At 68.9% G+C, this 57671-nt stretch carries 45 protein-coding genes, 1 tRNA gene and 2 pseudogenes (2 of these 48 only partly in view); 28 read left to right on the top strand and 20 right to left on the bottom strand.

Going from position 1 to position 57671, the window contains the following annotated elements; genetic code table 11:
* The 3 genes from SMIR_RS17380 to SMIR_RS17370 form a co-directional block, all read left to right on the top strand.
* Positions 1–935: the 3' end of a bifunctional polysaccharide deacetylase/glycosyltransferase family 2 protein gene (locus tag SMIR_RS17380; protein ID WP_248003032.1), read on the top strand. 1378 nt of this gene lie to the left of the window's left edge; 935 of the gene's 2313 nt are visible here — the last part of the coding sequence; its start codon lies off the left edge, out of view; it ends in the stop codon at positions 933–935.
* 134 nt (positions 936–1069) lie between these two features.
* A complete protein-coding gene (locus SMIR_RS17375; protein ID WP_168493880.1) occupies positions 1070–3280 on the top strand; it encodes a transglycosylase domain-containing protein in 2211 nt (736 codons plus the stop codon).
* Between the two features lie 290 nt (positions 3281–3570).
* Positions 3571–5871: a peptidoglycan recognition protein family protein gene (locus SMIR_RS17370; RefSeq protein WP_211118764.1), complete on the top strand. Its 2301-nt coding sequence runs from the start codon at positions 3571–3573 to the stop codon at positions 5869–5871.
* A gap of 230 nt (positions 5872–6101) precedes the next feature.
* Here the strand turns inward: SMIR_RS17370 and SMIR_RS17365 are convergent, their stop codons facing one another.
* Both SMIR_RS17365 and SMIR_RS17360 read right to left on the bottom strand, forming a co-directional pair.
* Positions 6102–7307, bottom strand: coding sequence for a low temperature requirement protein A (locus SMIR_RS17365; RefSeq protein WP_168493884.1), 1206 nt, complete (start codon positions 7305–7307; stop codon positions 6102–6104).
* A gap of 29 nt (positions 7308–7336) precedes the next feature.
* A complete protein-coding gene (locus tag SMIR_RS17360; RefSeq protein WP_168493886.1) occupies positions 7337–8194 on the bottom strand; it encodes an MBL fold metallo-hydrolase in 858 nt (285 codons plus the stop codon).
* 184 nt (positions 8195–8378) lie between these two features.
* On the opposite strand from SMIR_RS17360, the gene SMIR_RS17355 reads away from it, so the two are divergent.
* The gene (locus tag SMIR_RS17355; protein ID WP_168493888.1) at positions 8379–8558 is read left to right on the top strand and encodes a tautomerase family protein; all 180 of its coding nucleotides are present in this window, start codon (positions 8379–8381) and stop codon (positions 8556–8558) included.
* A 12-nt stretch (positions 8559–8570) separates the two neighbouring features.
* On the opposite strand, the gene SMIR_RS17350 is transcribed toward SMIR_RS17355, so the two are convergent.
* Both SMIR_RS17350 and SMIR_RS17345 read right to left on the bottom strand, forming a co-directional pair.
* Positions 8571–9209, bottom strand: a complete 639-nt coding sequence (locus SMIR_RS17350) for a prolyl oligopeptidase family serine peptidase (RefSeq protein WP_168493890.1) — start codon at positions 9207–9209, stop codon at positions 8571–8573.
* Complete coding sequence (locus tag SMIR_RS17345) at positions 9206–10087, bottom strand: alpha/beta fold hydrolase (protein ID WP_168493892.1); 882 nt, start codon at positions 10085–10087, stop codon at positions 9206–9208. Before SMIR_RS17345 ends, SMIR_RS17350 begins: the two co-directional genes overlap by 4 nt.
* 367 nt (positions 10088–10454) lie before the next feature.
* Here SMIR_RS17345 and SMIR_RS17340 point away from each other — a divergent pair, with 367 nt between their 5' ends.
* Positions 10455–13229 carry a helix-turn-helix transcriptional regulator gene (locus SMIR_RS17340; RefSeq protein ID WP_168493894.1) on the top strand — a complete coding sequence of 925 codons (2775 nt, stop codon included), beginning with the start codon at positions 10455–10457 and terminating at the stop codon, positions 13227–13229.
* A 139-nt stretch (positions 13230–13368) separates the two neighbouring features.
* On the opposite strand, the gene SMIR_RS17335 is transcribed toward SMIR_RS17340, so the two are convergent.
* Together SMIR_RS17335 and SMIR_RS17330 are read right to left on the bottom strand one after the other, a co-directional pair.
* Positions 13369–13857: a hypothetical protein gene (locus SMIR_RS17335; protein WP_168493896.1), complete on the bottom strand. Its 489-nt coding sequence runs from the start codon at positions 13855–13857 to the stop codon at positions 13369–13371.
* A 203-nt stretch (positions 13858–14060) separates the two neighbouring features.
* Positions 14061–14945, bottom strand: coding sequence for a COG4705 family protein (locus tag SMIR_RS17330; protein ID WP_168493898.1), 885 nt, complete (start codon positions 14943–14945; stop codon positions 14061–14063).
* Positions 14946–14947: 2 nt separating this feature from the next.
* On the opposite strand from SMIR_RS17330, the gene SMIR_RS45140 reads away from it, so the two are divergent.
* Positions 14948–15415 carry a hypothetical protein gene (locus SMIR_RS45140; protein ID WP_527252123.1) on the top strand — a complete coding sequence of 156 codons (468 nt, stop codon included), beginning with the start codon at positions 14948–14950 and terminating at the stop codon, positions 15413–15415.
* Positions 15369–15912, top strand: a pseudogene (locus tag SMIR_RS17325) (tyrosine-type recombinase/integrase); the annotation flags it as partial. The gene SMIR_RS45140 and the pseudogene SMIR_RS17325, both read left to right, overlap by 47 nt.
* A gap of 209 nt (positions 15913–16121) precedes the next feature.
* On the opposite strand, the gene SMIR_RS17320 reads toward SMIR_RS17325, so the two are convergent.
* Together SMIR_RS17320 and SMIR_RS17315 are read right to left on the bottom strand one after the other, a co-directional pair.
* A complete protein-coding gene (locus tag SMIR_RS17320; protein WP_248003682.1) occupies positions 16122–17492 on the bottom strand; it encodes an ATP-binding protein in 1371 nt (456 codons plus the stop codon).
* A 61-nt stretch (positions 17493–17553) separates the two neighbouring features.
* Entirely contained in the window at positions 17554–18231 is a 678-nt protein-coding gene (locus SMIR_RS17315; protein ID WP_168493900.1) for a response regulator transcription factor, read from the bottom strand.
* A 136-nt stretch (positions 18232–18367) separates the two neighbouring features.
* Here SMIR_RS17315 and SMIR_RS17310 point away from each other — a divergent pair, with 136 nt between their 5' ends.
* From SMIR_RS17310 to SMIR_RS17300, 3 genes are all read left to right on the top strand, one after another.
* Complete coding sequence (locus tag SMIR_RS17310; RefSeq protein WP_168486611.1) at positions 18368–18976, top strand: PepSY domain-containing protein; 609 nt, start codon at positions 18368–18370, stop codon at positions 18974–18976.
* 142 nt (positions 18977–19118) lie between these two features.
* Complete coding sequence (locus SMIR_RS44920) at positions 19119–19949, top strand: hypothetical protein (RefSeq protein WP_422664440.1); 831 nt, start codon at positions 19119–19121, stop codon at positions 19947–19949.
* Positions 19950–20133: 184 nt separating this feature from the next.
* Positions 20134–20721 carry a hypothetical protein gene (locus tag SMIR_RS17300; protein ID WP_168493902.1) on the top strand — a complete coding sequence of 196 codons (588 nt, stop codon included), beginning with the start codon at positions 20134–20136 and terminating at the stop codon, positions 20719–20721.
* Here SMIR_RS17300 and SMIR_RS17295 read toward each other — a convergent pair.
* Entirely contained in the window at positions 20709–21686 is a 978-nt protein-coding gene (locus tag SMIR_RS17295; RefSeq protein WP_168493904.1) for a TolB family protein, read from the bottom strand. The genes SMIR_RS17300 and SMIR_RS17295 overlap by 13 nt on opposite strands.
* A gap of 352 nt (positions 21687–22038) precedes the next feature.
* Between SMIR_RS17295 and SMIR_RS17290 the strand changes: the two are divergent.
* Positions 22039–22979 (top strand): annotated as a pseudogene (locus tag SMIR_RS17290) (site-specific integrase).
* A gap of 33 nt (positions 22980–23012) precedes the next feature.
* Here the strand turns inward: SMIR_RS17290 and SMIR_RS17280 are convergent.
* On the bottom strand, positions 23013–23711 hold the full coding sequence (locus tag SMIR_RS17280; RefSeq protein ID WP_168493906.1) for a TetR/AcrR family transcriptional regulator: 699 nt from the start codon (positions 23709–23711) through the stop codon (positions 23013–23015).
* Between the two features lie 165 nt (positions 23712–23876).
* Between SMIR_RS17280 and SMIR_RS17275 the strand changes: the two genes are divergently transcribed.
* Positions 23877–24554: an SDR family NAD(P)-dependent oxidoreductase gene (locus SMIR_RS17275; protein ID WP_168493908.1), complete on the top strand. Its 678-nt coding sequence runs from the start codon at positions 23877–23879 to the stop codon at positions 24552–24554.
* A gap of 1341 nt (positions 24555–25895) precedes the next feature.
* Positions 25896–27245: a phosphatase PAP2 family protein gene (locus SMIR_RS17270; RefSeq protein WP_168493910.1), complete on the top strand. Its 1350-nt coding sequence runs from the start codon at positions 25896–25898 to the stop codon at positions 27243–27245.
* Between the two features lie 75 nt (positions 27246–27320).
* Here SMIR_RS17270 and SMIR_RS17265 read toward each other — a convergent pair whose 3' ends face one another.
* Positions 27321–28004, bottom strand: a complete 684-nt coding sequence (locus SMIR_RS17265; RefSeq protein ID WP_168493912.1) for a FlgD immunoglobulin-like domain containing protein — start codon at positions 28002–28004, stop codon at positions 27321–27323.
* A gap of 746 nt (positions 28005–28750) precedes the next feature.
* Between SMIR_RS17265 and SMIR_RS17260 the strand changes: the two genes are divergently transcribed.
* The 3 genes from SMIR_RS17260 to SMIR_RS17250 all read left to right on the top strand — a co-directional run bounded on the left by SMIR_RS17260 (position 28751) and on the right by SMIR_RS17250 (position 30400).
* Entirely contained in the window at positions 28751–28972 is a 222-nt protein-coding gene (locus SMIR_RS17260; protein WP_211118765.1) for a type II toxin-antitoxin system VapB family antitoxin, read from the top strand.
* Positions 28969–29379, top strand: coding sequence for a PIN domain-containing protein (locus tag SMIR_RS17255; RefSeq protein WP_168493914.1), 411 nt, complete (start codon positions 28969–28971; stop codon positions 29377–29379). The genes SMIR_RS17260 and SMIR_RS17255 overlap by 4 nt, the downstream gene beginning before the upstream one ends.
* Before the next feature lie 295 nt (positions 29380–29674).
* The gene (locus tag SMIR_RS17250; RefSeq protein ID WP_248003034.1) at positions 29675–30400 is read left to right on the top strand and encodes a Crp/Fnr family transcriptional regulator; all 726 of its coding nucleotides are present in this window, start codon (positions 29675–29677) and stop codon (positions 30398–30400) included.
* Between the two features lie 9 nt (positions 30401–30409).
* On the opposite strand, the gene SMIR_RS17245 is transcribed toward SMIR_RS17250, so the two are convergent.
* Positions 30410–30940 carry a Pycsar system effector family protein gene (locus SMIR_RS17245; protein ID WP_168493916.1) on the bottom strand — a complete coding sequence of 177 codons (531 nt, stop codon included), beginning with the start codon at positions 30938–30940 and terminating at the stop codon, positions 30410–30412.
* 345 nt (positions 30941–31285) lie between these two features.
* Here SMIR_RS17245 and SMIR_RS17240 point away from each other — a divergent pair, with 345 nt between their 5' ends.
* Genes SMIR_RS17240 through SMIR_RS17230 form a run of 3 tightly spaced genes read left to right on the top strand, consistent with a single transcriptional unit; the run spans position 31286 to position 37601 of the window.
* Positions 31286–32122 carry a hypothetical protein gene (locus tag SMIR_RS17240; protein ID WP_211118766.1) on the top strand — a complete coding sequence of 279 codons (837 nt, stop codon included), beginning with the start codon at positions 31286–31288 and terminating at the stop codon, positions 32120–32122.
* Positions 32119–36612 carry a P-loop NTPase family protein gene (locus SMIR_RS17235; protein WP_168493918.1) on the top strand — a complete coding sequence of 1498 codons (4494 nt, stop codon included), beginning with the start codon at positions 32119–32121 and terminating at the stop codon, positions 36610–36612. The genes SMIR_RS17240 and SMIR_RS17235 overlap by 4 nt, the downstream gene beginning before the upstream one ends.
* Positions 36609–37601, top strand: a complete 993-nt coding sequence (locus tag SMIR_RS17230; RefSeq protein WP_168493920.1) for a tetratricopeptide repeat protein — start codon at positions 36609–36611, stop codon at positions 37599–37601. The genes SMIR_RS17235 and SMIR_RS17230 overlap by 4 nt, the downstream gene beginning before the upstream one ends.
* 623 nt (positions 37602–38224) lie before the next feature.
* Here SMIR_RS17230 and SMIR_RS17225 read toward each other — a convergent pair.
* Positions 38225–38298, bottom strand: a tRNA-Gly gene (locus SMIR_RS17225).
* 488 nt (positions 38299–38786) lie between these two features.
* Between SMIR_RS17225 and dcd the strand changes: the two genes are divergently transcribed.
* Complete coding sequence (dcd, locus tag SMIR_RS17220) at positions 38787–39362, top strand: dCTP deaminase (protein ID WP_168493922.1); 576 nt, start codon at positions 38787–38789, stop codon at positions 39360–39362.
* A 23-nt stretch (positions 39363–39385) separates the two neighbouring features.
* Entirely contained in the window at positions 39386–39901 is a 516-nt protein-coding gene (locus tag SMIR_RS17215; RefSeq protein ID WP_168493924.1) for a phosphoribosyltransferase, read from the top strand.
* A gap of 212 nt (positions 39902–40113) precedes the next feature.
* Here the strand turns inward: SMIR_RS17215 and SMIR_RS17210 are convergent, their stop codons facing one another.
* Positions 40114–40353 (bottom strand): hypothetical protein, encoded by a 240-nt coding sequence (locus SMIR_RS17210; protein ID WP_248003035.1) that lies wholly within the window; start codon positions 40351–40353, stop codon positions 40114–40116.
* A gap of 1435 nt (positions 40354–41788) precedes the next feature.
* Between SMIR_RS17210 and SMIR_RS17205 the strand changes: the two genes are divergently transcribed.
* The gene (locus SMIR_RS17205; protein ID WP_168493928.1) at positions 41789–42019 is read left to right on the top strand and encodes a hypothetical protein; all 231 of its coding nucleotides are present in this window, start codon (positions 41789–41791) and stop codon (positions 42017–42019) included.
* Between the two features lie 333 nt (positions 42020–42352).
* Here the strand turns inward: SMIR_RS17205 and SMIR_RS17200 are convergent, their stop codons facing one another.
* Positions 42353–42901 (bottom strand): YcxB family protein, encoded by a 549-nt coding sequence (locus tag SMIR_RS17200; RefSeq protein ID WP_168493930.1) that lies wholly within the window; start codon positions 42899–42901, stop codon positions 42353–42355.
* Positions 42902–43013: 112 nt separating this feature from the next.
* Between SMIR_RS17200 and SMIR_RS17195 the strand changes: the two genes are divergently transcribed.
* Positions 43014–43748, top strand: coding sequence for a hypothetical protein (locus SMIR_RS17195; RefSeq protein WP_168493932.1), 735 nt, complete (start codon positions 43014–43016; stop codon positions 43746–43748).
* A 141-nt stretch (positions 43749–43889) separates the two neighbouring features.
* On the opposite strand, the gene SMIR_RS17190 is transcribed toward SMIR_RS17195, so the two are convergent.
* The 4 genes from SMIR_RS17190 to SMIR_RS17175 all read right to left on the bottom strand — a co-directional run bounded on the left by SMIR_RS17190 (position 43890) and on the right by SMIR_RS17175 (position 48697).
* Positions 43890–44099 carry a hypothetical protein gene (locus tag SMIR_RS17190; protein WP_168493934.1) on the bottom strand — a complete coding sequence of 70 codons (210 nt, stop codon included), beginning with the start codon at positions 44097–44099 and terminating at the stop codon, positions 43890–43892.
* 502 nt (positions 44100–44601) lie between these two features.
* Complete coding sequence (locus tag SMIR_RS17185) at positions 44602–45534, bottom strand: Yip1 family protein (protein ID WP_168493936.1); 933 nt, start codon at positions 45532–45534, stop codon at positions 44602–44604.
* A gap of 190 nt (positions 45535–45724) precedes the next feature.
* On the bottom strand, positions 45725–47230 hold the full coding sequence (locus SMIR_RS17180) for an FG-GAP and VCBS repeat-containing protein (RefSeq protein ID WP_168493938.1): 1506 nt from the start codon (positions 47228–47230) through the stop codon (positions 45725–45727).
* 210 nt (positions 47231–47440) lie between these two features.
* Positions 47441–48697, bottom strand: a complete 1257-nt coding sequence (locus SMIR_RS17175; protein ID WP_248003683.1) for an FG-GAP repeat domain-containing protein — start codon at positions 48695–48697, stop codon at positions 47441–47443.
* A 340-nt stretch (positions 48698–49037) separates the two neighbouring features.
* Between SMIR_RS17175 and SMIR_RS17170 the strand changes: the two genes are divergently transcribed.
* Positions 49038–50660 carry a subtype B tannase gene (locus tag SMIR_RS17170; RefSeq protein ID WP_168501187.1) on the top strand — a complete coding sequence of 541 codons (1623 nt, stop codon included), beginning with the start codon at positions 49038–49040 and terminating at the stop codon, positions 50658–50660.
* A 443-nt stretch (positions 50661–51103) separates the two neighbouring features.
* Here SMIR_RS17170 and SMIR_RS17165 read toward each other — a convergent pair whose 3' ends face one another.
* The gene (locus SMIR_RS17165; RefSeq protein ID WP_168493942.1) at positions 51104–53371 is read right to left on the bottom strand and encodes a (Fe-S)-binding protein; all 2268 of its coding nucleotides are present in this window, start codon (positions 53369–53371) and stop codon (positions 51104–51106) included.
* 256 nt (positions 53372–53627) lie between these two features.
* On the opposite strand from SMIR_RS17165, the gene SMIR_RS17160 reads away from it, so the two are divergent.
* The 4 genes from SMIR_RS17160 to dnaJ all read left to right on the top strand — a co-directional run.
* Positions 53628–54695 (top strand): MraY family glycosyltransferase, encoded by a 1068-nt coding sequence (locus tag SMIR_RS17160; RefSeq protein ID WP_168493944.1) that lies wholly within the window; start codon positions 53628–53630, stop codon positions 54693–54695.
* A 95-nt stretch (positions 54696–54790) separates the two neighbouring features.
* Positions 54791–56641, top strand: coding sequence for a molecular chaperone DnaK (dnaK, locus tag SMIR_RS17155; RefSeq protein WP_067374231.1), 1851 nt, complete (start codon positions 54791–54793; stop codon positions 56639–56641).
* On the top strand, positions 56638–57306 hold the full coding sequence (grpE, locus tag SMIR_RS17150; RefSeq protein WP_168493946.1) for a nucleotide exchange factor GrpE: 669 nt from the start codon (positions 56638–56640) through the stop codon (positions 57304–57306). The genes dnaK and grpE overlap by 4 nt, the downstream gene beginning before the upstream one ends.
* 33 nt (positions 57307–57339) lie before the next feature.
* Positions 57340–57671, top strand: the 5' portion of a protein-coding gene (gene dnaJ / locus SMIR_RS17145; protein WP_168493948.1) for a molecular chaperone DnaJ. It continues 853 nt past the right edge of the window; 332 of the gene's 1185 nt are visible here — the first part of the coding sequence; its start codon is at positions 57340–57342; its stop codon lies beyond the right edge, outside the window.

Below are 57671 nucleotides of genomic sequence, written 5' to 3'. Positions count from 1 at the left end.
TGCAGCCCTTCGCCGATCCCCGCGTGGGGGCCGTCTCGGGCAACGCCAAGGTCGTCAACCGTGGCGGCATGCTGGGCCGCTGGCAGCACATCGAGTACGTGGTCGGGTTCAACCTCGACCGCCGCCTGTTCGACCTCGCCGAATGCATGCCGACCGTACCCGGAGCGGTCGGCGCGTTCCGCCGCCAGGCACTGCTCGACCTCGGCGGCGTCAGCGACGTCACCCTCGCCGAGGACACCGACCTCACCATGGCACTGTGCCGCGCCGGCTGGCGTGTGGTGTACGAGGAGGGCGCGAAGGCCTGGACCGAGGCCCCCGCGTCACTGAACGCCTTGTGGCGCCAGCGCTACCGCTGGTGCTACGGCACCCTGCAGGCGATGTGGAAGCACCGCGGCACGCTGGTGCAGCGCGGTGCGGCCGGAAAGCTGGGCCGCCGGGGCCTGGTGTATCTGCTGCTCTTCCAGGTACTGCTGCCACTGCTCGCACCCGTCGTGGACATCTTCGCCCTGTACGGGCTGCTCTTTCTCGACCCGGTCCGGATCATCGGGCTGTGGCTGGCCTTCCTGCTGCTGCAACTCATGATGGGCCTGTACGCGTTCCGCCTGGACGGAGAACGGCCTGGCCCGCTGTGGAGTCTGCCGCTGCAGCAGTTCGTCTACCGGCAGCTGATGTACCTGGTGGTGATCCAGTCCGTCTTCACCGCCGTGTCGGGCTCACGGCTGCGCTGGCAGCGCATGGAGCGGTACGGCAGCCTGCAGGCCCCGGTGGGCGCGGAGGCGCGCGGCAATGTCCTCCCTCCGCAGGATCCCGGTTTTCCGCGGCAGGCGCCGTACGACCCCCTCCCGCAGCCGGCACCGTACGACGGCCTCCCACAGCCCACCCCCTACCCCGGTTTCCGGCAGCCCGGACCGCCCAAGACACCGCAGTTGTACTGAGAGGACAGTGATCAGAGCTCATGAGCGGACACCGGCGCCGACCGCCGCAGCGCTCCGTCGGCGGCACGCGTGCCGAAGGTGACCGCGTCACGGGCCACCGGGCCGCGCATCGTGACCAGGCCCCCCGACAGGACATGCCACGCCGTGCCCGGAGAAGGGCGCCACAGAAGAAACGCTGGATCGACTACCCGCGCCGAGGCCGGACGGGCCCGCGCCGCTGGCTGCCGTCGGTGCGCCAACTGCTGGCGATCTTCCTGCTCTTCTTCGGCGGCACGGCAGCGGTCGTCGGCTATGCCTACGCCACGGTCACCATCCCCGACCCCAATCCCACGACACTGCTGCAGAACAACGTCTACTACTGGTCGGACGGCACGGTTTTGGCGACCGACGGCAGCGTCAACCGACAGAACGTGTCGCTCTCACAGGTACCCGCCGACGTGCGGTGGGACTTCATCGCCGCGGAGAACGCCTCCTTCTACACCGACCCGGGCATCGACCCGCAGGGAATCCTCCGCGCCGTCGTCCACATGGCCGCGGGCGGCTCGGTCCAGTCCGGCTCGACGATCACCCAGCAGTTCGTCAAGAACACCTACCTGGACCAGTCGCAGACGGTCTCACGCAAGTTCAAGGAACTGCTGATCTCCACCAAGATCGGCGCCGGGATGACCAAGGAGCAGATCCTCCAGGGGTATCTGAACACCTGCTTCTTCGGTCGTCAGGCCAACGGCATCCAGGCCGCGGCGCGTATGTACTACGGCCTCCCGGTGGAGAGGCTCGACGCGAGCCGGGGAGCCTTCCTCGCCGCGGCGGTCAACGAGCCGAGTCTCTTCCAGTACGCGGACTCCGATCCCGCGGCCAGGGCAAAGGCGGAAGCACGCTGGTCCTGGGTGCTCGACCGGATGGTGAAGACCGGCAAGCTGACACCCGGGCAGCGGGCACGGTACGCGGCCGCCGGTTTCCCCACACCCAGGAAGTGGACCCGCGGTTCAGGGCTCACGGGCGAGACCGGCTACCTGGTCCAACTCGCCAGGTCGTATGCCGAGACACACGACCCGACCATCACCGACAGCGGCCTGAGCAGGGGCGGCTACCAGATCCACACCACCTTCGACAGGAAGAAGACGGCGGAACTGACGAGGGCTGTCGCCATGGTGCGGGGGCAACGCCTCGACCCCGCCCACCGGCCGGTCGACCGGGACGTCCAGGTCGGAGCCGCCTCGGTGGAACCCACGACCGGCAGGATCCTCGCCGTCTACGGCGGCCCCGGCTTCGAGCACGCCCACTACTCGGACAACGCCGACACCTCCGGCGTCCCGGTGGGATCGACCTTCAAGCCCATCGTCCTCGCCGCCGCGCTCCAGCACGGAGCGGTACTGCGACCCGGCAAGTCACCGGAGCCGATCACCCCGGCCGGCAAGTTCAACGGTGACGACGGCATCAAGATCAAGGACCAGCAGGGCAACTACGTCGCCGACCCCAAGGACCCCACCGGGCTCCTCCACCAGCACAACGACACCCCCCAGCGCTGGGGCTACATCCCTCTGCGCAAGGCCATGGAGCAGTCGGTCAACACGCCGTACGTGCAACTGGGAGAGGACGTCGGCTACGGAAACGTGGCGAGGACGGCCGAATCCCTCGGCCTGCGCCCGGGCAGCCTCGCCGCCCCCAGCGCCGGCTTCTACATCGGCACCTCCACACCGAGCGCCATTCGAATGGCAGGCGTGTACGCGACTTTCGCTGCCGACGGGATGCAGGCCACCCCGTACTCGGTGACGAAGGTCACCCACAACGGCTCGGCACTGGCCGGCTTCTCCGCCCCCGCCCCCGTGCGAGCCCTGCCGGCGGCGGTCGCTGGCAACGTGACCGATGTGCTCCGGGGCGTCATCGCCCGGGGCACCGGCACCAAGGCCCAGGCTCTCGGCAGGACCGCGGCGGGCAAGACCGGAACCACCGACGACTACCGTTCCGCCTGGTTCATCGGCTACACCCCGCAACTCGCCACCTCTGTCGTCCTCTTCCGAGAGGACTCGAACCACCCACAGCTGCAGTCCCTGGTCGGCGTCGGTGGCCTCCAGAAGGTGTTCGGCGGCGACATCCCCACCGAAATCTGGACCCAGTACATGCGCGACGCCCTGGCCGGCCTGCCCGACACCCCCTTCCCCGCGCCGGCCCCCCTCGGCCGCGGCACCGACGAGCCCGGCGCTCCCACGCCCTCCCCGTCCGCGGCCCCCGCCAAGCGGGGCGGCAAGACCGGCAGGACCGGCAAGAGGGCTACCACCACTGCCGCCCCCACACCGGGCGCTCCGGCAACCGGTTCCAAGTGCCACCGCCACAAGTGCCGTTGACCGCGACAGCTGCGGCCACGGCAGGAGGCATCAGCCGATCGCCCGCCTCACTCGGACGGACCTCGACGGCCCGCACCATCCGTGGCACGCATGACACATCGCCATCGCAGTGATCTGCATCACCGAGGTCTGTCGCCCCGTGATGTTCGTCGGACGCGGTGCGCTGTAGAGGGCGGCCACCTGTGTGACAGGTGCGCCTCATGTGACTTTTTTTCTGTGGCCTTTCCGGGCCTTCTAGGGGTGGATACGTGGTGGGTCGTCGTACGTCGCATGTGTACAGACCGCTGAGCATGAAACGACGGGCGTGGCTGACGCTCGGTGCGGTGGTCCTCGGGGGCGGGGGCGTGGTGACCTACGCCGTCGCCAGCCCGTCCTCCGACCCCGGCGCGGCCGGCCGGGCCAAGCGGCCGGCGAAGGTGTACGACCTCGCACTGAAAGGCGGCACAGGCGACAAGCGGGAGCTGCCGCGCACGGACACCGAGCAGTTCTCGATGCTCGGCGTCTCCTGGACGGGGGCGGCCAAGCGGCTCGACGGCGCGGCGCAGGTACGCACCCGCAGCCTCGACACCGGCCAGTGGAGCGCCTGGCAGGACCTCGAACTGAACGTCGACCCGCTCGAGAACCCCGGCGCCGGAGTGCGCGGAGCATCCGAGCCGTTGTGGGTCGGCCCCTCCGACGGCTTGCAGGTGCAGGTCATCCGCAAGAACGGCACCAGCAGTTCCGCTCTGCCCAAGGGCCTTGAGGTCAACCTGGTCGACCCGGGGGTGGTGACCGACGCCGAGACCAAGGCCGGCGGCACCGCGGCCAAGCCCGCCGCGTTCGTCGCCGATGAGAGTCCCGGCGCCACGGCGACCGCGCCCAGCGACGGCACCACCACCGCGCCGACGGACGGCCAGACCACCACATCCCCGGCTGCGACGGACACCACGCCGGCGGCCACCGACTCCGTCCCGCCCTCCGACTCGGCGTCTCCCACGGACTCCGTCCCGCCCTCCGACTCGGCGTCCCCCACGGACTCCGTGTCGCCGTCGCCGAGCACGTCCTCCAGCGCGTCGCCCTCGGCGCCGCCGTCCACCGTGCCCGAACCGCCGATCGTCTCGCGCGCCGACTGGGGTGCCGACGAGTCGATCAGCCCCGAGGCGCCGGAGTACAACGCGGACGTGAAGGCGGTCTTCGTCCACCACACCGACGGGGCAAACGACTACTCCTGCGCCGACTCGCCGTCGATCATCCGGAGCATCTACGCGTACCACGTCCAGGTCAGCGGCTGGAAGGACATCGGCTACAACTTCCTCGTCGACAAATGCGGCACCATCTTCGAGGGCCGCAAGGGCGGCGTGGACCTTCCGGTGTTCGGCGCACACACCTACGGCTGGAATCGGGAGTCCGCAGGCGTCGCGGTGCTCGGTGACTACACCACCACCAGCGCCACCAACGCCACGCTGGCATCAGTCGCCCGCCTGGCGGCTTGGAAGCTCGGCCAGTACGGCGCCGATCCCGCCGGAACCACCCAGCTCACGGCGGGCGCGGGCCAGCACAACTACTTCAACACCAACTTCACCGCGGGCAGCAAGTACACCTTCCAGCGGATCTCCGGCCACCGGGACGGCTACAACACACAGTGCCCCGGCGGCCTGCTCTACGACCAACTGCCGACCATCCGTACCTGGGCATCCGGCCCGGTGCAGGGCCTGAAAGTCAGCTCGGTCGACGGCGCGGGCCTTTCGGGCTCGACGTACTACACCAAGGGCGGCATCACCGTCCGTTGGACGGCCACCACACCGGCGTCGTTGATCTCCAAGTTCGAGCTGCTGGTCGACGGCAAGAGCGTCGCCACCACCTCCGGCACCGCCACGTCCGCCGGCGTCACCCTGGCCCTGGGCAGCCACACTGTCGCCGTGCGGGCCGTGCACCAGTCCGGCAAGACCGCGACCAGTGCCGCGCTGACCGTTGTCGCGGAGACGACCGCACCGACCTTCACCACCAACCCGAAGGTTTCCCTGCGCTCCGGCACCGTCAGCACCAGCGCCGTCCCGGTCACTCTCGGCTGGAAGGCCACCGACGACAAGGCCCTGCGCGAGGTGAAGCTGCTGTCCCCCACCACCGCCACCTTCGGCCCGACCACCACCACCTCGAACCGCACCGCCAAGTCCGGCGCCGCCACCATCTGGTCGATGCGGGCCTACGACTACGCCGGTAACTACCGCACGTCCTCGCCCTCGTACACCCCGGTGATACTGCAGGAGACCGCCGCCACGAAGTCCGGCAGCTGGACCTCCCGCTCCTCCACCGGCTACCTCGGCGGCCAGTCCTACTCCAGCGGTTCCAAGGGCGCCAGCCTCACCTGGACCTTCACCGGCCGCTCCGCCGCCTGGGTCGTCTCCCGCGCCGCCAGCTCCGGCCAGGCGTACGTCTACGTCGACGGCACCAAGATCTCCACCGTCGACCTGAAGTCTTCCACCACCCTGTACCGGCAGGCGATCTGGACCAAGACCTGGTCCAGCAGCGCCAAGCACACCATCAAGATCGTCGTGGTCGGCACCAGCGGCCGTCCCACCGTCACCACCGACGGCCTCGTCTACATCAAGTAGCCCCAGCCCCGCGGAGACGCGGCGCGCCACGCCGACCGGGGCATGCGGTCCCCAGCACGAAATCGGCCTTCACGATCCGGTGTACGCGGTCGTGAAGGCCGACTTCACGGTGAGGTCCGAACAACGCCGTGGGCGGCACGGGCGGCGTTGCGGTTGCGTACGTGTGGTCCCGGCAGGAGCGTCGCGGACGCGCGCTGTCAGAGAACGAAGTACGTCCCGGCGTCGAGTGATCAGTCCGTCCGCCGCGCGGCCCAGGTCGTCACTGCCGCCAGCGCCGCGGTGATCACGGCCATCAGGGGCACGGCCGCGGAGGTCCAGGCCGCGGCCAGCACCAGAACCGCGGCCATGGGGGAGGCCGCGACGGCGGGACCGCGCAGCGGCGGGCCTACGCGCAGCCACCGGACCGTCGCGATCCAGGCGGCGAGGGGTATGCCGACAGCCAAGCCCTGCTGCAGGTGTGTGACGCGCGCATGGCCGATGAGGGCGTCGACGGCGACGGCGAGTCCGGCGCCGATCGCCGCGGTCGAGGCGAAGACGAGGTAGTGGCCGTAGCCCCAGATGATCGTCGTGGGCATGGAGCGCAGCATGCGCTGGGTGGTCCGGTCGAAGTAGAGCCACCACAGGCTGAAGACGAGCAGCAGACCGCTGCCGGCGAGGACCAGCAGGTCGACGTCGGTGCCGTCGCGCGAGTCGGCCGCGGTCTGCACGGCGACGGTCGCGGCCAGCACCGCCTCGCCGAGCACGATCATGGTGAACAGCCCGAACCGCTCGGTGATGTGGTCCGGGTGAAAGGTCGTCACCTGCGCCCGCTCGGCCCAGATCGGGACCAGCAACTCGCCCACGGCCAGCGCCAGCCCGACAAAGAGGTACGTCGGCTGGTCGAAGGCGAGGCGAGCGACCCATCCGGCCTGTACCAGGGCGTAGCCGACGGCGTACCGCAGGGTGGTCGTGCGCCGTTCCGGATCGGCCCTGGCCGCCCGCAGCCACTGCATGACCATGGCCAGCCGCAGGATCACGTAGCCGAGGGTGATGACGAGATAGTCGCCGGACTCGAAGGCCCGGGGTACGCCGGCGGCCAAGGTCAGCGCCCCGGCGATCTGCACCATGGTCAGCAGGCGATAGGCGTCGTCGTCGTTGTCGTACGCGGAGGCGAACCAGGTGAAGTTCCCCCAGGCCCACCAGATCGCGAAGAACACCCAGAGATAGTTGCCCACGGCATGGCCGAGGTGCCCGCCGCTCAGGTCGTGATGCAGATGGGAGGCGGCCTGCGCGACGGCGGCGACGAAACAGAGGTCGAAGAACAGTTCCAGCGGGGTGGAGGACCGGTACGCCTCGTCGGTCCGGCGGGCCGTCATTCTGCGTAGGTTCAGCACCCGCGTGCCGCGGCCTTCCGCGGCCGGTTCCAGGCCGGCCGCTTCTCTGGTCTCCGCGGGCATGGTTGGGCGATCCGTCCTGGCTGTCTGTGTCAGTTCCCGGTGCCGAGCAGGTCGTGGGCCGCGACCCACAGCGTGTAGGGGTTCGCCAGCTCGGGATGGGCGGCCGTCATCCGGTCGATGAGCTCGCCCGGTGCGGAGCTGCGTTCCAGCGCCGTCTCGAAATCGGCCAGGTAGCGGCGGCTTTCGTCGATCTGGCGGCGGGCGTCGTCGTCCGCGGCCCGTGGATCGCGGTGGCCGGCGATCAGGGTGTCGGCCTCCAGCGCCGCCACGGCGTCCAGCGCCCGCGCCCAGTCGGCCCGGGAGTCCGGTGTCGATCCCGCCAGCCACATGTGCGTCCGGTTGTAGACGACGTCACCGGAGACGACCAGGCTCAGGTCCGGGACATGGACGACGCTGGAATGCCCGGTGTCGGTGGTCCCGACCGGGATCACCGTGGCCGATGAGCCTCCGATCGGGATCGTGCTGCCGGCCAGCGGCCCGGGCGGGACGGGCTTGCCGGTCAGCTGGCCGGGGAAGAACCCGCCCCAGACCTGCATGTACCCCGCTGAGATCTGCTCCTGCATCGCGGAGACGGACTCGGCCAGGGCCACCGGCCTCGCCTGCGGGAACGCCGCCAGGATCTCCGTCAGCCCGAGGAAGTGGTCGGCGTGCGGATGGGTGATGTACACGTACCCGGGCTCGCAGTCGTGGGACTTCACCCACGCCGCCAGCTCCCGGCCCTCTCGCACGGTGATGAGGCAGTCGACCAGCACGGCACCGTCGTCATCTCTGATCAGCGTCGATGTGGACGGCGGCCAGGTCGCCGGGCCCACCACCTCCTCGAATCCCGGTACCGCACTCGGGATCGGCTTGGGCTCCACCACGAACACGTCAAAGTCAAGGCTCATCGTCTTCTCCGGCATCGCTGACTCAGCTGGACCTCATGGTCACCCTGGGGGGCGACGGCGGAGTATCAGCATGTTGACTGCACCGCGGGCCGCGGCCGTCGGGACATCCCGACGTTCCGCCAGAACACCGCGGCCTTCCTCCACGAGTTGCCGGCAGGCGACCTTTACCTGCGCGCGTACGTAGTTGGACGCGCCGTCGACGTTCGACACGGGTGCTCTCGACCGCGACAGACAGATCGCGGTGGTGAGCCGGTTCACCGGCATGGTCGCGGAGGCCGCCGGCGACCCGACGCTCGCGGACCGCACCTGGGTGTTGCTGACCGAGGCCGTGCCCGGTCGGTGGGGGCTGGGCGGGGACCAGTGATGTAGGCGACGGTCACGCCTGTTCGTGGATCCAGGCTTTCGCCAGCGTGGTCCATATCGCGGCCTCGCCGGCGTTCCGGGCGAGGCCGAGGCTGTGCGGGCCGTGGGCGAACACGTGCACGGCGTGGGGGACTTGGCCGGCCGCGAGCGCCGCGGCAAGGCGGTAGGTGTGTTCGGCGGGGACATAGGGGTCCTCCGCGGTGTGCCAGACGAAGAAAGGCGGCGACTGGGGTGTGACCAGCGAATCCAGCGATGTCGACCGGCGCAGCCCGGGGCCGGCGTCCTCGCCGAGAAGGATCACCCGGGCCGGACGGTAGGTCTCGGTCTCCATCGAGGTGATGGCGTAACCGAGCACGGCGAAGTCCACCGCCTCATCGGGCGGGGCGCCCGGCGCGAGGGCTGCCAGCCCGGCCAGATGGCCTCCCGCGGAGAAACCGATGAGACCGATGCGCTGTGCGCCGGCCGCCCGCCGGCGGCGGATCTCGGCGCGCAGCGCGTTGAGCGGCTCCGGGTGCCGGGCGCGGAGCGGATAGCGGAACACGCTCGCCCGCACTCCTATGCCGCCGAGCCAATCCACCACCGGCTCGGCCTCGTGCGAAGCGTGTTCGGCGTACCCGCCGCCGGGCAGGACGATCATGTGGGTGCCGGTCATCGAGGGCCGCCGAGGAAGGCGTCGACGTCCGCGGCGAATTCCGCGTGGTGCTGGAACAGGAACCCGTGCGCCGAGTCGGGATAGATCTTCACGCGGGCCTGCGGGATCAGACCCGCGAGCAGGTGGGAGTGGTGCGGCAGGATCATCGGGTCGCTGTCGCCGTTCGCCACGAACACGGGCATCCTCAGGCAGCTGAGCCGCTGGAGCTTCGCGTGATCGGGGATCCCCCACGTGCACACCGCGTCGTACTGCGCCTCGCGGGTCGCCCAGTCGGTCGCCGTGTCCCGGTCTTCGCTCCGGGCGCCGTAGATCCGCTGCAGGGTTTGCCGGCCGGCCTGCCGGCTTGCCGGGGATCCGGTGAAGAAGACGCTCAAGTATTCCGCGGGGCTGGTTTCAGGGTTGCCGACAGCGTCGATGACCTCAGGGGCCCAGCCGTGCATGCCGTCGGCGCCCTGCGGCGCCGACGAGGCGAGGATCAGCCTTCTGACGAGCGCCGGCCTGGTCAGGGCGATCTGCTGCGCGACGAAGCTGCCGAGAGAGAATCCCAGTACATCGACTGGGCCCTGGCCGAGGCCCAGGGCCCCGATCGCCTCGATGAAGGCGATGGCGTCGTGTGCCATCCGGTCCGCGGTGTTCGGAGTCGTCCCGGTGGAGCCGCCGACTCCGGCGTTGTCGAAGGCGATGACACGCCGGGCCGGTGCCAGCGCGTCGATCAGCGCCGGATCCCAGTTGTCGAGGTTTCCACGGAAGTGCTGGAGAAGGACCAGCGGCACACCGGCGCCGTCGTCCGTCGGGCCGGTGTCGCGGTACGCGTAGTCGATGCCGTTCGCGGCCTTGACCCGCTCGTTCGGCAGACCTGAGTACGAGTTGAGCTCCATGACCCGAGCGAATCAGCCGCGGCGCGGCGGCGGAATCCGCATGTTGACTGCACCGGGCCGTCGCGGGGGAGGTGCAATCAGGTTGCGGATACCGAGGTTGGCCCAAGCCCGCGCACAGTCGAAGCGGCAAGTGATCGGGGCGGCGGTATGGATCCGGACGTCACCGGTGTTCTCCCGGCCGGCCATGACATACGGCATCACGAACCCGCGTTCCATCGCGCGCAGGGGACAGCATCCATACACTCAACCCTGTGCCGCGCAGCGGCCGTCCGGTATCCGCAACCTGACTGCACACGGCTTTGCGTGACCGGATCACCTTGGCTGTGTGCGGGCCTGTATTCGGCCGGGTGAGGGTGGCGTTTCCGCGATGACCCGCAAGGACACGAACGTGATCGGGCGGCGGGAGGAGCTGTCCCTGTTGCGGGAACTGATCGCCCCGCCCCACAAGGAAAGCCACGTTCTGCTGCTCCTGGGCGATCCGGGTCTGGGCAAGACCGTCCTGCTGGCCGAAGCCGCGCGCGAGGCCAAGGCGGCGGGGATGCGGGTGCTGGCGACCGCCGGCAGGGAGTCGGAGCAGGACCTGGCGTTCGCCGGGCTGCACCAGCTGCTGCGCCCGGTGCTGGACCGCGCGGCCCGCCTGCCGACCCGCCAGGCCGAGGCGCTGCGCGGTGCGTTCGGGCTCTGTGACGACCCCGCGCCGCCCGACGCCCTGCTCACCGGGATCGCCGTACTCACCCTGCTGTCCGAGCTGTCCGACGAGCAGCCGCTGCTGGTGGCAGCCGACGACGCGCAATGGCTGGACCGTGCCTCCCTCGACGCGCTCGCCTTCGCCGCCCGCCGCCTGGAATCGGAGCGGCTCGTGCTGCTGGCCGGCGCCCGCGGGAACGTACCTCCGGCCGGTTTCGAGCGGGACCTGCCGCAGCTCCTGCTGCGACCACTCACCCGGCCGGACGCGGGCCTGCTCCTGGACGCGCAACCGCGCCCGCCGCGCGGTCGGCTGCGTGAACAGGTGCTGGCCCAGGCGGTCGGCAACCCACTGGCGCTGATCGAGCTGGCCAGGGTGATCGCCGCGGATCCCGACGCGGGGCGCCGATGGACCGCCGAGCCGCTGCCGTTGACCGGGCAGCTGACCGCCCTCATGGCCGCCCAGTACGTCACTCTGCCCCCGGCGGCCCGATCCGCGCTGCTGCTCGCCGCGGCCGCCGACAGCCCGGACCTGACCACGGCGGTACCAGGGCTTTCCGCCGACGCGCTCGCCCCGGCGGAAGCGGCGGGCCTGATCCGGCTGGACACGCCGGGCCCGCGGTTCGCCCATCCGCTCACCCGGTCGGCCGTCTACCATGCCGCGTCCTTCGCCGAGCGGGCCGCGGCGCACCGACAGGTCGCCGACGCGCTCCGCGACCAGCCCGACCGCCACGCCTGGCATCTGGCGGCCGCCGCGCTGGAACCCGACGAGCGCCTGGCCGCACTGCTCGAGGACAGCGCGGCCCAGGCACAGCGCCGCGGTGGCGCCGCCGCGGCGGCACGCGCCCTCGAACGCGCCGCCGAGCTCAGCCCCGGCGAAGGCGACAAGGCCCGGCGACTGCTGGCCGCCGCCGAACTCGCCCTGCCCGCCGGACAGGCCGACTGGGTACGCGAACTGGCGGGCAAGGTACTCACGCTGACCTCCGCCCCGGACCTGCGCATCGCCGCCCGGCTGGACATCGGCTGGTCGCTGCTGTGGTCCAACCGCAACACCGACGCGTTCGACACACTCCTGTCCGTCGCCGCCGAGGCATCCCCGAGGCTGCCGGCCATCGCGTGGCAGGCCGTCTGGATGGCCGCCACGGTCGCCCATCAGACCGGACTCCCCGAAGTCTGCGCCAAGGCACGTGCCGCCCTCGACCTGCTCGACTCCCGGGACGGGCCAACGCCGTCGGCCGAGGACCGGCCCGCCGACCGCGCCGACGAGTACCGGATCTGGATCCGGGCCTGCACGGACCCGTTCGGCGAAAGAGCCGACATCGTCCCCCGCCTGCGGCGCACAGCGGGAGGATCCCTCGCGGACCCGGGTACGTTCGGCGCGGCGGCCTGGGTCCTGGACGAAACCGAACTGGCGGTCAGGGTGCTGCGCGAAGCCCTCAGCCGGCTGCGCGCCCCGGGCGTCCGCGGTGCCAGCGGCGGCGTGCTGTCGGCACTGGAATGGGCATGCGTCGACAGCGGGCGCTGGGACGACGCACTCGCCGCCGCCCGAGAGGCGGGCGACATCGCCGCCGCCTACAAGATGGAAACCGTCGCGGGCTCGGCCGACCTCACCACGGCCATCGTGGCGGCCATGCGCGGCGAACACGACCAGGTGGCACCGCTGCTGGCCCGCGTGCGCGCCGCTGTAGACACCTCCGAATACCGTGGGTTCGCGGCCAGGATCTGGCAGACGGCAGGTCTCGCCGCGCTGGCCCAGGGCACCTACGTGACCGCGTACGCGCAGCTCAGCCGGCTCTTCGCCGCCGACGGCACCCCCCTGCACCATCACTTCTCGTACCTTGCCGTCGCCGACCTGGCCGCTGCGGCGGTGCGCGCCGAACGGCACCTCGAAGCGCGTACGTTGCTGGAGCGCGCGCTGGCTCGCGTGGATCCCGCGCCCGGGCCGCGCCTGCAACAACTCGCGGCCCGCGCCCGCGGACTGCTCGCCGAGCCCGACAGCGCCGAAGCCCACTTCGCCGCGCCCCTGGCCGATCCCACCGGAGACACGTGGCCGTTCGAACGGGCCCAGCTTCAGCTGGACTACGGGGAATGGCTGCGCAGGCAGCGACGGATCAACGACGCCAAGCCCATCCTCGTGACCGCTCTGGAAACGTTCCGCCGTCTGGGCGCGGCACCGTGGACCCGGCGCGCGGAATCCGAGCTGCGTGCCTGCGGCGTAACGGTGCAAGCCCCGCAGGGCGCCCCGGGCGCGCTGGAGGGCCTCACTGCTCAACAGCGCGAGATCGTCATCCTCGCCGGACACGGCCTGACCAACGGCGAGATCGCCGACCGTCTGTTCCTGTCCCCCCGCACCGTCGCCTCACACCTGTACCGCTCCTATCCCAAGCTCGGCATCGCCGGCCGTCGCCAACTCCGCGACATCATCGACCAGCGGATGACACCACGGGCCGGCCGCTAGCGTGCCGACGACGCCGACGATCCGGCAGCCGTCAGGGAGTGTGTCCGCCGTGAGGTACTGCGCCAAGCCTTACAGCCGAAGGCCGCCGGCCGGTTCCTCGCGGGCGTTGTCGACTTCGGTAGACGGGCCTTCCTGCTACTCATCGTTCTCCAGAAGAAACTGCCGCAGAATCTGCGCGTATTCCTGCGGACAGTTCCGGTGGACCGGTGAAGTCCTGGGCAAGAAGAGCACTGCGACGGCCGCGGATGTACCGCGCTATGGCGCAGCAGAGTGGGACGTCGGTGCCGTAGGGAGTGTCCACCCGGTTGTAGCCGGCGGTCGGGAAGTAGTTCAGCGCGTTTGACAGGAGTCCGAGGGCTGCGTCCTTGATGCGCGGTCGCTGACCGTGCTCCACGAGGTTCAGCAAGATCGGGGTGGCAGCGTAGGCCGCCGGGAACACCATGGCAGCGTGTCCGCAGATGAAGCCACTACCGGCGAGGAGGGCTGCCGCGTCGCCTGTCTCGTTGGCCGTGGTGGAGACCGTCAGGAGTCGTAGTGCATGTGCGACGCGCTCTGGATCGTCGCACCGATGCCACGTCGGGTTGGGTATCGCCGACCAGTTCACGGCGTCTATGGCATCAAGGGACACGCCCACATTCTGCCGCGTCGGCGCGACGCCCCAGCCCGGTTCTTGGCGCCTCGCGATGAGCCCTGAGCTTGGGAAGCTCGTGTCTCCTGGCCCCGGTTTCCGGCTGACCTGCGGCCAAGGACGCTGGTGCCCCTGGTGGGCCGCCGCTCGATTGGTGGCCACCTGTGGTTGCGGTGGCTGCTGTGTCCCGCTGCTCAGAATGATCAGCCCGGTCGCCTTCCTTCTGGTGCGTGTGGCGTGTCGGCGGGTTTGCCCGCGTAGTCATCCGCAGACGCTTCTGTTGATTGACCAGCGGGCTGGTGATAGTGGCTATCGGATGCGAGGACGGTATCCACCGTGTGGGTTTGTTGGCGGTCGGTGAGCATCTGCCAGCCCACCAGAATTGCCAGGACGGCGAGCAGAGCGGATGAGGTGATCGTGGTTCCTGCTCCGAGTCCGCCCTGCGCGACGGGCTTTTCCACCGCGTTCTCCGCCACCGCGCCCAGCGGGCGGGTCAACACGTAGGCCGCCCAGAACAGCACCGTGCCCGAGATCGGGGTCAGATAGTGCGCGGCAAGGATCACGAGCATGGCCCCGCACAGCAACAGAGAGCTGTCGCGGAAGCCGAGACCCAGACCGCCGGAAAGGAAGTCACCACTGGAGGTGCCCAGCGTGTTGGACACCAGTGTCGCGGTCCAGTACAAGACCTCGCCCTCCGTCGTGGCGATCCGCTCCACATCCATGGTCTGTCCGGTCATCCGCCACCCGATCAGTACGATCGCCAGCAGGCTGGTCAGCAGAATCGAGCCGCCGGCGTAACCGAGCCCAGCGGTGCGGTTGATGTAGTCGGACATCGAGGTGCCCACGATGCTGGTGGTCAGAATGACCGACCAGAACACCATCGGGCGGAAGCGGTCGGCCTTGAGCTGCATCATCAGGGTGAGCGCGAAGGCCACCAGAAAGATGATCGCGCCGACGGCGTAGCCGAGATTCAATGGCGCCATCGTGACGAAGTTCGATGCCGACTCGCCCAGCGTTGTGGCCACGATCTTGGTCGCCCAGAACATAGCGCCGACCAGTGGCAACTTGCTCACGGCAACCTTGCGCACTGATGCTTCCATCCTCGCCCCTCATCAGGCACCGGTCCGTCGACTCCCTTGTGGCGGACCGCAGACCTCGCCCGCGAGACCATAGGTCCCCACCGGGGGGCGCACGCTCCCGCTTGACTGTGCTGATCCACCCGAGAGGGCGATGGTTGAGGGGCACCCGACAGGTGAAGCACGTGCATCGCAGCGCGCACCGTAGAGCTGATCCGGCGCCGTCGCGTCGGCCTGCGGAGGGCCGCCCGATGGCTCACAAGAAGGGCAGGCGTCGCCGCTTCGGTGCGGTGCGGCAGTACCGATCGGGGAGTTGGGCGGCGTCCTGCCTGGCGCCCGACGGTGAACGTGTCCGGGCGGAGGAGACCTTCGAGACCAAGGCGGAGGAGACCTTCGAGACCAAGGCGGAGGAGACCTTCGAGACCAAGAAGGACGCGGAACCCGTGCCGGATCAAGGGTGCGGGCAAGGAGTCCGCCGCTGAACACCCCGTCGCCACCGTCGCTCAGGTCGACGCCCTCGCCGATGCGATCCGTATCCGCTGGCGCCTCATGGTCCACCTCGGCGCGTACGGTCCGATGCGGCCCGAGGAACTGGCCGGCCTGCGCCGTCGTGACGTCGACCCCGACAACCTGGTGATCCGTGTCCGCGTCGCCGAGCCGGAGCGGACGAACGGCAGGCGGTGCAGCAGTGGGCCTCCCGGACGGCTTCCGTTTCCACGACCTTCGTCACACCGGACACACGCTCTCGACTCGTTCGGGCGCCACCCTCAAGGACACGATGGTCCGGGCCGGCCAGTCCTCCGAGAAGGCCGCGCTGATCTATCGGCACTCCGACGAGGAGCGGCAGCGCGACGTAGCCGCGGGGCTCGATGACATGGTTCGTGCCGAGCGCGCGAAGCACTACAACGACGACCCTGCGCACCACAAGGAGAAGCCCGGGCACGCTCTGGGCACGAGGAGCGAAGACCGGTGGACGTAGGACGGGCACGCAGGAGCATCGCGCTTGACCGGAATCGGGCGGACGGCCACTCGGAAGAGCCTTCGCGTGAGCACAGAGCCTGCCGTGAATCGCGGTGTCACTTACCTGCTTCGGGCCCCTACCACTGGAGCGCCTGTCCGGTCACGGCGGCGATGCACTCGAAGTCGCGGGGCGGATGCGGCGATCGCCGTCTGACTCGAGCGTCCGCTTCAGGGCCCGGGTGGCGACAGCGGGAGGCGGGCGACGATGCCGGCGCCGTACGGGTGGGGTTCGACGCGGAGGGTGCCGTGGTGCTGATGGGCGATGTCGCGGGCGATGGCCAGCCCGAGACCGGCTCCGCCGAGGTCCCGGCTGCGGGCGTCGTCCAGGCGGGTGAAGCGCTCGAAGATCCGCTCACGGTCGGCCTCGGGAATGCCGGGTCCGTCGTCGGTCACCTTCAGTACGGCCAGGCCGGCGTCCGGGTCGGAGCGCAGCGTCAGTTCGATGCGGCGATCGGCATGCCGTTGGGCGTTGTCGAGGAGGTTGGTGAGGAGTCTGACCAGCCAGCCGCGGTTGCCCTCCACGGTGAGGCCGGGTTGCAGCCTGGTGTCGATGGGGAGCCGGTCGCCGTGACGCGCGGAAACGGTCGTACGGCAGAGTTCGGCCATGTCCAGCGGGAGGCGGCTGACCGGCTCGGCCGCGTCCAGACGGGCGAGGAGCAGCAGGTCGGAGGCGAGGTCCTGGAGCCGGACGGTGTCCTCCAGGGCGTCACTGACCAGGTCGGGCCACAGGGCCGGGTCCGGATGGGCGAGGGCGACCTCCAACTGGGTGCGCAGGACGGTGATGGGGCTGCGCAGTTCGTGCGAGGCGTCGGCGATGAATCGGCGCTGGCGGACGACGGCGTCCTCCAGGCGGTCGAGGGTGGCGTTCATGGTGCGGGCGAGGCGGGCGACTTCGTCCTGGGCGGCCGGTACCGGGACGCGGCGGTGCAGAGCGCGTCCGGTGATCTCGGCGACCTCGGAGCGGATGGCTTCCACCGGACGCAGGGCCCGGCCGGTCACCCACCAGGTGACCAGGGCGACCGTGGCCAGCAGCAGCGGTGTGCCGATGCCCAGCGCGACCTTGGTGATCTCGTCGGCCGCGTCCGCGTCCCGCAGCGACGTGCCCGCGTACACGGTGACCGCGCCGCCGGGGGTCTGGGCGGTGACGGCGACGATCCGCTGGCGGTGTCCTTCGCCGAATGGTTCGCCGGACCAGGTGGCGCGCAGCCTGCCCTCATGGGGGCGCAGGTCGGCGACGGCCGGACGGCCGACGAGGTTCTGGCTGGCGGCCACCACGCGCCCACTGCTGTCGACGACCTGGATGAAGTCGGCGCCGTGGGTGAGAGGCAGCAGGTCGGGCAGCTTGCCCTCGGCGGCCAGCTGACCGACGGTGTCCGCCTGTGCGGTGGCTGCGTCGTTGGCATTGCGCTGGAGGTCGGCGTGCAGCATGGCGAACAGCGCGAAGGAGGCTGCGGTCAGTGCGAGGGCGACGACCGCGGTCGCCCCGAGCGTCGCCCGGGCCCGCACCGATCCCGGCCACGGATGTCGTACGAGCCTCACGGCGGCGAAGCGCAGGCGCCGGATCGCTGCCGGTATCTCGCCGGCGCGGGGGACGAGTCGTCTAGCCACCGTCGGCCGCCAGCCGGTATCCGGCGCCGCGGATGGTCTCCAGGGCGCAGCGCCCGAAGGCGGTGTCGATCTTGCGGCGTACGGCGCTGACGTGGACCTCGACGAGATTGGGGTCCGCCTCGAAGGCCGAGTCCCAGACGTGTTCGAGGATCTCGCGCTTGGACACCACCTCGCCGGCCCGGCGGGCCAGGTACTCCAGAATGGCGAACTCCCGTGCGGTGAGCCGGACTTCGGTGCCACCACGGACACATGTGTGGCCGGCCGGATCGATCACCAGGTCACCGAGCCGGAATGCCGGAGGGAGCCGGTGGCCTGTACGACGGTGGAGCGCGCGGAGCCGGGCGACCAGGACGACGTAGGAGAACGGCTTGGACAGGAAGTCGTCGGCACCGGTGTCCAGCGCCTCGGCCTCGTCGTACTCCCCGTCCTTGGCAGTGAGCATCAGGATCGGTGTGACGCTCCCGGCCGAACGCAGCCTGGCGCAGACCCGGTAGCCGTTGAGGCCGGGCAGCATGATGTCGAGCACGACCACGTCGTAGCTGTGCTCCAGGGCGAGCCACAGTCCCTGGTTCCCGTCGTGGGCGACATCGACGGTGAACCCCTCGGCCCTGAGCCCTCGCTGCAGAGCGGCGGCCAGCCGCTTCTCGTCCTCGACCACCAGTACGCGCACGGCATACAGCCTCGCACGCCGGACAGACGGTGGCTGAAGACGCCTTCAGCCACCTTCAGCCTGGCTTCAGCAACGGCATTCCAAGCTGATCGCAGCCGCCGGCACCGGGCCGGTCGAGGCGATCAGGAGCCCGAGCATGTCCCAACCCGAACCGCCGCAGCAGCCCGAGTCGACGCCGGACTCACCGGTTGCGCCGCCGAAGCCGGCCAAGTCGGCCAAGACCTTCCGGGCGCGCCTCCCCCGGGTGAGCCGTCGCCGTGGGACCGTCCTCGGCGTCGCGGTTCTCCTGGCGGCCGCGGCCGGCGCCGTTGCGGTCGTCCACCACGACCACGGTGAAAAGGGCGACCACGGCCGGTTTGCGGCAGAGCACAGGCGGGCGGACGGCCGCGACGACCGGCAGGGCGCATACGGGCAGGCACGAGGCGGTCGCGGCGGCCAGAACGACGAATCCAGGCTCGATGGCAACAGCCAGAGCAGCCAGAGCGGTCAGAGCGCTGCAGGGACCCTCGCGCCCGCGCCGCTTCCGGCAGTTTCGGCCGCGGCGGCGATCGAGGCGGCCGGCAAGGCGGTTTCCGACGGCAAGACGGAGGCGCTGCGCGTGGTCGCCGAGCAGGGTGGCGGAAGCGCGTGGGAGGTCGAGGTGCTGGGCACCGACGGCGTCCGGCACCTGGTCACCGTCGACGGTGCCACCGGCACGGTGACCGGCAACACCGTCGCGCCGGCGACCTCGGACACGACGAACTGACGGCCCAGCCCCCGAGTCGAGGGTGCGGCGCGGCCCACCCTCGGCTCGGGGGTGCACCGCCTCGGCGCCGTGAGCCCGCAGCGCCATGGTCCGACCCAGCCCGCCCCAGAGGTTCACAGCTACCTCGTCCGGAAGGAAGCCCATGAAGTCGCCGCTCGCGTCGAAGCCGGAGACGGCGCGCGAGACACGGTGTGGCACACGGGTCACGCCACGTACGGGACGGATGGCGACCGACCGGAACGACGGACGGTGGATCCCGGTCGTTCCCGGTCCGACCACTGCCTTCGCCCGTTTCGTCCTGGGTGGCGGCGGCGTCGGGGTCGCCTCCAGTGCCGCTGTGTCGCTGTGCGCCGCTCTGATGCCCTGGGTGGTGGCGAACGCGCTGATAACCGCCGCCTCCACCGTCCTCTGTACGGAGCTCCACTCACGCTTCACCTTCGGGGCCGGGCGGCGCGCCGGATGGCGCCGGCACTGGCAGTCCGCGGGGTCGGCCGCTGCCGCCTACGCGGTGACCTGCTCCGCGATGGCCGTTCTGCACATGGTGCGGCCGTCGCCGGGGATCTTTTCCGAGCAGGCCGTCTACCTCAGCGCCGCCGGGCTTGCCGGAACCGGACGTTTCCTGGTGCTGCGGCTGTTCGTCTTCGCCGATTCCGCCCATGACGGGACCCGGATCGCGGCGCCGGATCAAAGACGTCGTACCGGCCGGGCCGCACCAGGGATCCACGCCGTGGCCTCCGGCGACGCCGTCCTCACCTCGCACACCATCTGCGGCCTCGTCGACCGCTTCGCCCGGATCGCACCCCGGCCCCACGACGACACCGCGGGCGCGCTCTTCGACCAACTGGCGGCCCGCGAGAAGGACGTCCCCCACCCCCATCGCCGACGGCCCGACCACCACCAAGATCGTCGAATGCCTGTTCCTCACCGAGGCCACCGCGAAGACGCACGCCACGGGACCGCACGCAGGTCGTGATCTTCGCCTACGGGCATCAGCTGCGCACGCACGGGACCTGAGTCCGGCGCATGCCCATGCGGCGGGCCCGCGGACGGTCCTTCATCTGGTGGGAGGTGGACACAGGGCTCGTACATGCCTGACAACCGTCGCGGTGGCGAGGCCATCTGGTTCACCATGGGGTGTGCGATTCGATTCCGTTCCGATGCCGGCGACCGTCGAGGCCAGACCTCGTGACAGCCGTGGCTATCCCGTACCCGCCATCACCCCGTGGGAGGGCGACGAGCCCCAGTTCGCGCTCACCGACTACGGGCGCAGCGCCGAGTGCGCACGACAGCGTCTGTGTTCCGTCTGCAACACCCTGATACCCAAGGGTCCGGTGTGGCGGGTGGTCGGCGCCGCGGAGGGTTCCGCGATCCGCGAGGCGCTTGCTGCCGGGCGGCCGTACCGCAACATGGCGGCGACCCTGGAGGCGCCGGGGCACCGTGCGTGCATGCTCTACGCCTCGATGGTCTGCCCGTATCTGGCGCGCCCCAACGCGCGGCGGGGGCTGACGGCACAAAGCCCGGACGACATGACCGCGCATGTCGTCCAGGGCGCTGTTCGTGGCGATATGGGTGCCGTGGTGGGGTACGGCGACTACGAGTTCGCCGTCACCAAGACCCAGGTTCTGTTCCGTTTTCTCGATGTGGTCGAGTACCTGCCGCATGACACGGCCGACCAGCACCTGCTCGAACTCCAAGCTGAACTCGCCCGCTCCGGCGGCCGGTTGGGCGGCGGTCAGCCGCGGTAGGCGGGCAGGCCGGTGTGCTTGGAGACCTTGACGGGCTTGCCGAAGCCGTGGGCGGTCTTCGTGATGGTGTACGTACCGGTCGGGGCGCGGAAGGCAATGGTCTTGCCGTTGGGCGACCAGGTGGGCTCGGTGTAGTCGGCGGTGGCGTTGGGGGTGACGTCCTTGACGACATTGGTGGAGCCGCCGAAGTCCTCGACGAAGAGGTGGTCGTGCCCGTGGACGGAGCGGACGAAGACGACCTCCTCGTTGTCGGGGGAGAGAGCGGGCTCGGAACCCTTGGTCAGCGCGCCGCCCTGCTGCCGCAGGTAGTCGTCGCGGATGTAGACCTCGCCGGTGTGGGTGTTCTCGTAGACGGCCGAGCCGTAGCTGCCGCCGACATTCGGCCAGGTGTCGTTGGTCTGGGGGACGTTGCCGTCTCCCGGTTCGCCGTTCAGGCTGATCTTGGTCGGCTTGCCGTGGTTGCTGGTGGCCTTGACGCCCTCCAGGACGGTGCTGCCGTGGATCTTGGCCGAGAAGATGAGGTTGTTCTTCGCGGGGATCTGGTTCGTCCGGTCGGCGGCGGTCACCTGCCAGGTGGGGTGGGACCAGGTCTGCCCGCCCGGGTTGGCGGCGACGGTGACGCGGTGGCTGCCGTCGGGGTTGGAGACGACGAGGTCGCCGTGCCCGTCGATGAAGGCGGCCTTGCTGCCGCTGGGGTTCCAGGCCAGGTCACGGACCGTCGTGCCGAAGTCGATCGACTTACCGTTGACCACGACGTGGCGGGTGCCGTCGCTGATGGTGAGTCCCCTGGGCACGGTGACCGTGTGGGCGGACGCGGCTGCGGCGACCATCGCGGCGCTGCCCTTGACGTCGCCGCCGGCGGACGGGGCGGCCATCGCGGTTGCGGCCGTGCCGCACAGGGTGAGCAGCGCGGCGGCACCTGCGGTGGTGACGGCTGCGGTGTTCCGACGGTTACGAGCGGACATCGAGGTTCCCCCAGGGATGTGAATGACGCTGCGATGAGAGTTTCGCGGGAACCGCCTGCTGTCCCCGGGACCTGAACCGGTCCGTCGGCCTGCTGCCCTTCGCGATGAGAAAAGTCTTCCAACAGGGGGTGACAGGGCTGTGCGCTCACCGTCACAGCTGTGCAATAGCGGGTCAAATGAGTTGAAGAAACGTCAGGAACGGGCGCCGACGCACTGAACCCGCCTGCGTGGGGCAGACGCCGTGCACTCCGACAGGCCGCCGATGAGATCGTTCCAGGCTGAAATCGCAGGTCGCCGCACCGATCACCGTCGACACAATCAACAACTGGGCCGTAGGGCGCCTCCGACACCCGTGCAGGGGCATCCCGTCCGATGCGTACGGCACAGGTACTTCCGTCATCGTCCTGGTTCCGTCGCGGCGCGCAGGCGGTTCTCGCGCGCCTTCGGGGCCGGGACGTGCGCCGCCGAAGGCCGAGGTGCGTCACGTGTTGCCGACGCGATCCTCACCCGCGCCGGCATCGAACGCAACCACTGGCGCGATCCGGACGCCGGAGCGGTCAACTTCGAGAAGTACGCGCTCCGTTGGAAGGAGGAGCGCGGCCTGACCCCGACAACGCACGACCGTTACGACGGTCTGCTGCGCCTGCACATCCTGCCGACCTTCGTCGGAAGGATCTGGACGAGATCACTCCGCCGGCCGTCCGCACGTGGCGCGCCGAGCGACTGAAGGCGACCGGCGCCACGACGGTCGCCAAGTCGTACCGCCTGCTGAAGGCCATCCTCCAGACGGCGGTCGACGACGACCTCCTGGGCAGCAACCCGTGCCGCATCAAGGGCGCGGGCAAGGAGGAGGCCGACGAACGCCCCACCGCCACCATCGAGCAGGTCTTCGACCTCGCTGACGCCATGGACCCACGCTGGCGCCTGATGGTCCTGCTCGGCGCCTTCGCCTCCCTTCACCCGGAGGAGCTGGCCGAACTGCGCCGTCGCAGCGTGGGGAAGAACGAGGTGGACGGTCTGCTCTTCGTCGGTGAGAAGGGCGCCCCGTTCCGCCGCTCGACCTTTGGTCGGAAGTGGCGCAAGGCCAGGACCGAGGTCGGGATGCCGGACAACTTCCGCTTCTACGACCTCCGCCACACCGGCAACACCCTCGCCGCCGACACCGACACCGACCCCGACCAGAACCTGACCGTCTGGACCGCCGCGCCCGGCTCCGCCACCCACGCCCGGCTGCGCATCCTCGCCTCCTGGGCCGCCGACCAGAACCTGCCGGCATCGCCCTCCGTCAGCTGACGGAGGGCGGACAGGCCGGCGCGGCCCAGCGGCTCAGCTGTTCTGCTCCGGCTTCCGTGCGGTGTCGCCCGCCGGGACGGCGCGGAGCATGGCCCTGTAGAGGGCGTCGTGCTCGGGCGAGGCGGGAAGGGGGGCCCGGGCCGGGGCCTCGAAGGACTGGATCATCAGGGCGACGACGCGTCGCCAGGCGTCGGGAGCGGCATCGCCGCAGGCGTTGACGACGCCGAGGTTGGCCATGTGCAGCAGTACCAGATCCGAGGGGTCGAAGTCCTCGCGCAGCCGGCCCGTGGCCTTGGCGCGGCCGATGAGCCGCACCATGCCCTCGTACGCCTCGTTCCGGCGCTTCTCCATGGCCTTGGCGGTGGGGAAGGTCATGGTCAGGACGTCGGCGAAGCCGTTGTCGGCGGCCTGCATCGCGCAGGCGGCCTCGATGTAGCCGGTGAAACCGTGCCAGGGGTCGGGGTCTTCGAGGGCGGTGGCGACCGCGCCGGCGTAGGCGTCCATGCGGTCGGAGAAGACGGCTGCGACCAGCGCCTCCTTCGTGGGGAAGTGACGGAAGACGGTGGCGATCCCGACGCCTGTCTCGCGGGCCACGGAGGCCATGGAGGCGCCCAGGCCGTCGCGTCCGAACACGGTGCGCGCGGCAGCGAGGATCCGCCCCCGGTTGCGCTCGACGTCACTGCGCACAGGCTGGGCTGCGGGGGCGTCGGAGTGCTGGTCGCCGGGGTTCATGGGGGCAGTCTAGCAATCGGAAAGCCCTATCCATTTCGTGTGCTACGGTGGTCGCAGTGAACCGGAAAGGGCTATCCGGATCTAGAAACGGATAGCCCTTTCCATATATCCCGTCTCTTCGGCGCCGCTCGTGTCTCCTCGACGGCGTTCTACGAAAGGATCGCTGTGACCAGCATCGCCATCGTCGGAGCCGGCCCCCAGCTGGGTCTGGCCATCGCCCGCACTTTCGGCTCCCAGGGCTACGACATCGCCCTGATCTCCCGCAACCGCACCAAGCTCGACGATCTCGTCGGCACACTCACCGCCGAGGGCATCACCGCCGCCGCGTTCCCCGCGGACGTACTCGATCGGGACGCCCTCACCCAGGCACTCAAGGACGCCGCCGCACAATTCGGCGGGATCGACGTCCTGGAATACTCCCCGTCGGCCGGGCTCGGCACCAGCGCAGTGACCACCCCGGCCGGGACCGAACCCGCGCACGTGCAGCACGAGATCGAGTTTCACCTCTACGGCGCCATCGCCGCCACCAAGGCGGTGCTGCCCGCGATGCGCGAAGCCGGAACCGGCACCCTGCTGTTCACCACCAGTGCCGGCTCCGTCAACCCCCAGCCGTCGACCGCCCACATCAGCACGGCCATGGCCGCGCTGCGCAACTGGACGATCAACCTGCACAAGGAACTGGCCGACACCGGCATCCAGGCCGCCCACATCGGCCTCGACGCGACGATCGGCACCCCCACGTTCTACGGTCAGCCGCGGGCCACGGCTGACCAACTCTCCCTCCTCTACTGGGACCTGCACATCACCAACCGCGACCAGGCCGAGCGAATCTTCAGAGGCTGACCCACGACTGATCGTCCTGCCAGGAGCACCACACCCCAAGTCGTCCCAGCATCTGCCCGCCGAGGAGACGCCATGACCTGCGCGTGCGACCGCGAGATCACACCGTGGCTTCCGCGGCTCCAGAGCACGCCACGTTCCGCCGTCCGAGCACCGCGCACGCCGGGTGCGGAGGCATTTCGTATGCGGAACCGCGTTGCCACGCAGACCAGTTGGGGCCGCGGCCTTGGCGAGGGCCGCCGCCGGTGCAGCACCGCGCATGGATACCTCTACGCCGCACCCGGCGTATGAATCGGCCGACGCGCCGGGCCGACGAGAGCGCAGCCCGTCACGACGCGGAGACCCGTACACAGGTCGACGAGGGGCCGCCACTGCGGGTGTCCCACCAACTGACGGAAACAGGGACAGTGTTGGAGCCCGCGCTCAAAGAACGTGGGCCCAGCTGGACGCCGCGGACGCGATCATCGTGTCGAAAATCGAGCCCCGGAGAGACCCCTGCGGTGCATCCCACCTGCACTTAGGGCGCGCGGAGGGCACGCCACCCTCGAATTGGACTAGACAACAAACAACCCCCAGGCCGCTGACCTGGGGGCGAATTCCGGAGCGGGTGACGAGAATCGAACTCGCACTCTCAGCTTGGGAAGCGATGGCGCCTGCCGAGCCGAATGGCTTCTGACCTGCGCATATGTGTTCTGGGTCAGGGTGTCCGCGCGGTCCCGGCAGAGCCTGGGGCGGCCCCGACTCGCAGGTCGGCCGAGTGGGTGCGTCGCGACCGCACACGGATACGTGTGTCCGTTCTCTCGGCACCCCCGCCGCGAGGCCTGGCCGCTCGTCGTGGCCGTATGAGGGCGCAGACTCCCCCCGGGCGAACTGGTCCAGGAGCCGGCGGGTGATGCGCGGGGCGACGACGGGCCTGCCGTCCAGCACGAGCCCGGATCCAGTGCAGCCCATGCCGCATCAAGTGGATCGACAGGGAGAAGGCGGCCGGGCGTCGAGTCGCCATGGGCATACGGGTCGACGCGCTGGTCGAGGCTGGAGGGATACGTCAACGGCGGGACGTCGACCTCGACAACTCACGATCCGTGTTCGCCTCGCCGGGCCGGAGCGAACGATCGGGCGACGCGTCCCGTTCCACCCCGAGAACGAGGCCGGAACCCGGACCGTGAACTTTCCGTCTTCCCCCGTCGGGCGGGCTGTTCTTCGTGAGGTAGAAAGTGGCCCCGACCGGAAGGTGACGAGCGAAACCCACCCTGACCTTTGACTAAAATTTAGCAAATAGGCCATGAGTTGAGATATGTACCATCGCGGTCTTCTCCGCGAATAAACTGCAGAATCGCGTTCTCCGTGTGGCGTCAACCGCGGGCGAGACTCTGGGCCGTAGCGGGTGTCGCGACCCTCGGATTCCACATTGCGCTGGAGATCGTCGCACGTCGCTACGGCCTGCCCGGGCCGATCACCAACGAGGTGCGAGATGCGGTATTCGCCCCCAAATCAGGCTTCTTGTTGTACGCCGGTATGGCGTTGATGATGGTGGTGCTCACCTGGCGGCAACGGTTCATCGCGGCTGGTGCCGCGATCGGTATCGACGTCGCCTTCTTGGTGGTCCGGTGGTCGGTCGGCGCCAAGACGACCGACAGCGACCCCGTCGGCACCGGCGCGTTGTGGGTGCTTCTGGGCTGTGCGGTCATCGCTGTCACGCGTCGCACCGGCCGGGAACGTGCCCTGCTGCTGAAGGGCGTCGGGCTGGGACTGCTGCTGGTGGTCGGCCGCACGATCGGCGATACCTGGCTGTTCGTCACCGCCAAGACCCGACCAGTGGTGCTCGACCAGTACGTGGCAACCGCCGATCACGCGCTGGGCAACCCGTCGTGGCTGGTAGGCCGGATGGTCACGGCCACCGGCCCGATCGGCTTCAACATGCTCCACGTCGTTTACGGTCAACTCGCGTTGGCCGCGGTCATCGTCGCGCTGTACCAACTGCGTAACGTGGCGGTCGAGCGTCGCTTCCCGGGCCATCATCTGTTGCGCACCTTTCTGGTGATCGGCCTCCTCGGGCCGGCCTTCTACATGATCTTTCCGGTGGTCGGACCGGTCTTCGCCTACGGGACCGGCGTCGAGCACTGGACGACGGTCAGCCTGTGGTCGGCAACGCCGCCCAGCGAGCACTGGGCGGTGGCCGACCTGTGGCCGGAAACGCCGCCGCCGATCAATACCCCGCACCACATGCCATTCGACGAGATCACCCCGCGGAACTGCATGCCCAGCCTGCACACAGCGTGGGCAACAGCGATTTTCGTTCACTCCCGGAAGGGCCCACGGATTCTGCGATTCGCAGGCACGTTGTGGCTGATTGCCACGCTCGGCGCAACGCTGGGCTTCGGCTACCACTACGGCGCGGATCTCATCGCCGGCGTGGTGTTCACGCTCACGATCGAGGCAGCTCTGCGCTCGCTCGACCGTGGCTGGGATCGATCAGGGATCCGGCTGGTCGCTTACGGTGCAACGGTCTTCGCTGCGCTCTTGGTGTCTTATCGCTATCTGCCGTTGGAGATGGCCGAGCATCCGTGGGTGTCCGGACCATTTCTCATGCTGGCGATGACCTCAGTGGTCTACGGCTACGTACGGACCACCAAACTGTGGGAACCGAAGCCCGCACCAGCGCGGCAACCGGAACCACAACCCGAACTAATTTGAATCAGGTTGCCTCAGGTTGTGTGCTGAGTGCTGCCCGGACGGGACGGGATGCTGAACGTGTGCAGGCGAAGACCTTCACCGTGCTGCCTCGGCCGGCAACGGGGGTGGTCTCGCGAGTGCGGTCGGGTGAACAGCCCGGTGAGAACAACGGCTTCGGGGCAGGTGACCGGCTCGACCGGCCCTCGGAGGGACGGTGGGGATCACCGAACGGGTCCTTGCCCGGCACGTCGAGCTGCGGTCCCGACGCTGCCGACGTGGCGGGCTGCTGACCTGCCTGATGGCGTAGGCGCCGTTGGGCACCAGCCGACTGGAGCCGTCCTTGCCGTTCCACGCCGCGGTCACCACACCGCGCGCCAGGCCGCCGGAGAGGGTGCGGACGGCCGCACCGGTGGCCTTGTTGGCGATCACGAGCTTCCAGGAGGCCGCGGGCTTGTTCAGCCACCACTTCGGGCTCCACTGCGTGGCGCCGCCCTTGACGTCCACCGAGGTGGCGACGGTGGCGTCGCGCTGGACGAGGGCGGAGACCGGGACGTCACTGGAGGTCAGGCGGATGCTGTTGTCGGAACGGAGCTGGGCGATCACCCCGGTGTAGGGGTCGACGTCCCAGGCGTTCCCCTCGAACGTCCCGGCGGTGTGCGACACCGCCGTCCCGCCGCGCACGTCGATCACCTTCAACTGCCCGGCCTCGACGGTCGCGACGAATCCGTCGCCGAGCTGCGCCTGTTCCCAGTCGGAGCCCGCGAGCGTCAGGTAACCCACCCCTTCAGCCTGATCACCGTGGACCCCGCAGCTTCGCCCGCGCCCCGAAGCCGTCTGCCGCCTGGCTGAGGAACGTGGGGCGCACCAGGGTGCTTCCGCGAGTGCACCGCTGAAGCGCACCACACGCAAGGGCGGGCCGAAAAGCCCCGCAAGCTTCCGTAGAAGCCCCAGCAGAAGCGGCAGACTTCGTCGGGGGACAACGAAGCAGAGGGCCGATCATGCGAACGAAATTGCAGGTCAGCGGAGCTCCCGCTAGCTGCTTCTGTGACATGCCCTGGGAGTTGTGCCCTCCGCGTGCCCGATCTTCCGAGGCTTCACCTGTCGAAAGGACACCGAAAGACCCCGCCAATGCACAAGCCCCAGGCCGCTGACCTGGGGCTTCAATAAGAGCGGGTGACGAGAATCGAACTCGCACTCTCAGCTTGGGAAGCGACGGCACCTGGATGGGATCCATGGCTTTGTCCTGCGTAGATACCTTCCTTCCGCCATGGTCGTGAGGGTCGGATCGCACCGTTGTTGACCGTGGTTGTCCGCTCTTGTGGGCACGCTATGGGCACGGGCGCTACCAGCAGCCGGCTCGTACGGACGCGCGACGCTTACGCCGATCGGACCGCATGGTCTCTCGGGCTGATCCGGAGTGTCCGTCGCGACTGCACATGCCGGGATCCGGCACTCAGGCGTGGACCCGTGAATGTTGGTGACGTATTCTTTTGTGTACATCACCAACATTGCTCAGGAGGTGCCGCATGTCTGTGACACAGATCGACATCGATGATGACGCCCTGGCACGCACCATGGCTCTGTCCAAGGTCAGGACCAAGAAGGAGGCGGTCAACCTCGCTCTGCACTTCTACGCCGAGCAGCAGGAGCGCGCGGCGCGCATCAGCCGTCACTTCGAACGTGCGCGTGAGTGGGGTGCGGTCGAGGATGCAGAGCGCTTGCACCAATCAGAGAAGCGCAGCCGGTGATCTACTTGCTCGACACGTCCGGCCTGGTCCGGCTGCTCCGCGATCCAAAGCTGCAATCGGCCTGGTACGACGCGATCGATGCCGGGGCCATCACATCCTGTTACGTGCAACGCGCCGAGTTCCTCCACAGCGCCCGGAACGGACGCGAGTACGACGAGATCACGGAGATGTTCACTGATCTCTACCCGGACGTGTCGGTGCCGAAGAACGCGGGGCGCTGGATCGGCGGGGTGCAACACCGTATGGCCCAGGCTGGGGAGCATCGCAGTGCCTCGGCGGTGGACCTCGTCATCGCCGCCACCGCGGCCCATCACGGTCTGGCTGTCCTCCATGACGATGCCGACTACCGTGCTATTGCCCGGCACGCATCCGACCTGATCGAGCACAACATCCACGACGTGGCCTGAGGCGCTCCCGCCTGCCGACAGGTTGGGGCGGGGAAGTTCCGAACAGGTGGCCCCACAGGGCGCCATGTGACCCGATCCTTCGAGTCGTCCGATGTCAGGCAAGGTGGCGACCAGATCCGAGTCCTGCACACTGCACCGTTGCCGTCCCGTCGGAATGGAAACGGAACCCGCCCGCACTCTCTTCGTCATCGCCTCGGCCGTTCACCACTTTCTGTTCCACGGGGCTGCTTCAACCGGCACGATGATGTTCGGGCGACCACGCCCGGACGCGGACGGAGACAGGGGGAGGACACCCGTGCTAGAGCCCATCGGGTCCGCCGAGTGGCCGGCGCGCAGTCTGCTGGGGACGCTGTCGCCCCCGGCCCGGCAGGATCTGCTCGACCTGGGTACGGAGGTCCGGTTCGACGCGGGTGCCGTGCTGCTGAGAGAGGGGGACAACGACCGGCACGTATTTCTGCTGGTGTCCGGTTTCGCCAAGGTCACGGCCACCGTGGAGAACGGTGAGACCTCACTCCTCGCGGTCAGGGCCGCCGGGGACACGGTGGGCGAGATGGCGGCCATGAGCGGGGCCCCGCGCTCGGCGACGGTCACCGCCTGTGGTCCGCTGACCGCCCGTGTGTCGCAAAGCCATGAACTGCGGAGGCTGCTGGAGCGCCGCCCCGTGATCTCCATGGCCCTGACCGGGATGGTCGCCGACCGGCTGCGCTGGGCGAACCGGCGGCGGCTGGACTTCCGTGGGTATCCGGCGAAGGTGCGGCTGGCCCGGCTGTTGGTGGAACTCGCCGAGTCCTATGGGGCGTCCCGGGCCGGCGGAGTGGTGATCGGCTGCCGGCTGACGCAGCCGGAGCTGGCCACGATGGTCGGCGCCGCCGAGACGACGATCCACAAAGTGCTGCGTGAACTGCGCGCCGACCATCTGTTGGAGACCGGCTACCGCTCCACCGTCATCCGGGACCTGTCCAGCCTTGAACGACTCGCGGACCTTCTTGGAAGGACTCACGGACCCACTGACGACGTCTGACCCGCGACGTCAGACCAGCAGCGGCAGCAGGGTCACGCTCAGGCCCGCGCTCGCACCCATGACGGCCGTGCACATCACCGCCGCAGTCACCCAGCGGTACTTGCGCACCGCGACAAGCGCGAGGAACCGTATTGTGCGCGACAACTCCCGGCGATCCGCGGCCTCCTCGCCCGGCGTCGAGCCTTCGACGGGCGGCGGCGGCAAGATGTCGGGGCCCGACGCCAGATGGGCGAAGCTGTACCGATTGACGGCTGGATCCCGCAGCACTCGGGGTCGCAACGACGCCGCCAGGCTCACCACACCACCGATCAGACCGCAGACGAACAGGGCCATCAGCGCCCCAGCGAACACCCCGGCCGCACCGCCCCGGTCCCAGACGAGCGCCGCTCTTTGACTCCAGGTCCCCGCAGTGCCGGCCAGCGCCACCTGCGTCGCCGCCAGGACTCCGGCCTTCGCATCCGCGTGCTGGTGGGTCGTGTGCAGCGTGGTGAACATGTACTGCGCGGGGCGGCTCGCGCCGGTTTGCCCGGTCGGTGCCATGAAGGTTTCCTCCGATCGACGGCGGCGTGTTTGGCCGGTCCAGTTCGGTTCCAGTTCCAGTAAGGGGTGATCTCGGCGACCGGACCAGGCACTTCTGCGGGTTTCTCGGGCCGTCTTCGGTCCCCATGGGCCTCACCACGGGTCCCGAACCCCGGCATTCCGTGAAACCACGCGGAACCACGTGGAAATACAGGGTCCTCAGCAGAACTCGGAGGTACTACTTCCTTGCCGGCGCCCGCAAGGGGGGAGCGGGCGCCGGGCTGGTGTGAAGCAACTCCGTTGTTTTGTAGGCGGGTTGAGTGAAGCTGGCAGTTTCCCCCTGAAGTTCGTGTACCGAGGGGTGTCATGGCGACAAAAGGTGAGGACGGGCCGGGCGGTGCGGGCGCCTTCGGGCGCAGACTGCTGCTGGCCGTCGACGCGAAGGGATACGGCGGCGCCGGGACGGTCCGGCAGCACCAGTTCCAGGAAGCGATCGTGCGGTTGCTGGAACTGGCGGCCAACGCCAGCGGGTTGGACCGTGAGGCATGGCAGACACAGGAGGGCGGGGACTCGCTGTTCGCGGTCCTGCCCGAGGGCGCTTCCGAGCCCGCCCTGGTCGATGCCTTCATGCGGAGCCTGGAGGCCAGTCTGCGGGCCTTCAACCTCGACCGGGTGCAGGAGGCGTGGCTGAGGCTCAGGGCAGCCGTCCACTTCGGCGAGACCTCGCCGGCCGCCAACGGCTTCGCCGGCAGCGCCCCGGTCGAGATCGGCCGCATCCGTGACTGCGCGGCCCTGCGCGCCGCCCTGAACCAGTTGCCGCAGGCCCCGCTCGCGGTCGGCCTGTCGGCGACCGTCTTCCGGGACGTCGTACAGGGGAAGGCGTACACCACCATCCGGGAGAACGAGTTCCGGGAGGTGCCGGTCAAGGAGAAGGAGTACCGGGGGGCGGCCTGGATCTGGGTTCCGGGCGCCGATGTACGGCAGGTGGACCTGAGTCCTGCCGTACTGGAGGGGGAGCGGCGCGCCGCGAACGTGGCGCGGGCCAGCGTGGACGTGGGCGACGTGGGGGAGGAGGCGGACGTGACCGGGGTGCACACGGACCGGGCCACGGGCGACTTCGGGGCCGTCGTCAAGACCCGGCGAGTGGGCCCCCGCGCGACGGTGACCGGGGTTAGGCAGACAAACCCCGGAGGCGAGCAGTGACCGCCGACGCCCCTGGGCCGCGCCGCGACTTCGAAGACGTGGTCCTGGCCCGCACGGAGTCGGACTTCGTCGAGCGCCGGTGGCTGTACGACGAGATCGAGCGGGCCCTGGAGTCGGAACAGGGCCAGTACGTCCTGGTGACGGGCGAGCCGGGGGCGGGCAAGACCAGCCTGCTCGCCGGTATCGCGCGGGCCCGCCCCGACCGGCTGCGCTACTTCTTCCGAAGGGACAGCCGGACCGCGGTCACCGGCGGCGACACCGAGTCGTTCCTGATGAGCATCGGACATCAACTCGCCCGGACGCGCCCGGAACTGTTCGAACTGGAACGCCTCTCGATCGTCGTCCAGCAGCACATCGACTCCGTACAGGCCACTGGCCGGGTGATCGGCATCAAGATCGACGACCTGAAGGTCTCGCCCTTCCACCGCACTGCCTCCCTGGAGGTCGAGCAGCGTGTCGGCGACCTGGAGGGCGAGCTCAGCGGCGTCGAGATCGGCACGGCCCATCTGGAGCCCCGGCTCCTCGACCCCGACAACCTGGCACACCTGGCGCTGATCGGACCCGCGCAGGTTCTGGCGGAACAGGACCCCGAGGCCAGGATCGTCATCCTGCTCGACGCGCTGGACGAGATAGCCGACGACCACACGATCGATCCGAGGAAAGGGCTCCTGCACTGGCTGACCCGTTCCCCCGAACTGCCCGCCAACGTCAAGGTGGTCATGACCTCACGGCCGCACGCCGGGCTCCGGCTGTTCCGGTCGGCCCGGGCGGAACGCCTCACCGACGTGGTCATCGACGCCTCCTCACCCCAGGTCGTGGGCGACCTCCACACGTACGCGGACCTCGTCCTGGAACGGCAGGTGGTCCTCGAGGCCGAGCGCGCCAGGGGCAGCCTCCCGGGCAGCACGAAGCGGCACGCAGTTCGCAGGGCCGCCGGAAACTTCCTCTACCTGGCGACGTACGCGCGAGCGCTGATCGACGCCGCCCAGGAACGGAACGACGAACTGATCCGCGGGCTGCTCGACTTCCAGGGCGTACCGGGCCAACTGCCCAGCCTGTACGGCTTCTTCGTGGAACTGGTCCGCAAGGAACTCACCCCGAGGCAGCGGGACGGCGCCGGTGAGCCGGCCGGCAGCTGGGAAGGGGTGGGCCTGCCCATCATCGGCGTACTGACCGTGGCCAGAGAGGCGCTGACGGGGGAACAGCTCGCCGCCATGTCCGCCACGCGCCTGAGGGACAGACCCGTGCAGAAGGTCCTCAAGAGCCTGCGCTGGCTCCTGGAGCGCCGAAGCGACCGGTTCGCCTTCTTCCACACCTCCATCAGCGAGTTCCTGACGGGGCCACAGGCCCACAAGGAGCATCCCGAGTGCTGGGTCGACGAGACGCGCTGGCACGAGCAGATCGCCCGCCACTACCGGGGCACCGCACCCGACTGGGCGGACGTGGACTGGTCCCAGGTGGACCCCTACGGTCTCTCCCACCTCGCCGTCCACGTCCTGAACTCGGGCCCGAGCGCCTCCTCCGAGGCCGCCGACCTGGTCTGCGCCGGTCTGCGGCGCGCCATCAGAACCAGGTTCCACGCCGAACGCCGATTCCTCGAACTCATCGACAGCATCGCGCACCACATCGCCGACACGGCCCCCGTTGCCACCGGGCTGCCCGCGATGACGTATCTGGGCGTCGTACGCCATCAGGCGGCGCAGTCGAGCGGTGCGCTGCCGCCGAGGGCGATCGGGTTGCTGGCGCGGGTGGGGCGGGTGCGGGAGGCACTGGAGCACGCGAACGGGATCGGGCCGTCGCTGTGGCGGGTCATGTCCTTCGTGGAGATCTTGCGATACGCCAGTCCTGGGCCCGATACGCCCTCGGTCGACGAGCTGCTGGACATGGTGGTCGAGTCCGCGGTGTCGGTTCCGGGCACTGCCGATCGCCTCGGCAACCTTTATGTGCGAAGAGCGATCAAGGTGGCCGCACGCCTGCTGGCACCTCACGACGTCGAACGCGCCCTGCGGCTGTGGCAGTACGGACAGGAGACAATGACGCACGCGAACGGTTCAGTGGACGAGCCGGACGAGGTGTACCGTGCCGCCGCGGTTGCCGCCGCCGAGAAGGACGTGGACAGAGCTCGCGCACTCATCGACATGATCAGCGGTGAGCGCTGGGCGGACTACCTGGATCTCGCCGAGCGCGCCGACCCCGGGAGAGCCGTCGTGCTGTTGCGGGAGGCCGAGGCGGCACTGGAGAGCGTGGGTCCGGAGGTTCGTCTCCTGGGCCTGGCGAGGCTGGCAGCCGCATGGGCGACGTACGAACCTGCCGCCAGCCGGGCACTCCTCGCCGAGGTGCGCGCACAGGTCTTCGTGGCGGGAAGAGACAACAAACTCGCCGTCCAACTGGTCAAGGCCGCAGAGCTGTTGGCAGACGTGGACCGGACCACGGCTCGTTTTCTGCTGGCCCGCCTGGACACGGACGTGCGCGGCGCATTGCTCGGCGGCGTTGCGCTGTGGACCCGTTGGGAGTCGCCCGAGCGCGCACGGGCTCTCCTCGACCGGTACCAGGCGAAGACCCATGGCCATTGGGTGAGACTCGATGCCATGAAGGCGCTCGGCCAGTCGAACCGGGCAGAGGAACTGCGGCTCGTCGAACGCGTCCATGCGGCGATACCCGGACCGTCCGTCGATCCGCGGGCGAACTCAGATCGGAGCAGTGGGCGCGACGACGATCTCGTCGGCGTGGTACGGCGTATGGCCGAGTACGACCTGGCCAGGGCTGCTCAGATGGCAAGGGAAGTCCAGCGGACCGACTGGAGCGACCATTGGGGCGACGAATGGTCGCGGGGCGGTGACGCCAGGACAGAGACCGAGGACGCGGCCCGGGAGGTGTATGGGAGCGACCGGTATTCGCTTCTTGCAGGTATCGCCCACCTCCATGTCGCCCGCGGCCAGGCCGCTGAGGCCGCCACGATCCTGGAGGAACTGTTGCGGAGCGTGGCGGACCCCGCACCGCTCAGAGGGGGCGGCGGTAAGGGCGAGATCCTTGCGAGCGCGGTTCCCGAGTCGAGTGAGCCTCCCGCCAGGAACCACGTGGAAGAGGTGAATCTGATGGGAATCACGGTCCTGTTCAATGCCGACCAGCACTGGGCCGCGTATGCCCGAAGCCACTTCTTCCGCGCACCGGCGGACGTGGTCCGATCCGTCGATCTGGGTGGACACGGCAGCACGGCCGGAGTCGTACGCCGGTTCGCGGCGCTGTTGGCGCACCGAGACCTCTCCCGGGCGGCGGCCCTCATGCGCTCGATCGCTGATCCCGCCGAGCGCGCCATCGGTTTCGCCGAGCTGCACCGGGTCGCCCACGGCCCCGACCGCAGCGACTCACACCACGGCCCCGATGCGGACATCTTCTCGAGGGAGATCGATCGAGCGCTCAGCGAACTTCCGCGCTACCGGTGGACCGTTGGCGTCCCCGAAGTGCGGGGAACGGTAGGGGACGAATACGCGCTGGCGTACGTCCGTCCCGACCACCGTGTCCGCTTCGAGTTGGCGGTACGCGCCCTGGGCTGCCGAAAACAGGACATGCGGGGCCTCGAAGGGGTGGCTTACCTCCGCCACGCCTTTGGGCGATCCATGGCCGTGTGGGCGTCCGCGGTGTACGCCAACGACATGATCGCGGGGAAGCGGCCTTACCCGGACTTCACGGAACTCCATCTGCAGAACCTCAGCCCCACACAGGACCTGAACCTGAAAGAGACCGACGCGCCGACGAAGAGCGGGCTGGCCACGACCGCCTACCAGGAACACCGAATCGCCCGCGAGGTGCCTGACTACCGCGCCAAGGCGTCCCGCATCCGCTTCGACGACCCGGTCTACGACGCGGCCATGGACCTCGTGACCCCGGCGCCCGGAGCGCCTCTCAGCTCCGGGTTCACCCGGCGCATAAGGGAGTTGCTCGTCGACGGTCCGGTTCCGGCAGCCGCCGATCTGCTCGTCTTCGCCGCGGAAGCCAGGCCGGAACACGAGCGCGAACTCCGTGAACTCGCCGAAGAGCTCGTCGAGACGGCCGACGACGGCTCCACGCTCGGGGTGGACGCGTTGTCCACCCTGGCCACCTCGCCGCTCCTGGGCGACCTGGTGGATCCCGTCGACATCCTTCGCGAGGCCGACCGCTGCGTATCCCGGTGGCCGGGCGAGGAATGGATCCCCCGCTACGTGGTGTTCCGCCTGTTCCCCGTCCTCCTGGAGCGCGCGCCGAGGGACGCGTTGCACAAGTTCTACGAAGTCACCTCGACGGGCTGGTCCTCCGCCATGGCGTTGCTGGAACACGCGCCGGACACCGTGATCGACGCCCTGGGCGCCGACGCGGCGGCCACCCTCGGCTCGGCCATCGCCCGTGGTCTCGCCTGTACCTCTCCCACGGGTACGGCACCCGACGTCGTGGACGGCGTCCGGCTGGCGCGACTCGTCGCGACCGGTCCGGCGGACAGGAGGCAGGCACCATGACGCATCCAGTCGACCCCGAGGTGGAGCGGGCGCATTCGTACGTCCTGAACCTGTTCCGCAAGAGCACCTTCGTGGATCCGGCCGAGCTGGCCATGGTGTGCCGAGAGGCCCGGGACCGGTTCGCGGCGCTGCCCGCCCTCGATCCGGACGATCCGAGCACCTGGACCTCGTACGAACTGATCACGGCGGACGTGCAGACGCTGCTCGGTTATCTGCGTGAGGCCGGTGTGCCCAGCAGTGAAACGGAGAGGTTCCGCTCCCTGGTGATCCGCGTCCTCCGGTATCTCTACAGGGCCGACCAGGCCGATCCCGGTGCTCTCCTGGCGGAGCTCGTACACAGGGACTGGCAGATGTGGATCGGGGAGGCGCACGACCACACACTGGAGGCCGCTGGACGGCTGGCCGCCTGCCTGCACGCACTCGACGACTCGGAAAGGGCCCGGCCGGTGTTCGAGAGGATTCTTCGGCTGCGGTCGGGGAAGCAGGGCGACGACCATCCCGACACCCTCCTCGCAGCCTGCAACATGGGCGCGTGTCTCAATCAGATCAGGGATTTCGGCGCCGCGTTCCGGCTGAACACCGGCACCGTGCGGCGATGTGAGCGACGGCTCGGAAAGAAAGCCCGGACGACGATCCTGGCCACGGAGAACCTCGCGGGGAGCCTCTTCGGGCTCGGGGAGCTGGAGAGGGCGCTGACGCTCTACCAGGACATCCACCAGCGGTACAGACAGGTGTCAGGGGAAAACGCCTTGGCGACGCTCGACGCGCAGGCGGGCATCGCCATCACCCTGCACAAGCTCGGCCACTACGAGGCGGCACGCGTCATCAATGCCGGCCTGCTGCCGAGAATCGAGAGAGTGGCCGGAAAGAACTACTCGGGAACCAAGAACACGCGCTCGCGCCTGGAGATGAACCTCCGTGCGCTCGGGCGAAAGGAGGAGGCAGACGAAGTCCACGGCGGGATCCCGAAGTTAGCAGGTCCTCCCTGACCCACACGGCCGGTCCGCCGGAAACCGCGCTTCCGGCAGACCAGCCCAAGCCGCAAACGCGTGCCGCAGCAAGGGCGCGGGCAAGGAACCGGCCGGCCGAACACCATATCGCCACCTCGCCCAAGCTGCTGCCCTCGCCATGCAATCGGAATCCGATGGCGTCTCATGGCCCATCTCGACGCCTACACCCGACGCTCCCCGAGAAACTGGCGGGCCTCCGCCGCCGGGCTGTCGACCTCGATAACCGCGTGATCCCTCTTCGCGCCGCCGCGCCCCGGCGAACCAACGGCATGCGGCTCTCGGCGAGACCAAGTCTGATGCGGAACGTCCGCACCGTCGTCCTCCTGGCCTTCCTCCACAAGGGGGGGCGAAAGCGGCACCTCGACCGGTGAGCCGAGACGGCGCCCGACAGTCTCTTCTTCGTCGGCGAGAAGAGTGCGGCCTTTCGCCGCACTTCCCCGGCCGCATGCGGCGCAGGGCTCGCGCCACCGTCGGCCAGTCGGACGACTTCAGCTCCGACGACCTTCGTTACACCGGACACACGCTGTCTCTGGTCGTGCGCCTGCCGCTCACCGGGTCTAGACAACAAAGAACCCCCGGGTCATCGACCTGGGGGTTTCACATGGAGCGGGTGACGAGAATCGAACTCGCACTCTCAGCTTGGGAAGCTGATGTTCTACCACTAAACTACACCCGCGTAAGACGCCGGTCACCCGGTGTCGAATGCTCGCTCACTCTACCTCATGCCCGGTCCCTGGCGCTGACGCCGTGGGGCCGGTGCGCGTTTCGGGGGGTGGACGCGGGTGCGGGGGACCGGAGTTGGGGCGTACGGTGGAGGGGTGGAAGAGGGTCTGGGCGGGAGCGGAGTGCCGCCTGGAGAGCCGTCCCTTTCATCCCGTAATGTGGCTTACGTCGTCAGTCAGACGCGGCTCTTGGGGAAGGGACTCTGAGGACTTGATGGAGCGCACCGTCGTCCGTTGTGCCGAGGGGCACGTGTTCAGCACCGCTTCGTTCCCGATGCAGCAGGCCGAGCGACTCGGCCCCGGTCGATTGGTCCGGTGTCCGCGGTGTGCGCGGCTCCGGAGCGTCGTTCCGGTCACGCTCGAGAAGCGGTAGGACTCAGCGGTAGGACCTGGGGCGCGGGGACTGTGCGAAATGCTGACAGTCCCCGCGTATCCTCGGGGCGTGCTTCTCTCAGACAAGGACATCCGGGCCGAGATCGACGCCGGTCGGGTGCGCATCGACCCGTACGACGAATCCATGGTGCAGCCCTCGAGCATCGACGTGCGGCTCGACCGCTACTTCCGGGTGTTCGAGAATCACCGTTATCCACACATCGACCCCGCCGTCGAGCAGGCCGATCTGACTCGGCTCGTCGAGCCCGAGGGGGACGAGCCGTTCATCCTGCACCCCGGGGAGTTCGTGCTCGCCAGCACGTACGAGGTGATCTCGCTTCCCGTGGATCTTGCCTCGCGGCTGGAGGGCAAGAGTTCGCTCGGGCGGCTGGGGCTCGTCACGCACTCCACCGCCGGGTTCATCGACCCCGGCTTCTCCGGGCACGTGACCCTGGAGCTGTCCAATCTCGCGACGCTTCCGATCAAGCTCTGGCCGGGCATGAAGATCGGGCAGCTGTGCATGTTCCGGCTGAGCTCGCCGGCCGAGTTCCCGTACGGCAGCGACCGGTACGGCTCCCGCTACCAGGGCCAGCGCGGGCCGACCGCCTCCCGGTCCTTCCTCAACTTCCATCGGACCCAGGTGTGAGCGGGAGCGGGGAGAGTACGGACATGAGCGTGTCCGACGCGCGGGAGAACCTCACCTACGAGCGCTTCGGGGTCGCGGTCCGTGAGCTCGCCCAGACCATCGCCGACGACGGGTACCAGCCCGACATAGTGCTCAGCATCGCCCGCGGGGGTGTCTTCGTCGCGGGTGGACTGGCGTACGCCCTCGACTGCAAGAACATCCACCTGGTCAACGTCGAGTTCTACACCGGTGTGGGTACGACGCTCGACATGCCCGTCATGCTCGCTCCCGTCCCGAACGCCATCGACTTCTCCGACAAGAAGATCCTGATCACCGACGACGTCGCCGACACCGGCAAGACGCTCAAGCTCGTGCACGACTTCTGCGTCGACACCGTCGCCGAGGTCCGCAGCGCCGTGATCTATGAGAAGTCCCACTCGCTGGTGAAGTGCGAGTACGTGTGGAAGCGGACCGACGACTGGATCAACTTCCCCTGGAGTGTTTTGCCTGTAGTACGTAAGTCGGGCGAGCCGATCACGCCGTCTAGGGAAGCGCTCTGACCTGCGGGTTATTCGTAGATTGCAGATGTTTAAGAGCCCCTCGAAGATCATCGAGGGGCTCTCGTGTCGTTCGGGATGCTGACCTTCTGATCCGTAGCTCTACAGAGGTCGGTCATTGAAGGTCACACGGGCTACCACGATGGCCATGAGGGCCACCGTTGGTGCTGCTGGTTGCTGGGGTTGCTGTATTTCGCTGCTGTACGCGCACTACCTCACCGCGCTAGTTCTTCCCAAGGGTCGTAGCGCTCCAGCGCCGTCTGCTCCAGCAGCCCCAGCTGCTTCGCCGCCCGGCGTCGCTCCCGGACCTCTGCGGTCGAGCGCGGTCGGTAGCCGGGGCCGCCGCAACCGCACGAGTGGAAGGTGAGGCCGGCACGCAGCGTGGCCTCAAGTGCCTCCCAAGCGCTCTTGTCTCTACGGCGAGGGACAGCAAGGTCGAACCCAGCATTGGTCATCGGGGTACGGCAGCGCGGGCACGGATGCGCCCGCGGCGACAGCGGGCTCTGCTTGAACGACGACCGGCACGCAAGACACACGAAGTGCGGTTTGTAGGGGATCGCGTATCGGCACATGCGGACAGGGTAGAGAGGGCGCCTGGACGGGACCACCGCTTTAGGAGAGAGGCTGGGGAATCCTGCGACTGACCTGCGACTTCGATACCTCGTGAGGCGATCGTCAGTTCAACCGTAAGGCACCCTCGTTGACCGTGGCCGACCCCGGCATCTGGCACGGTTCTGGCACGACTGGGCGGGTGGCGCTGGCCGACGCCAAGACGTTGTCAGTGGTGGATGTTAGCTTCTGGCGATGGGCCGGTTCGATGTCCCCGTTGACGGGCACGGCGGCCAAGGGGGGCGGGAATTGAAAGGTCCCCGGGTTCGCCTCGGGACCCCAGTCGCGCCAGCGCACCGCCCCCCCACCGCTCCTTGGTGACGAGACTTTTTCGTCCCGAAGCAACTTGGCCGTGCGTTTGGCCTTGGGCTGCCGTGCCTCTCACCTGCTGGGATGGTCCGCAGACGTGCGCGGTTGCCTGCCGCTGTTCGTCGGCGTTGTCACGCAGTTAGACACTCACGCGCCCCCTCGATGCGAACTACGGGCACGATGGTCGCTGAGGTCTCCAGACCTGATCACGGGGGTTGCAGCGGCTCGGGACGCTCGCCTGCGGTCGCCACGGTTGCTGTACTTCGCTGCTGTACTGCAACGCCTCCGGAGTCCGTTGTTTAGCCGCCGCCTGACGATCGATGGCGGGGAGCCCTCCAGAGGCCCAGACGTTGGAGACGGCGCTGCCTGTAGCGCTCTCCCAAGGCCGTCAACCCGAAGACAGTCCCTATAGCTGCGCCGAAGCCTCCCGCGATCAACACCTCACCCCACGATCCATGATCCCCGAGTGTGGCCGCCGCGCCGAGGATCGCGATCGGTACCCCGGTGCATACACCGATGCCGATTGGATGGCGAGCGGAGAAGCGCTGGGATCGAGTCGGTGGCTGCTGTCCGCCGAGCATCCGATCTATGGTCCAGAAGGCGCGCTTGAGCTTGTCTTGGAGGGCGGGCACGATGCGGAGTCTAGGGTCAGCTCAAAGACTCGGCCAAGCGTCTAAGCAGCGGGGCCTAGAGCACCAGTTTGGAAGATCGCGTAACCGGATGAGGGCTGAGCTGGCGAGACGCTGAGCTGCGGGTTCTCGGGGGACTCGCCGAGGATCCCCGCTGCTCCCCGCTGGTTGCTGTTCGACCGGGCACGCAGAGGGTACGTGTGCCCCTCTGCCGCACTCTTGGCCGCCAGATGGCGAGACCCGTGCAGACGGCCCTATTGCGCGCTCATGCGGGCTGTGGGCGGCTCGCACTGCCCCGTAGTCTCGGTTCCGACCGCTCGGCAGGAACGGGGGAGTTCACGGGATGGCGAAGCCGGTACGTGCAGCACTGGGGGAAGTCTGGCTCAACTGCCAGGTCTGCCAAGGGGATCTGTTCCGAGAGCGGCGTGTCCTGCTCAACAGCGCCGGCATGGAGTTCATGCTCGGAAAGTTGGCATGGACCAACGAGAACGCCACGGGCCTGATCTGCTGGCGGTGCGGCTACGTCCACTTGTTCGTCAACAAGGACATCAAGCTCTACCGAGCGGACAAGTAACGGAGATCGCGAAATCGGGTGGGGGCTGACCTGAGGCGGTGACGTGCGTGTGTTCAGCACACTCGCTGACGTCCTCCGTGGTCCCTGCTGCCACGAGACCACGCGGTCGGCGAAGCCTGACTGGTCGAGTCAAGTCGCCGGCCGACCTGTGCGAGGCTCGATGCGAACTACGGGCGGGACGGTCGCTGAAGTCTGCCCGGCTGATCAGACATTCGCTCGCGGGCGCGGCGGGTCGGCTGCGGTCGCGGCGGTTGCTGTACTTCGCTGCTGTACGTCACGCCCCAGTGGCAGGGCCGGCCATCGACCGCCGGCGCGGGGCGCCCTTCACGTCCGTCACACGCGGGTGGTGTGCTGGTCCAGGATGGCCCGAAGCCGGTCGAGGTCCTCGGCCTCATGCACACCCCGCTTGGGCAGGACTTCGAGCCACATGATGTTGGGGTCTCGGCTAAGCAGGACGAAGTGGTGGGCCGTCTCCCGGTAGCCCTGGTAAACGGACCACTTCTGGACCAGCGTGCTGTAGTCGCTGTGGCAGGTGATCCCGGCCGCAGACACGGTAGCGCGGTACTCACCTTGCCATCCGATGATGCGCTGTATGTAGGCGACGTGCAGCCGTGGGTACCCCCACATCCACAGGACAACGAACAAGAGCAGCCCGGTCGAGACCACGTCGATAGTGATCAGCCAGAACCCCACCCCCAGCACGAGGAGGACGCCCCGCAGCACCAGCTTGGTCCGCTTGATCCGGTCGCGGACCCGCAGGCCGACCCGTGTGTCGGCAGGCTGCGGCCGGTACACCAGTTGGACCGCGGACGGTTCGTCCACGAGATCGCCAGAGGTTTCCGCGCTGTTGTCGGTACCTTCGGTCCAGCCGTCCTTGGCCATGATCCCTCCCCTGTTACAAAGACCGCGGGATCCTATCGATCGGCGGCCCTCGCACGCCCTGGTGGGGGTGACAGGCCTTGAACCTGCGGCCTCATCCTTATCAGGTCGATCATTGCGGACCATTGCCGCCGATCTACCGGCTCTGAGCCTCGGTTCTTCGGCTGCTGAGGTTCGGCGCTGGTCGCTGCTGTTCGTGGTCGTTGGTGTCAGACGCTGGTGTCAGCCGCCGCAGGCGGTGTTGACAAAATGCCCCCGGCTGCTACTGGAGGCGGGAGAACTGGTGAAACAACTACCGGGAAGCACGGGAGCGCTGCGCGCGGGTCCGGGAACGGTGATCGAGGGGCGGGAACTCGATGGTTATGAGCTTTTCGGCGGCAGGGTCCTGCCCGTCGAGGACCCCGCCGAGCGGCCCGTCTTTCGCAACATCACCTTGCGCGGTTGCGCAGTGCGCGATTGCTTCTTCGAGGGGGCTCTCCTGGAGGACGTCCTCATCGACGGCCTGACCGCGCCCCAGGACCCCCATCAGCGAGTGCTGGCGTGCGCTTTCCACCGGGTCGCGCTCCGTGGGCGCATCAGCAATGTCACCCTCTTGCCGGACCTCGACCCGTGGCATGCCGGGCTGCAGCCCCGGTATCGGAACGAGTTGAAGCTAGAGCGCGGACGTTTCAGCAAGGCACGGCACCAGGCCGCATCCTCGAGCGTCGACACTCTTGAAGATTTCCTGGCACTCCCGCTTGAACGCCAACAGGCGTTGATCCTGCACAGCCTTTCGGCAATCTTGATCCATCCCGCCGGGAGAGGGGTGCGCAAGTTCGACCCGAGCTTGATCGAACCCGTGTGGCGCTGACCAATACCTGATTCGCCGATCACTGCCCCTGGACGCGAGGCTAGGGCGTGTCCGACGGGTCGGCGCAGTCCCTGCGACTCTCCCGGCTACGCTCGCGCGGGAGCGCCCCGCGGCGCGTGGCTGCGGGGCGCCTTGTGGGGTTTAGTCGACCGCCTGGCCGTCGTAGCTACCGCCCACGCAGGGGTTGCCCGGCAAGTCGATCCGGGGCTCTCCGCCGCCCTCCCTGCACTGAGAGGGGGTGACGTAGGACGGGGCACCCTGTGCGGCGGTGGCGGTGGCGGCGCCTGTGAGGCCGAGTCCGGCGAGGGCTGCCGTGGCGATGACGGCGGCGAGGATTCGTCGAATGGGCATTTGGTTCCCCTTTCACGGATTTGCCTCGATTGCGGCACTAGCCATCTTGATCTTCACCCATACGGGTGGCACATCATGTTGCGCCATTCGGGTGACATGGCTGTCGGGAGTGGGGCCGCTGACCCGGCCCGCCCAAGGCCTTCGCGGCCGACTGGGAAGGCGGGACGGACGGCGGAGCGATGGCAGCTCTGGCGGTGGGGACGGTCTGCATGACGCGACCCGTCAGACACGCTCTAGGCTCCTGCCAGCCTCGCGTTCGTCGTGTTCCACCTCGGCTATCTCGCTGACCTGCGTGTATGAGGCGTCCGTGACTACCCTCATTCAGTCAACGATGCCTGGAGTGTTTTGCCTCCGGTGCGCAAGTCCGGAGAGCCGGTCACCCCGTCGAAGGAAGCGCTCTGACCTGGCTCCGGCAAGGGATGGAGAAGGCCCCCGGCAGTGGTTCGGTGCCGGGGGCCCTCTCGTACGTACTCGACGTGACGCGGCGTACCGCGCGTCCTCGCTAGAACGTGCCCAGCTTGATGATCGACAGGATCGCGATCAGCTGGATCGCCGACGCGGCCAGTGCTTTCGGCCACGGGAGGTCGTGGGACTTGCCGACCATGAGGGTCAGCAGGGCGCCCGCAGCGACCCAGGTCGCCCAGCCGAGGAGCTGTACGAAGGATGCGTTGCCGCCGAAGAACATGGCGACGATCAGGCGCGGGGTGTCCGTGATGGACATGATCAGCATGGAGAGGCCGACCGTGGGCTGCCAGGCGCCGTCGCCGCCGAGCTGGCGGGCCAGGGTGTGGGTGACCACGCCCAGGATGAACGTGCTGATGACGATGGCCACGGCCGTCGTCAGGACGATCGGGACGGCGTTGGAGAGGGTGGCGTTTATGGCGTCCTTGCGGGCGCCGTCGAAGCCGAAGACGGCCAGCAGGCCGTAGAGGAACGTCACGATCAGGGCCGGGGCCCACATCGTGTAGTCGCGCATCTGCAGGAAGGTCTGGTTGGGGGCCGTGACGATGCCCCTCAGCAGGTCCTTCCAGTGCAGACGGGGGCCGATCGGCGGGGCCGCCGCCTGGCCGGCACGGTAGGTCCCGCCCTGGGTGTAGGGGTCCTCGCCGACCGAGAAGGCCTGGGTGTGACCGGGGCTGTTCGCCGCGTACGGGTCGGCACCCTGCTGCGGGTGACCGTCGCCGAAGTACTCCGGCTCGCCGTGACCGCCGGCGCCGCCGCCGTTCGCCTGGGGCCAGCCCGGCTGCCCGCCCTGCTGTCCGCCGCCGTACTGCTGACCCCCGTACGGCTGCTGCTGCTGCGAGGGCGCGGGCGGGTAGCCGTACGGCTGCCGGCCTCCCTGCGGAGCCTGCTGTCCGTACGACGGTCGGTGTTGTTGCGGTCGCGCTTGCGGGGCCCGGTCGTCCCGGCCGCGTCCGATCCTGAATCCAGCCACGTAATCGAACGTACCTGGTCCCGCTCAGTGGCGTGCCGGGTGCGGGCCATCGGAGGGGGGTTTGGGTCCGAGCTGTGACATCCCCTAAGGGGAAGTCCACCGGTGTCCCTTACGGGGTCACAGCCCTCGGGTTCCGTGCGAGGGGGAAGCCGGGCCCGCGGGTGCGGGCCCGGCTGGAGGACAGCTGGGATCAGTCCGCGAAGTTGGAGCCGAACGACGGTGTGCCCGTCGTCGAGACGCCCGCGTCGGACGGCCAGATGGCGCGGGAGCCGGTCGCGGTGATCTTGGAGCCGTTGGAGGGCAGGTAGGTGACCGTGCCGTCGCCGGCGTTCTCGTCGGAGCCCACCAGGAGGTCGGCCCTGCCGTCGCCGCTCACGTCGTCGAGCTTCACGTCCAGGCCGAAGAGGTCGCCCTTCTCGTCGTTGCCGGGGACGCCCGGCGTGCTCTGGGCGAAGGCCTGCGCGCCGGAGGAGGTGTTGACGCCGTGCGCGGAGCCGTACAGGACGGTGACCATGCCGGCGTCCGCGTGGCCGTCGAGGTCCTCGTACGCGGTGCTGACGACGAGGTCCTGGAAGCCGTCGCCGTTGATGTCGCCGAGGTCCAGCTCGTAGCCGAAGCTGTCGTTCTTCTCCGCGGTGCCGGGCACGCTCCCGGTGTTCTGGCTGATCCCGGCGGTCGAGGCGGGGCCGGACGCGGAGCCGTAGGTGATGTTCACCTTCCCGCCGTACGCGGAGTCCGGAGGGGTCGTGCCGTCGCTGAGCTTGGTGTTGTCCCAGGGCGCGCCGCTGACGATGTCGCCGAAGCCGTCGCCGTTGATGTCGCCGATGGCCGTGATGATGCCGGTCTTGAGGGTCTTCGCGGCGGAGACGTTCAGGCCGTTCGCCGTGCCGGGCACGTAGTAGTTCGTGTTCCAGCCGTAGTCGGTCTTGGTCTCGAAGCCGTCGACCACCAGGTCGGTGCGGCCGTCACCGTTGATGTCACCGGCGGTGAGGTTCATCGGGCCGCGGGCGCTGCCGCCGGACTGGATCGGGGGCTTGATCGTGGTGCGGGCGAGGCCGGCCGTGCCGCTGGAGGTGATGCCGCCCTTGTAGACGTAGATCGTGCTCGACGTGTTTCCGACGGCCAGGTCCGCCTTGCCGTCGCCGTCGAAGTCGCCCGCGGCCAGGTTCTTGCCCCACAGGTCGTGCGAGGAGGAGGCCGGGTCGGCGATGGCCACACCCTTGCCCGTGAGGCCGCTCGGGGAGCCCCAGAGGACCGCGAGGCCACCGGCGTCGGCGTCGTTGCCGAACTTCTCGTGCGGGGACGACACGGCGAGGTCGTCGTAACCGTCGCCGTTGAAGTCCGCGTACGCCGTCTCCGCGCCGAAGGCGTCCCCGGCCTCGGCGGTGCCGGGGACCCCGGCGGTGTTCTGGCTGAGCGTGGAGCGCTTGGCGGCGGACACGCCGCTGTGGGTGCCGTAGAGGACGACGAGCTGGCCGGCGGCCTTCTGGCCGCTGACATAGGCGCCCTGGGCCGAGAAGGCCACGTCGCCGATTCCGTCGCCGTTGAAGTCGGCCTGCGGGACCTTCGTGGAGTCAGCGGCCGTCGCCGTCGCGGCCGAGAACGTGAGGAGACCGCCCGTCAGCGCGGCCGCGGTGGCCGTCGCGAGGGCGAGTCTGAAGGCGTGTGTGCGGTGCTGCGGGTACTGCTTGTGCATGCGGGGGTCTCCTGCGGCATGCGGGGATGCCTGGCAGGCATTCCCAGTCAATGGGGTGCGGACCGCCCGCGTTCACCGGGAGTTGTCCCGGGGTTCGGAGGCTGGTCGGCGAACAGAAGACCTTGAAAGGGGGGCAAGGGTTGTACGTGAGTTTGATTAATTCCCGTAACGCCTGTGGCGAGTGCCTCTGTTGGTGAGGTGACTCGTGGTTCAGGAGCCCATTCCCAGGAACTCGGACGTGGAGAACGTGACCGTCGGCTTCGCCGTCACCAGTGCCTCCTTGCTGCCCGCGTACACCGCGACCGTGTCCTTCGTCTCCCCGTCGTACGTCCGTACGACCAGGTCCGCCCGCCCGTCCCCCGTGAAGTCGGCGACGGTCAGGACCCGGGTGGTGCCCCGGGTGGGTGGCGGCACGGTCACCATCCCCGTCGCGGACAGACCGGTCGTACGGCCCCGCAGGATCCGCAACTCCGCTCCGCTGGAGACGAGTTCGCTCACGCCGTCCCCGTCGAAGTCCCCGGCGTCCAGCACCGAACCGGGGGTGCTGATGCTGTCGCGTACGGCGGTGGGGAGGTCGTAGCGCAGATATGTTCCGTCCATCGTGCCGACCGCCGCGTCGAGGGCGCGGCCCCTGCCGAAGCGGCCGAGGGCGACGTCGATGCCGCTCGGCAGGGCGGTGCCGGTGCGGGTGGGGCCGGCCGGGCCCCCGAGGACGAGCGCGGACGTGCCGGGGCCTTCCGCCGTACGGACGAGGAGGTCGTCGTAGCCGTCACGGTTCACGTCGAGGGCGGGGCCGGTGGGCACGGTGCCGGGTGAGGGGAGGGGCTTGCCCGCCGCGCGCGGGGTGCCCTTCCTGGTGAACGGGCCGCGCAGATAGCTGAGTCGGCCGTCCGAGGCGTGCACGACCAGGTCCTCGGCGCCGTCGCCGTCGAAGTCGCCGCACACGGGCTGGTCGGGCCAGTCGTTGCCGGCGCGGGCCCCCTCCGGGATGACCAGCTCGACCGCCCTGCCGGTGAGGCCGACCGGGGAGCCGAAGAGGATCTGGAGGGGGACGGGGGGCCGGCCCTGGCCGTCGTACGGCGGGTCCGTCGACACCACGAGATCGGTGAAGCCGTCCCTGTCCAGATCGCAGCTCGCCTCCGCGTCGAAGACGGCGGGCGACCGGCCCTTCGTGCGGGCCGCCTGGCGCGCGGGGCTCAGCAACTGCCGTGCGCCGGGCGCGAGTCCATGTGCGGTTCCGGTTCCGTAGACGATCCCGATGCCCGCGTCGTCGCCGTGGGCGTCGTCCGGGCCCTTGACGAGGTCATTGAGGACCAGATCGCGATGGCCGTCGCCGTTGAAGTCGTCTGCGGCCTTGCCGCCCTTGCCGCGGGGGACGGGGAGTTGGGCGGGGGCCTTGGCGACGGTCACGGGTTCGTGTCGCGCGGAACCGGTGTTCCCGGTGCCGGCGCATCCCCCGAGCAGCAGTACGCAGCTGATCGCTCCGGCCCCTATACCGGCTTTTCGCCCGCCCACCGTTCACCTCATCCGCCCCACTGACAACAACCTCGCCATGATGCTCCGGATTCGGTGGGAGCGGTATCGGCACCTCGGAAAGGGCTGTGTGTCAGCGATGAGTTTTACAGAATTGTTGACAATATTGAGCGGCTCAATTTACGTTCGCAAGGACCGGACAAACGGGGGCGGCGCCCGGCGCGAAGAATGGCCCGAACGCCCCTGACCAGCCGTTTCGGCCGCCGTATGGCCGCCGTGAACAGGGAGAAGGCTTTCCGTGAAGCACAGGGCAGTGAAGCGCAGGACCGTCGTCATGGGTATCGGCGCGACCGCCGGAGTCGCCGTAGCCGGTGGCTTCGCCTTGAGCGCGAACGCGTCGAGCGCGGGCTCGAAGTCCTCGGGTGCGTCGGATTCCCTGGTCTTCGACAAGGACGCCTACACCGAGCTGACGACGACCATCACGGACGCCGACGGCACCGACCACACGGTGGTGTACCACTTCTGGAAGGCCATCACCTACGTCGCCAGTCCGGTGGACGCGAAGTACCAGAGCCTGAACGTCAGTGTCCCCGTCAAGATCGACGGCAAGGCCGTGGACGCGACGAACGCTCCGATCGTCCTCGCCAACTCGGTGGGCGGGTACATGCCGTCGTCCGTGGCGGACGCCACCGGCGTGGGCGGCGCCGAGATGACCGGCGGTATGCCCACGGGCGGCGCCGGTGGCAGCGCGTCCCCCAGCGCGTCCCCCAGCCCCTCGGCCTCCAGCAGCGGCGGCACGGGCGAGGTGCAGTCCGGCGGCAACGCGATGGTGAACGCCCAGGGCGGGATGGTCAACCTCGGGAAGCTGGGCCTCGCGGCGGGTTACGTCGTCGTGGAGCCGGGCGCGCGCGGCCGGACCCTCACCGACTCCGCCGGCACGTACTACGGCACCGCCCCGGCCGCCATCGTCGACCTGAAGGCAGCTGTCCGCTACGTACGCGCCAACAAGGGCGTCATCCCGGGCGACACCGACCGGATCGTCTCCACCGGTACGAGTGCGGGTGGCGCCCTGTCCTCCCTGCTCGGCGCGTCCGGCGACAGCCCGATCTACGACAAGTACCTCAAGGAGCTCGGCGCCGCCGACGCGTCCGACGCGATCTTCGCCACCGGCGCCTGGTGCCCCATCACCGACCTCGAACACGCCGACGGCGCGTACGAGTTCAACTGGGGCACCAATGTCACGGCGAGCACCGGCAAGGTCGTCGACCAGACGGTGTCGAGGGCGCTGCGGGCCCAGTTCGCGGAGTACCAGGCCTCTCTCAGGCTGCGGGGCCTGAACGGCTTCGGCCCGCTCACGGCCCGCAACTACGACGACTACCTGGTGGAGACCTACCTCCAGCCGTCCGCCACGAAGTACCTGGCGGCGCTGTCGGAGGCCGATCGTGCGACGTACCTGGCCGCGAACACGTTCATCACGTGGTCCGGCGGCAGGGCGACGTTCACCTGGGCCGACTTCCTGACCCACGTCGGCGCGCGGAAGAAGACGACACCGGCCTTCGACGCGTTCGACCTGTCCGCGGGCGAGAACAACGAGTTCGGTGCCGGCACCACCGAGGCGCGGCACTTCACGGCGTACGGCGCGAAGAACGACACCACCGGGCTCGCCACGAAGCGGGTCGCGAGCGACATCCCCGAGAAGCTCGACCTGATGAACCCGATGCACCACATCGGGGAGGAGAACCCCGGCCGGTCGAGGCACTGGTGGATCCGCCTCGGTACCAAGGACTCCGACACCTCGCTGACGGTCTCCGCCAACCTCGCCGCGGCGCTGGACAACCTGGGCGACGACGTCAATCACCTCTACTACTGGGACGAGGGCCACGGCTCGAACGTCGATCCCGGCGACTTCCTCACGTGGGTCGCGAAGGTGTCGGGCGACAGGCGCTCCGCGAAGTAGCCGCCCCTACGCCCGCCCCCCCTAGACGCGGTGTCCGTGGCTTCTCGTCATAAGTCGCCCCAGGGCACCGCCCCACCGCGACGCCGGGCCGATGCGTGATCGGGCTCGGCGTCGTGGTGTTTCGCGGCTCACTTTTCGGTGGCGGGCTTCGCGCACAGACCCGCCGGGCGAACTCCGTCTCCTCGCCGAGCGCCTGACCGAGGCCCTCCAGGACGCCCTCCGAGTAGCCGAAAGCCGAGGCCGACGCCTGCCCCACCTGAACTGACAGCGATAGGCAGATGTGGGCCAGGTCCGGCGGTCGCGACCAGGCCTGGACGAAGTCTCGGTGGCCCAGATCTGCCATTTCCGGATGCTGCTCGACTTCGAGGACCCCCGAAACCGACGACACCCCATGTCTCCGGGCTGAACCGGGGCATGGGGTGTCGTTCTCTCGAAGGGCTCGGTTACTTCACCGGCTCCGGCTCAGGCTCACTCTCCGCCTCCGCCGCCCCCGCCGGATCAACCGGCGTCCTGACGGAGTCGAGGAGGAGCTGGGCCACGTCCACGACCTGGACGGACTCCTTGGCCTGGCCGTCGTTCTTCTTGCCGTTGACCGAGTCGGTGAGCATCACGAGGCAGAACGGGCAGGCCGTGGACACGATGTCCGGGTTCAGCGAAAGAGCCTCGTCGACGCGCTCGTTGTTGATGCGCTTGCCGATCCGCTCCTCCATCCACATCCGCGCACCACCGGCACCGCAGCAGAAGCCACGCTCCTTGTGACGGTGCATCTCCTGCTGACGCAGGCCCGGGACCGCCGACATGATCTCGCGCGGCGGCGTGTAGATCTTGTTGTGGCGGCCCAGGTAGCAGGGGTCGTGGTAGGTGATGAGGCCGTCCACCGGGGTGACCGGCAGCAGCTTGCCCTCGTCGATGAGGTGCTGGAGCAGCTGCGTGTGGTGGATGACCTCGTAGTCGCCGCCGAGCTGCGGGTACTCGTTGCCGATCGTGTTGAGGCAGTGCGGGCAGGTCGCGACGATCTTCTTCGCCGACTTCGGCTTCTTCGTCGACTCGTCCTCGTCATCCTCGCCGAACGCCATGTTCAGCGCGGCGACGTTCTCCATGCCGAGCTCCTGGAAGAGGGGCTCGTTGCCGAGACGGCGGGCGGAGTCACCGGTGCACTTCTCGTCGCCGCCCATGATGGCGAACTTGACGCCCGCCATGTGGAGGAGCTCCGCGAAGGCCTTCGTGGTCTTCTTGGCGCGGTCCTCCAGGGCACCGGCGCAGCCGACCCAGTACAGGTACTCGACCTCGGACAGGTCCTCGATGTCGCGTCCTACGACCGGGATCTCGAAGTCGACTTCCTTCGTCCACTCGAGGCGCTGCTTCTTGGCCAGACCCCAGGGGTTGCCCTTCTTCTCCAGGTTCTTGAGCATCGTGCCCGCCTCGGACGGGAACGCGCTCTCGATCATCACCTGGTAGCGGCGCATGTCGACGATGTGGTCGATGTGCTCGATGTCGACCGGGCACTGCTCGACGCACGCGCCGCACGTGGTGCAGGACCACAGCACGTCGGGGTCGATGACGCCGTTCTCCTCGAACGTGCCGATGAGGGGGCGCTCGGCCTCGGCGAGCGCGGCGGCGGGCACGTCGGCCAGCTGCTCCGCCGACGCCTTCTCCTCGCCCTCCATGTTCTTGCCGCCGCCCGCGAGCAGGTAGGGCGCCTTGGCGTGCGCGTGGTCGCGCAGCGACATGATGAGGAGCTTGGGAGAGAGCGGCTTGCCCGTGTTCCAGGCGGGGCACTGCGACTGGCAGCGGCCGCACTCGGTGCACGTGGAGAAGTCCAGCAGGCCCTTCCAGGAGAACTGCTCGACCTGGCTGACACCGAAGACGTCGTCCTCGCCGGGGTCGGTGAAGTCGATGGCCTTGCCACCGCTGGTCATCGGGAGCAGCCCGCCGAGAGCGGTCTCGCCCTTGGCGTTGCGCTTGAACCAGATGTTCGGGAAGGCGAGGAAGCGGTGCCAGGCGACACCCATGTTGGTGTTGAGACCGACCGTGATCGCCCAGCCCATGGTGACGCCGAGCTTGATCATGGCGGTCAGGTAGACCAGGTTCTGCAGTGTGCCGAGGCTCAGGCCCTTGAAGGCGGCGACCAGGGGGTACGAGGCCCAGTACGCGGCCTCGTAGTGGTGCACGCCGTGGATCGCGCCCTCTAGGCCGCGCAGGGTCATGATCGCGAGGCCGATGACGAGGATCACGGCCTCGACGAAGTACGCCTGGCCCGTCTTGGAGCCCGCGAAGCGCGACTTGCGGCCCGGCTTCGACGGCCGGTTCAGCTGCCGGATCGCGATCAGTACGAGGATGCCGAGCGTCGTGAACAGCGCGATGAACTCGGTGTACAGCTCGTAGGGCAGCCAGCCGCCCAGGATCGGCAGCGTCCAGTCGGCCTTGAACAGCTGACCGTACGCCGTGACGATCGTCAGGCCGAGGGTCAGGAAGCCGACGGCGACGAACCAGTGCGCGACGCCGATGATCCCCCACCGGTTCATCCGGGTGTGGCCGACGAACTCCTTGGCCAGCGTGATGCTGCGGGCCTTCCAGTCGTCGGTTCGGGAACCGGCCGGGACCGGCTGGCCCAGCTTGATGAACCGGTAGATCTGTGCGACGGCTCGTGCGATGAGCGCAACGCCGACCACGGTCAGCGTCAGCGACACAATGATCGCGGCGAGTTGCATTGGGGGCTCCTCGGGCCTGCGAGGGGGGAGCTGAAGGCCGACCTTCAGCTGATTACTAAGCGGTAACTTATGCAGTCCGTCTGAGACTACCCATATCTTCCGCCGCACTGTAGCCAGCGGTGCGGTGATCTGCGTCGCTGAGGTCCACCTGAGTCGCCGAAGTCACCGACCCGCGGTCGCGGGGTCACCGGCCGACACGTAAACCCGATCGTGTTATCTGCGGCGTATTTGCGACATTTAACACTAAATTGGCGGCGTGCTGTACGGAATCGTCGCCGCCACCTCCGCCCTGCTCCTCGCCGCCGTGCTCGCCGCCCTGCTGCGGCTCCTCGCTCTGCGCCTCGGCGTGGTCGAACGGCGGCGGGCGCGCGCGGTGCCGCTGCTCGGCGGGGTGGCGGTGGTGGCGGTCACGGCGTTCGTCGCCGGGGTCGGGGACTGGACGGACGTGGCGCCGCTGGGGCCGGCGGCCGGGCGGCTGCTGGCCGCCGGGATCGGGGTCGGTGTCCTCGGGCTCGTCGCCGACCTGTGGCCCCCGCCGGCTCTTCTGCGGGTTCCGCTCCAGGCGGCCGTCGTGACCGGCGCCGCCGCGCTGACCGTGCCCTACGACGAGCTCGGCCCGGTGGTCGGGGTGGTGGCCGTCGGCTGGATCGCCCTCGCCACCCATGCCTTCACCTCGCTCGATCACGCCGACGGGGTGATGGGGACGGTCGCGGTGGTGACCGCCTTCGCGCTGAGCGGCTGCGCGGCCGCCGAGGTCATGGACGGGCTCGCGGCGCTGCTGAGCGTGCTGGCCGCCGCGCTGACCGGGTTCCTGATGCACAACTGGCCCCCGGCCCGGATCGTGCCGGGGCGCTGCGGCGCGCTGTTCGTCGGGTTCGTGCTGACCTCGGCGGCGGTACTGGTCCACGCCGGGCGGGCGGCCGGGTCGAGCGTGGGCGCCGCGTTCGCGCTGACGGCCGTGGCGACTGCCGACGCCGTACTGGTGCTGGTGTCGCGGCGGCGGGCCGGGCGTCCGCTGCTGCGCGGCGCCCCCGATCATCTGGTCCACCGGCTGCGGCGCCTCGGTGTCACGCCTCGGGGTGCCGCGGTCGTCGTGGGGGTCACCGGCTTCGCGGGTGCACTCGTCGGGATGCTGATCGACATGGGATGGGTGAGCGCGACGGCGGCGTTGTGGGTGGCGGGCGGCGCCTGTGTCGGCGTACTCGCGCTGCTTCGGATCCCCACCTATGGGGGACGGCATGTCCCCGCGTCCGGGAGTCGGTTGACCGAGAAGCCGCAGGTCGGAGCACGTCTACAAGCACACCTGCGTGTAAGCAAGAGATAAGACTTGAGCCCCCATGACTCATGTCTGTTGACCCAGCAGTGAGTGTCGTGCACACTTGAGTCCGTTCCACTCAAGTCATTGCTGGAGGAATTGAAATGGCACGTGCGGTCGGCATCGACCTGGGCACGACTAACTCCGTCGTCAGCGTTCTGGAGGGCGGCGAGCCCACCGTCATCACCAACGCCGAGGGCGCCAGGACCACGCCGTCCGTCGTCGCCTTCGCCAAGAACGGTGAGGTGCTCGTCGGCGAGGTCGCCAAGCGCCAGGCGGTCACGAACGTGGACCGGACCATCCGCTCCGTGAAGCGTCACATGGGCACGGACTGGAAGATCGAGCTCGACGGGAAGAACTTCAACCCGCAGCAGATGAGCGCCTTCATCCTGCAGAAGCTGAAGCGCGACGCCGAGGCCTACCTGGGCGAGAAGGTCACGGACGCGGTCATCACCGTCCCGGCGTACTTCAACGACTCCGAGCGCCAGGCGACGAAGGAGGCCGGCGAGATCGCGGGCCTGAACGTCCTGCGCATCGTGAACGAGCCCACGGCCGCCGCCCTCGCGTACGGCCTGGACAAGGACGACCAGACGATCCTCGTCTTCGACCTCGGTGGCGGCACCTTCGACGTGTCCCTCCTGGAGATCGGTGACGGCGTCGTCGAGGTGAAGGCCACCAACGGCGACAACCACCTCGGTGGTGACGACTGGGACCAGCGTGTCGTCGACTACCTGGTGCAGCAGTTCCGCTCCGGCCACGGCGTGGACCTCGCCAAGGACAAGATGGCGCTCCAGCGTCTGCGCGAAGCCGCCGAGAAGGCGAAGATCGAGCTGTCCTCGTCCACCGAGACCTCGATCAACCTGCCCTACATCACGGCCTCCGCCGAGGGCCCGCTGCACCTGGACGAGAAGCTCACGCGCGCCCAGTTCCAGCAGCTCACCGCCGACCTTCTGGAGCGCTGCAAGACGCCGTTCCACAACGTCATCAAGGACGCGGGCATCAACCTCTCCGAGATCGACCACGTCGTTCTCGTCGGTGGCTCCACCCGCATGCCCGCCGTCGCCGAGCTCGTCAAGGAGCTGACCGGCGGCCAGGACGCCAACAAGGGTGTCAACCCGGACGAGGTCGTCGCCATCGGCGCCGCCCTGCAGGCCGGTGTCCTCAAGGGTGAGGTCAAGGACGTCCTGCTCCTCGACGTCACCCCGCTGTCCCTCGGTATCGAGACCAAGGGCGGCATCATGACGAAGCTCATCGAGCGGAACACGACGATCCCGACCAAGCGGTCCGAGATCTTCACCACCGCCGAGGACAACCAGCCGTCCGTCCAGATCCAGGTCTACCAGGGCGAGCGCGAGATCGCGGCGTACAACAAGAAGCTCGGGATGTTCGAGCTGACCGGTCTGCCGCCGGCCCCGCGCGGTGTCCCGCAGATCGAGGTCGCCTTCGACATCGACGCCAACGGCATCATGCACGTGACCGCGAAGGACCTGGGCACGGGCAAGGAGCAGAAGATGACCGTCACCGGCGGCTCCTCGCTGCCGAAGGACGAGGTCGACCGGATGCGCCAGGAGGCCGAGCAGTACGCGGACGAGGACCACAAGCGCCGCGAGGCCGCCGAGACCCGCAACCAGGGCGAGCAGCTCGTCTACCAGACCGAGAAGTTCCTCAAGGACAACGAGGACAAGGTCCCGGGTGACGTCAAGACCGAGGTCGAGGCCTCCATCGCCGAGCTGAAGGAGAAGCTCAAGGGCGAGGACACCGCCGAGATCCGCACCGCCACGGAGAAGGTCGCCGCGGTCTCGCAGAAGCTCGGACAGGCCATGTACGCCGACGCCCAGGCCGCGCAGGCCGCCGGTGGCGCCGAGGGTGCCCCCGGCGCCGAGCAGGCCAAGGCCGATGACGACGTCGTCGACGCCGAGATCGTCGACGAGGACCGCAAGGACGGTGCCGCGTGACGGAGGAGACCCCGGGCTTCGAAGAGAAGCCTGCCGTCCCCTCCGGCGCCACCCCTGACGACGCCGAGCCGAAGGCCGCCACCTCCTCCACGGAGGAGGCGGCGGCCCCGGCCGGGGACGCATCAGCAGCACAGATGGCCGGTCTGACCGCACAGCTGGACCAGGTCCGTACGGCGCTCGGCGAGCGCACGATGGACCTCCAGCGGCTCCAGGCCGAGTACCAGAACTACCGCCGCCGGGTCGAGCGCGACCGGATCGCGGTCAAGGAGATCGCCATCGCGAACCTCCTGACCGAACTTCTGCCCGTGCTCGACAACATCGCCCGCGCGCGGGACCACGGCGAACTGGTCGGCGGCTTCAAGTCGGTGGCCGAGTCGCTGGAGACCGTCGCGGCGAAGATGGGCCTCCAGCAGTTCGGCAAGGAGGGCGAGCCCTTCGACCCGATGATCCACGAGGCCCTGATGCACTCGTACGCGCCGGACGTCACGGAGACGACGTGCGTGGCGATTCTGCAGCCGGGGTATCGCATCGGCGAGCGCACCATCCGCCCCGCGCGGGTGGCGGTCGCCGAACCCCAGCCGGGGGCGCAGACCGGCAAGGCGGACTCCCAGGATTCCGCCGAGGCGGCCGACGACAAGGAGAGCGGTGGCCCGGACGAGGGCTGACGTTGAACGCATGAGAGAGGAGGGGCGTCGAGGATGAGCACCAAGGACTTCATCGAGAAGGACTTCTACAAGGTCCTCGGCGTCCCCAAGGACGCCACCGAGGCAGAGATCAAGAAGGCGTACCGGAAGCTCGCCCGCGAGTTCCACCCGGACGCCAACAAGGGCAACGCCAAGGCCGAGGAGCGCTTCAAGGAGATCTCCGAGGCGAACGACGTGCTCGGAGACCCCAAGAAGCGCAAGGAGTACGACGAGGCACGCGCCCTCTTCGGCAACGGCGGCTTCCGTCCGGGTCCCGGCGCGGGCGGCGGCAACTTCAACTTCGACCTGGGCGACCTCTTCGGAGGCGGCGCCCAGGGCGGAGCGGG

The sequence above is a fragment of the Streptomyces mirabilis genome (assembly GCF_018310535.1).
Lineage (GTDB): Bacteria > Actinomycetota > Actinomycetes > Streptomycetales > Streptomycetaceae > Streptomyces.
The sequence above is the reverse complement of the archived record's forward strand: the minus strand, read 5'-3'. Positions and strand labels throughout refer to the sequence as shown.

Excerpts from the sequence above, each read along its gene's own strand:
- SMIR_RS17295 (WP_168493904.1), bottom strand. The coding sequence starts at position 21,686 with ATGTCCGCTCGTAACCGTCGGAACACCGCAGCCGTCACCACCGCAGGT.
- SMIR_RS17170 (WP_168501187.1), top strand. The coding sequence starts at position 49,038 with ATGGGTATCGGCGCGACCGCCGGAGTCGCCGTAGCCGGTGGCTTCGCC.
- SMIR_RS17360 (WP_168493886.1), bottom strand. The coding sequence starts at position 8,194 with ATGAGCCTTGACTTTGACGTGTTCGTGGTGGAGCCCAAGCCGATCCCG.
- SMIR_RS44920 (WP_422664440.1), top strand. The coding sequence starts at position 19,119 with ATGAAGTCGCCGCTCGCGTCGAAGCCGGAGACGGCGCGCGAGACACGG.
- SMIR_RS17180 (WP_168493938.1), bottom strand. The coding sequence starts at position 47,230 with ATGCACAAGCAGTACCCGCAGCACCGCACACACGCCTTCAGACTCGCC.
- dnaK (WP_067374231.1), top strand. The coding sequence starts at position 54,791 with ATGGCACGTGCGGTCGGCATCGACCTGGGCACGACTAACTCCGTCGTC.
- SMIR_RS17205 (WP_168493928.1), top strand. The coding sequence starts at position 41,789 with ATGGCGAAGCCGGTACGTGCAGCACTGGGGGAAGTCTGGCTCAACTGC.
- SMIR_RS17345 (WP_168493892.1), bottom strand. The coding sequence starts at position 10,087 with ATGGAGCTCAACTCGTACTCAGGTCTGCCGAACGAGCGGGTCAAGGCC.
- SMIR_RS17200 (WP_168493930.1), bottom strand. The coding sequence starts at position 42,901 with ATGGCCAAGGACGGCTGGACCGAAGGTACCGACAACAGCGCGGAAACC.
- SMIR_RS17165 (WP_168493942.1), bottom strand. The coding sequence starts at position 53,371 with ATGCAACTCGCCGCGATCATTGTGTCGCTGACGCTGACCGTGGTCGGC.
- SMIR_RS17375 (WP_168493880.1), top strand. The coding sequence starts at position 1,070 with ATGCCACGCCGTGCCCGGAGAAGGGCGCCACAGAAGAAACGCTGGATC.
- SMIR_RS17210 (WP_248003035.1), bottom strand. The coding sequence starts at position 40,353 with ATGACCAATGCTGGGTTCGACCTTGCTGTCCCTCGCCGTAGAGACAAG.
- SMIR_RS17245 (WP_168493916.1), bottom strand. The coding sequence starts at position 30,940 with ATGGCACCGACCGGGCAAACCGGCGCGAGCCGCCCCGCGCAGTACATG.
- SMIR_RS17300 (WP_168493902.1), top strand. The coding sequence starts at position 20,134 with ATGCCGGCGACCGTCGAGGCCAGACCTCGTGACAGCCGTGGCTATCCC.
- SMIR_RS45140 (WP_527252123.1), top strand. The coding sequence starts at position 14,948 with ATGCTTCCATCCTCGCCCCTCATCAGGCACCGGTCCGTCGACTCCCTT.
- SMIR_RS17230 (WP_168493920.1), top strand. The coding sequence starts at position 36,609 with ATGACGCATCCAGTCGACCCCGAGGTGGAGCGGGCGCATTCGTACGTC.
- SMIR_RS17215 (WP_168493924.1), top strand. The coding sequence starts at position 39,386 with ATGAGCGTGTCCGACGCGCGGGAGAACCTCACCTACGAGCGCTTCGGG.
- SMIR_RS17310 (WP_168486611.1), top strand. The coding sequence starts at position 18,368 with ATGTCCCAACCCGAACCGCCGCAGCAGCCCGAGTCGACGCCGGACTCA.
- SMIR_RS17260 (WP_211118765.1), top strand. The coding sequence starts at position 28,751 with ATGTCTGTGACACAGATCGACATCGATGATGACGCCCTGGCACGCACC.
- SMIR_RS17340 (WP_168493894.1), top strand. The coding sequence starts at position 10,455 with ATGACCCGCAAGGACACGAACGTGATCGGGCGGCGGGAGGAGCTGTCC.
- SMIR_RS17280 (WP_168493906.1), bottom strand. The coding sequence starts at position 23,711 with ATGAACCCCGGCGACCAGCACTCCGACGCCCCCGCAGCCCAGCCTGTG.
- SMIR_RS17365 (WP_168493884.1), bottom strand. The coding sequence starts at position 7,307 with ATGCCCGCGGAGACCAGAGAAGCGGCCGGCCTGGAACCGGCCGCGGAA.
- SMIR_RS17350 (WP_168493890.1), bottom strand. The coding sequence starts at position 9,209 with ATGACCGGCACCCACATGATCGTCCTGCCCGGCGGCGGGTACGCCGAA.
- SMIR_RS17240 (WP_211118766.1), top strand. The coding sequence starts at position 31,286 with ATGGCGACAAAAGGTGAGGACGGGCCGGGCGGTGCGGGCGCCTTCGGG.
- SMIR_RS17190 (WP_168493934.1), bottom strand. The coding sequence starts at position 44,099 with ATGCCCATTCGACGAATCCTCGCCGCCGTCATCGCCACGGCAGCCCTC.
- SMIR_RS17370 (WP_211118764.1), top strand. The coding sequence starts at position 3,571 with ATGAAACGACGGGCGTGGCTGACGCTCGGTGCGGTGGTCCTCGGGGGC.